Raw genomic sequence first — 55,753 nt, 5'->3', positions numbered from 1 at the left:
CGCTGCGGCGCAGGGCTTCGGCCACCTGGCCGGGCGTGGGCTTAGTGGACAGCACCACGAAATAGTGGTGGTGGCTGAAGTGGTTGAGGTGAACGAGCTTCTGGTCGTCGGCCAGGGCGGCGGCCACGTACTGCCGGGCTTCGGCCGAGAGGTCGCCGGCCGCGTCGGCGGGCAGGGCGGAGGTGCCGGCGGGCAGAAGGAATACCTGGGTGGCACGCTCCGGAGCGGATGTGGCGTGAGTGAGAACGAGGGACATGAACGTGCGAAGCTGAAGTAATGCGGCTGCTAAGGTAGCCGCAGACATCGCAACCGCGTTAGTGAAAGCCCAGGCGGCGGGGCTTGAGGGCTTGGCGTGCGGGCGAGAGGCTGCAAGCCGATGCGCCCGTGCGTTACACGTTGCCTCCCGAATGCTCATTCAAAGGAACACCTTGCGCAAAGCCCACAGGCTCCACACAATGACCATCAGGCCCACGCCTATAAACATCCAGCGGGTGGGCATGCGGCCGGCCAGCCGGGCCGCCAGCGGCGCCGCCGCTACGCCGCCCACGATGAGCCCGGCCACAATTTGCCAGTGCGACAGGCCGCGCATGGCGAAAAACGTGAACGCGCTGGCAAACGTGACAAAAAACTCGGTGATGCTCACCGTGCCGATGACGTAGCGCGGCGTGCGCCCGTTGGTGATGAGTGTGCTGGTGACCAGCGGCCCCCAGCCGCCCCCGCCAAACGAGTCGAGGAAGCCCCCGGCACCGGCCAGCCAGCCCGCGTGCTTCACCTTGCGCCGCCGGTCGGCCCGGCCAAAGGCGCGGGTGAGGATGCGCACGCCCAGCACCAGCAGGTAGACGGCCAGCAGCGGCTTTACCCAGGCGGCGTATTCTTCGCCAAAGCGAGAGAGCAGGTAGGCCCCGCTGATGGAGCCGGCGATGCCGGGCAGCAGCAACACCCGGAAAAGCTTTTTGTTGACGTTGCCGAAGCGGTAGTGGTGGTAGCCCGAGGCCCCGCTGGCAAACATCTCGGCGGTGTGAATGCTGGCGCTGACCGCCGCCGGATTTAGCCCCAACGATATCAGACTGATGGCCGACACCACGCCGTAGCCCATGCCCAGCACGCCGTCGATGAGCTGCGCAATGAACCCCACCGCGACAAACGCATAGAACGTGCCCGACGACGTGAGCCACTGCACCGCCTGCGGCCAGGTGACGTAGTAGGACAGAATATTGAGCAGAATGAACCCCGCAAACGCCACCAGCGAGCCCGTGGCCACGCGCCGCCAGTAGGCCGTGGCCGGGGCCTCGTAGGCCGGGCCGAGGGCCCGTTGCTGGGCTGCGCGCTGGGCGCGGGGAGGGGCGGCTTCTAGCGTGGCTTGTCCTTCGCCCGGTTGGGGTGGGGTGGGCAAGTACAAGCTGCTCTCGGCAGGGGTGCCGGCCACGTGGGCGAGCATGCCCCGCCCGGTGGCGGTGGCGCTGATGCGGCGGTTGAGGGCGGGGTCGTCGGTGGCCGCGAAAACGAGGGAGTGGCCTGCCAAGTCCGTTTCTTGGAACGGGCGCTCCAGCAGCCGCACGCCGGCGTGGTGGCTGGCCAGCTCCCGCAACGCGGGCAGCAGGGGCGCGGCCACGACCGTGACTGCCGCGGCCGGGGCCTTGCGCAGGAGGGCGGTAAGCAACTCAAGCGCGGCCGGGCCGCCGCCTGCCAGCAACGCCCGCACGTGGGCCATTTGCAGCAAAACCGGTAGCGGGGGCTGCGGCGGAGCCCCGGAGCCAGCGGCCCCAGCGGCCTGCGGCGCCGGAAGAGGATGGTCCATAAGGAAGCTGTGCAGCACAATATCGAGTGTAAATATCAACTGGAAAAGTTGCGGTGGCGGTTTGGGCTTGCTCGCAGGGCGGGAGGTGGGGCCCCAAGGCCGGCTGGCGCCAGGCACCGGCCGGCGCGGCTGCTACCTTTGCGCCGCTGCCGCGCCCCAAGCCGCGGGGCTTTTCTTCGTGGTAAGACCCAAAAAACACCTTGGCCAACATTTTCTGGCCGACCCCAACATTGCCCGCAACATCGTGGCCGCGCTGCAGCTGCCCGACGGCGTGCGCGAGGTGCTGGAAATCGGCCCGGGCATGGGCGTGCTCACCCAATACCTGCTCCAGAACCCGGCCTACCAGACCAGCGTGGTTGAAATTGATACCGAGTCGGTGGCCTACCTGCAGCAGCACTACCCAGCGCTGGGCAACCGCATTTTTGCCACCGATTTTCTGAAGCAGAACCTGAGCGAGCTGTTTCCCGGCCAGCCGCTGGCCATCATCGGCAACTTTCCCTACAACATCAGCAGCCAGATTTTCTTTGCCGTGCTCAACAACCGCCAGCAGGTGCGCGAGGTGGTGGGCATGATTCAGAAGGAAGTGGCCGAGCGCTTGGCCGAACCGCCCGGCTCGAAAACCTACGGCATCCTGAGCGTGCTGCTGCAGGCCTACTACAAGATTGAATACCTGTTTTCGGTGCCCGCGCACGTCTTCAACCCGCCGCCCAAAGTGGAATCGGCCGTGGTGCGCCTCACCCGCAACGCCACCGAGCAGCTGGACTGCGACGAGAAACTGTTTTTCCGGGTGGTGAAGCAGGCGTTTCAAACGCGCCGCAAAACCCTGCGCAACGCCCTGAAACCCTTCGGCCTGCCCCCGGAAGCCACTACCGACGCCATTTTTGAGCGCCGCGCCGAAACGCTGAGCGTGGCCGACTTTGTGGGACTGACGCAGCGCATCGGCCAGCACAATGCGGGCCTGAGCGCGGCGCTGCCAGACCTCAGCCTGAACGACCTTTCGGAATAATTCCATTTTTCACCTTCCCCCTCACTCTCCTCGAATGAATAAGCTGCTACTCGGCTGCGGTCTTCTGCTCTGCTCCTTCACCGTGGCTCCGGACGGGCCGTGGTTCAGCGGCAAAATCGTGTACAAAAACTCCTTTGCGACGCTCACCGGCCAGGACATTACCGATAAAATTGCGCCCGTGATGGGCAGCCAAAACCTGTATTACATCAACGGCGAGAACTATAAGTCCTACACCGAGAAGAAGCAGCTGTTGGAGCTTTACACGGCAAAAACCAACGAGATGCAGTACTTCATCAACGGGCAGAAAAGCGTCATTGATGCGGCGGCCAACGCCCCGGCGGCCGTGGTGAAGCCCCTGACCGAAAAAGCAACCATTGCCGGCTATGCCTGCCAAAGCCTGCAGATTGACGCCGACGGCAACACCACGGTCTACTACTACTCGCCGAAGCTGCGGGTCAATCCGGAGTTGTACAGCAAGCACCTGGCCGGCAACTGGTATGCGTTTTTAAAAGCCAGCAAGGGCGCCCTGCCGCTGAAATTTACGATGACCGACCGGAAGCAGGGCTTTGTGATGAACTGCGAAGCCACCTCAGTCGAAGCCATGGCGCTTCCGCTGAGTGAGTTTACGCCCGAGGCGCCGGCTCGCTAATTCACCCCTCCATGAGCACCTGCCTCGTCGTCGACGAAATGCATCCCTCGCTGCTGCCGCTGCTGGCCGAAATCGGTGTCGAGGGCGACTACCAGCCCCACCTCACCGCCGCCGAAATTCCGGCGGCGCTGGCCGCCCGGCCCTACGAAGGCCTGATGGTGCGCAGCAAGCTGCGCGTGACGGCCGCCCTGCTGGCCCATGGCCCGCACCTGCGCTACGTGGCCCGCGCCGGCGCCGGCGTCGACAACATCGACGAGGCGGCCATGGCCGCCGCGGGCGTTACGCTGCTGAATGCGCCCGAGGGCAACCGCGACGCCGTGGGCGAGTACGCCGTGGGCCTGCTGCTGGCCCTGCTGCGCAACATTGCCCGCGCCGACCACGAAGTGCGCCAGGGCCAGTGGCGCCGCGAAGCCAACCGCGGCGAAGAAATGGGCGGCAAAACCATCGGGCTGCTGGGGTATGGGCACATGGGCCGGGCGTTTGCGCGGCGTCTCAGCGGCTTTGGCTGCACGGTGCTGGCCCACGACCACGACCCCGCTGTGCCCGCCGATGCCCACGCCACGCTGGTGAGCCTGGCCGAACTGCAGGCCCGCGCCGACGTGCTGAGCCTGCACATTCCGTACTCGGCGGCCAACCACCATTTCGTGGACGAAGCGCTGCTGAAAGGTTTTGCCAAGCCCGTGTGGGTGATGAACACGGCCCGGGGCGAAGTGCTGGACCACGCCGCCCTGGTGGCCGCGCTGCAAGCCGGCGCCGTGCGCGGCGCCGCCCTCGACGTGCTCGACAACGAGAAGCTCAACACGCTCACGGCGGCCCAGCAGGCCACCTTCGATTATCTAAAAGCGGCCCCCAACGTGGTGCTTTCGCCGCACGTGGGCGGCTGGACTTTTGAGAGTTACGCCCGCATCAACGAGGTGTTGGTGGAGAAAATTCGGGCATTCCGGGCCCAGGCCGACGGGCCGACGGTGGGGAGCTAATTGGTTTTGCGTATCTTTGCTGTGAACCTAAGAAGGGAGAACGGTTGGCAGTGCCAGCCGTTCTCCTTGCTTTTTAGCCAAACCGTCAAGCATCTACTTTTATGGCCAGCACCATCAATTATTACACCCCGGAAGGCCTGCAAAAACTGAAGGACGAGCTCCAGGACCTCAAAATCCGGGGCCGGGCCAAAGCTGCCGAAGACCTGCGCGAAGCCCGCGACAAAGGCGACCTGAGCGAAAACGCCGAGTACGACGCCGCCAAGGACGCCCAGGGCTTGCTTGAACTCAAAATCGCCAAGCTCGAAGAGGTGGTGGGCAACGCCCGCCTCATCGACGAAACCAACATGGATTTCAGCAAGGTGCTCATCATGAGCAAGGTGAAGCTGAAGAATCTGAAAAACAACATGGTGCTGAACTACACCTTGGTGGCCGAGGAAGAAGCCAACCTGGCGGCCGGCAAAATCTCGGTGAAGTCGCCCATCGGCAAGGGCCTGCTGGGCAAATCGGCCGGCGACACGGCCGAAATCACGGTGCCGGCCGGCAAGCTGCAGTTTCAGATTCTGGAGATTTCTCGCTAGGCGGTAGCCGGCGGTTGTTCGTGGTCAGTGGTTAGGGCAGTGCCGGTGGGCGCTGCCCTACTTCTTTTTAGGCACCTGCCGGCGCGGGCCTGGATGTTCTCGTTTATTTGCATCAGCGACCTGACAACTCACCACAATCCTGCCCATGCCTTCTATTTTCTCCCGCATCGTTTCCGGCGAATTGCCGGCGTATAAAGTGGCCGAAGACGGCCGCCACCTGGCGTTTCTCGACATCACGCCGCTGGTGGAAGGCCACGTGCTGGTCATTCCCAAAAAGGAAATCGACTACATCTTCGACCTGCCCGCCGACGAGCTGGCCGCCCTGCACGTGTTTGCGCAGCGCGTGGCCAAAGGGCTGGGCGCCGCCGTGCCCTGCAAGCGGGTGGGCGTGGCCGTGATTGGGCTGGAAGTGCCGCACGCGCACATCCACCTGGTGCCGCTGAACAAGGTGGGCGACATCAATTTCACCAGCCCCAAAATCAAGGTGCCCGAGGCGCGCATGCAGGAGCTGGCGGCCGCCATTGCCGCCAAGGTAGACGGCGGCAGCGGCCTGAGCGAGGCAAAAGCCGGTGCCGCCCCCGCCTCGGCCGCCGTGCCGCCGGAACTGCAACGGCAGGTGGCCGGCCTGCATTTCATGAGCGAGTCGGAGGCCCCGCTGGAGGCGGTGGCCTACGCCGCGCCCGGGGGCGAGCTGAGCAACGCCGCGCTGCTCAAGCTGCTGGGCGAGCCCGCCGATGCCAAAATAGAAACCGTGGAGCTCACCCACTTCCTGCGCAACCACACCGCCGACGATGGCGTGCTGGGCGATGTGGCGCTGGCCAACCGCTACAAAGCCCTGCAAATGTTCCTGAAGCAGGAGCTAGACGGCACGCAGGTGTACCGCGTGGGCACGGGCCCGCAAATCCACGCCTACGCCCTGGGCCGGACGATGGACGGCACCCTGGCCGGCTTCAAAACCGTGCTGACGGAAACCTGAGCGCAGTTGCCTGAAAAAACTGTAGTGGTGCGAAACGCAGGGCCAATAAAACGATAACCGCTGTTGTGATGAAATTGCGCGCTGTCGCTGGGGTTGCTTGGTTGCTGCTGTCGGGGTGTGTCCCGCAGGCTTTCGAGCTTGCCGATTACCGAAGTCATCTCACGGCTGCAGAGAAGCAGCAGCTGGCCGCCGGGCAGCCCATCGAGAAACTGCACATGTCGTACTGGCGGTTTTTCCCGAAACAGGTGTACTGGCAGGGGAAATTGCGCGTGCAGCCGGCCGCGAAAAACACCTACAAGTTCACCAGGCTGGGGCATTGGCAGCAGTTTGATGAGCATGGCGGGCTGCTGGCCGACGCCGAGTACCAGCCAAAAGGCCGGTGGCTGACCGGCTGGGAACGGCTGTATTATCCGGCCGGTACGCTCAGCGCCGATGTGGCCGTGCAGCCCGCGGTGCTCAATGGCGACTCGGTGCAGGAAACGCGGATAGTGAATTTCCGGCACGGCAGCCATGCCGATACATTCTTTGTGGAGCGCTGGTATCTCAAAGACGGTAAATACCTGCGCCCCTCCCTGCGGTCCTTCGATTTGGCCGGCCGACGGCCCGTGCCGAAAAACTGGAAAGGTGCGCCCTAACCCACATTGGGCGCAGCGCAACTAGCGGAAAGAGCGAGAAATGCAACGGCCGCAACAATTCCGGGTCTGTGCGCCGAAGCGGTTGCTTTCGGCTGCATCATGCGGCTGTTGTATTCTTCTCCTATGCATCGTCTTTTACTCCTCACTTTCCTTGTTCTTCACGCCGCCGCGGCCTGGGCTCTGAAGCCCAGCCGGGTCTGGATTGCCACGCCCGATTCGCTGGGCATGCGCTACCAGACCGTGGCCCTGACCACGCCCGACCACGTGCAGTTGACCGGCTGGCTGATAGAGCCGGCCGTGGGCACGACGGACCGCCACACCACGATGGTGGTGGCCTACGGCGATTTTGGTAACATGTCGAACGAGCTATACCAGGCCCAGGCGTTGGCGGCGGACGGCTACCGGGTGTACCTGTTTGACTACCGGGGGTTTGGGCACAGCGCTGATTTTGCCATCGACGCGCAGTGTTTGTACTACCATGAGTTTGCCGTGGATTTGGGTGCCGCGCTGGCCGATGCGCGCCAGCGCTACCCGCGCAACCGCACCGGCATCATGGCTTTCTCGATGGGCTCCATCATGGCCAGCGAGGTGGCGGCCACGGCCCCGCACTGCGATTTTCTGGTGACCGAAGGTTATGTGGCCAGCCCGCAGCAGCTGGTGGCCTATCAGCTGCAGAGCCGGAATAAAGTGGTGAGTTTGCCCGCGGAAGCCGCCGCTTATTCGCAGTACGCGCCCCGCATCCGTTGCCCGTGGCTGCTGATTGGCGGCACGGCCGACAAGCACACGCCCCTGGCCGACTCGGTGGCGGTGGTGCGCGATGCCCCGCGTGGGAAGCGGCGCCAGGTGCTGGCTTTTGAGGGCGAACACCTGCAGGGCATGGTAGTGCTGAGCGACGCCCGCTTCGGCGATAAGTACGTGAGCGAAGTGAGCCGTTTCCTGGCGGCGGGCAAACGGCGCTAGGCTGATTCTGGAGTGAGCAGCCTGCCATTGGAAGTACGGAAATAGCAGCCTGCAGCCAGTCGGTGCAACTTTTGGGAAGGAGGGGCGGTCAGTCCGAAAACAGGACGTCCTGCTTTTCACCCCGCCCAATTCCATGAAAAAATTGTTCGCACTGCTACTCGCCGGCTTTGGCCTGACCTCCTGCAACCAGCAGCCGTCGCCGCCGCTGGCCACCGACCAGGTGAATGTGCTGGTCGGCAACGCCGGCTACGTAGCCGCCACGGGCCACGCGCCCACCACCGCCAGCACCGATGACGAACGGGTGCAGGCCCACCTGGCCTACGCCGAGCGCCGGCTGCGCCAACAGCCCGCCGTTGGCCTCAGCCCCGCGCTGGCCCAGCGCCGCGCCCGCCTGCTCGACCTGCTGCACCGCTACTGGGTGGCGGGCGTGTTTCCGCGCAACTACGACCACCCCGAAGGCCGGCGCCCGTGTTTCATCGACCGCGACGGCCGCCTGTGTGCCGTGGGCTACCTCGTGGCCGAAACCGCCGGCCGCCCCGCCGCCGAGCGCATCAACCAAGTGCATCAGTATGACCTGATTGCCGACATGCGCACGCCCGTGCTGGCCGACTGGGTGAAAACCTCGGGCCTGACCCGGGCCGAGTGCGCCCTCATTCAGCCCACCTACGGCACCCCGCCGCCCACCGAAGCCGAGGTGAAAACCTACGCCGTGGGCTCGGCCGTGTGGGGCGGGGTGAACGTGATGCTAAGCGCGGCCAACGCCAGCCAGTTCAACCGCCCCGATGCGGGCAAGGGCGCCGCCTACGCCGGCGTGCTGAGCGGCACCGGCCAGCTGCTGACGGGCGCCCTGCGCCTGCCCAACGACGTGCGGGGCATCAACTGGATAGGGGGCACCACCTACGGCACCGAGCGCACCATTTCCTACCTCAACATCGGCATGGGCACCGCCACGCTGGCCCTGAGCGCCTGGAATCTCATCAGCCACCGCAACGCCGCCCTGAGAAATACCGCCGTGGGCGTGGTGAACTTTCCCGGTCCGGCAGGTGGGAGCGGGCTGTCGCTCACGCGGCGGTTCTGAGCTACTCGGCGCGGCCGCTGTCCACCAGCTTTTGCAGGCGGGCCTGCACGGGGCGCGGCAGGGCGCTGAGCAAATCCAAACCGGAGGCGGCTTCGATTTTATCCACTGAAGTCAGGTATTGCCGCCAGTCGGGATTCACGCCGTTGTCGTTGGGGGTATCCACGGCCAGCACGCGCACGGTGGGGTCGGTGGCGAGGCGCTGGAGGTCGTTGGTGCCATCGGGCAAGATGACCATGACCTTCCAGATGCGGGCCGGCACCGTGACGCGGCCCTGGTCAAGGGTCTGGAAGAACCCGTTGGCGCCGGTGCCGCCGCGCCCGTAGCTGCCCATGATGACGTAGATTTCCTGGCCGCGCTGCACCTGCGAACGGCCGTACTCTTCGAGGTGGGCCCAGGTTTGCTGGTTGTTGTGGGGGGCCTGCGGCACCATGTTGGTCATCAGGAAAGTGGCCGCGTTGGCGTCTAGGTCGGCGGTGCGGTCGGCGCTGGGGCAGTTGTGGCCTTTGTCGAAGCCGGAGCGGGCGTAGCTGGCGGGCGTTACCTGGTAAAACTGGCGGGGCAGGGCGGGGTCGGGCCGGAAGTTGTTCTGGCGGGGCGCCTCGCCGAGGTCGGCCCGGTCGAGGTGCCAGCTCACCCAGGTCGGAATGCCGCGGTTGGCGTTGTAGCCGATGGTGAATTCGGGGTGCACGAGCAGGTAGTTCGTCGCGTTGGCGGGGTCGGAAGTGGCGCCGCTGGGGTTGCCCAGGGCCAGGTTCGCGTCGTTCGGGTCTTGCGCCACGCCGGTGCCGCCCGGCGCTTGTGGCGTGGCCGGGGCGTTGGCAGCGGGCGTTTGCGGGTTGTTGCGGTTTTCGAAATAGCCGCCCGTCACGCCCGTAGCCGCGGCGGCTGCCGGGCCGGCGGCCGTTTCGAGCACGATGTCGTCGATGTCGAGCCGGTTTTTGGGGCCGCTGGTTTTTCGTATTTCAAGCCGAATCGGCTCATTGGCCAGCCCGGCAAACACGTGCGTCTTCAGGCCCGGGCCGCTGGTGGTGACGGGCGCACCGGTGCGCGCAAACGTGCGCCCGCCGTCGCGGCTCAGCCACAGCTCCCAGGTGCTGGGCCCGTCGGTGCCATAGGCCGCGGCCGAAATGGTGATGCGCCGCACCCCGGCTTTGGCGTCGAAACGCATGGCAATGCGGCCCAGGTTGCGCAGGCGGGCCGCCCGCTCGCCGTGGGCGTGGTCTTGCGGGCTGCTGCCAATGAGGGCATCCTGAAAGTGCCAGAGGCCCGTGGCCAACGGCTCGTCGGCATCGTCGTAGCTGCCCTTGCTGCCGGTCTCAAAGGTTTCGGGGAAAGGGCTGGCGGCGGGCGCCTGGGCGGTTAGGCGTTGGGGCGGGCGCGAGCTGGAAATCGTTTCGGCAGGCTGCTGCGAGCAGGCCAGCAGGGCGAAAACGGCGGTGAGCGACAGGTAAGCGGAAGCGTGCATGAGGCGAAGATATGGGCCCGGTAGTGGTCGCCGCCGTTTCGGCGGCGCTATGCCTGTTGGTGCTTATGTTTAGTCCGCAATCAGCCACATTCCCTTCATATCCCTTTACTAGTATGGAAGAAAACCAGTTAACGCCGAACAACAAGCCGGATTACCACGCAGTCGATGACATCACGCCGACGCGCAAGACGGTGACCATTTCAGTGGAAGAAGCCGCCGAGGTGCAATCCCGCTTTTTTGCCCAGGTGTATGGGTGGATGACGGCCGGCCTCGGCCTCACAGGCGGCGTGGCCATGCTGGCCACGTCTTCGCCCGCCCTCATGGAATTCGTGTTCGGCACGCGCTTCGTTTTTCTGGGCCTTATCATCGTCGAGCTGCTGCTCGTCGGGTTTCTGTCGGCGCGGGTATTCGACTGGAGTGTGGGCAAAGTGCAAGCCTCGTTTGTGGGCTATGCCGTGTTAAACGGCGTCACGCTGAGCTGTGTGTTTCTGGCCTATACCTCGGCCTCCATTGCCTCCACATTTTTCGTCACGGCCGGTACGTTTGGCGTGATGAGCCTCTACGGATACTTCACCAAGCAGGACCTTTCCAGCTGGGGCAAGCTGCTGAGCATGGCCCTCATCGGGCTGGCCCTGGCCATGGTGGTCAACTGGTTTTGGCAGAACTCGGCACTCTACTTCATTTCTTCCTTCGTGGGCGTGCTGCTGTTCGTGGCCCTCACGGCTTACGATACGCAGAAGCTCAAGCAGCTGGCGCTGTTGGGCATCACCGAAGGGGAGGAAATGAGCAACAAAGCCTCCATAATGGGCGCCCTCATTCTATACCTCGATTTTGTGAACCTGTTCCTGTTTCTGCTGCGCATTTTTGGTCGTCGGCGTTAGTCAGTCACCTTTTTGCCAAACCCAACGCCCCACCGGTCTTTCCGGTGGGGCGTTGGGTTTTTAATCCTGGCTTACGAACTACACGACAGCGTGGCGCACCCCGGCATATCCCAGGCCCAATCCGGCCGTTTTGCCGCAAACTCCTCGTACTCGGGCTGCTCGGCAAAAGGCGTTTTTAGGGCCTGCATCAACTTGTTCAAATACGACAAATCGCCCTTTTCTGCGGCTTGAATGGCGTTTTGCGCCAAGTAGTTTCGTAGCACGTATTTCGGGTTGGCGGCCAGCATGCCGGTTCTAATGGCTTCCGGGGCTGCGGGTTCCTGCCGCAGGCGGGCCTGGTAGCGGGGCAGCCAGGCCAGCAAGGGCGCGTAGGCTGCGTTGGGAAAAGGCGTGTACGCGGCGGCGGTCAGCAGCTCCTGAAAACGGACTTCTTCGTCGCTGGCGGTGGCCAGCAGGCCCGGCGCCACGTGCGACAGCTGACGAAAGAAGATGGTCATGTCGACACCGGCTTCTTCCAGCGCTGCCAGCAGGTCGTTGAAGAGCTGCGCGTCTTCTTTCGGTGCCCGGTGGGTGAGGCCCAGCTTGCCCAGCAACAAGCGGTAGCGGGTGCTGGCCAGCGTTTCGGTGTAGCGGTCGAAGCCGGCGCGCAGGTCGTCGGGCTGGGGCAGCAGGGGGGAAAGGGCTTCTGCCAGCCGCGCCAGGTTCCAGAGCGCCACCTGCGGCTGCTGACCGAAGGCGTAGCGCCGGTAGCCGAAATCAGTGGTGTTGGGCGTCCAGCCGGGGTCGTAGGGCTCCAGCCAGCCGTAGGGGCCGTAGTCGATGGTGAGGCCCAGGATGGACATGTTATCCGTGTTCATCACGCCGTGCACAAAGCCCACGCTCATCCAATGGGCCACCATCACGGCCGTGCGCCGGCAAATTTCCGCATACCACGCCACGTACACGGCCGGGCCGGGCTCGCCAAATTCGGGGTAGTGGTGGCGGATGACGTAGTCGGCCAGGGCGCGCAGGTTCTCCATCTCGCCGCTGGCGGCAAACATCTGAAAATTGCCAAAGCGCACGAACGTGGGCGCCACCCGCGCCACAATGGCGCCGGGCTCGGGCCGCTGGTTGCCGTTGTAAAACATGTCGCGCACCACCGCGTCGCCGGTGCCCACCAAGCTGAGGGCCCGGGTGGTGGGCACGCCCAGGTAGTGCATGGCCTCGCTGCACAAAAACTCGCGCAGCGACGAGCGCAGCACCGCCCGGCCATCGGCGCGGCGGGAGTAGGGCGTGGGGCCGGCGCCCTTCAGCTGCAGCTCCCAGGTGCGGCCGTCGGTGCCCGTGAGCTCGCCCAGCGACATGGCGCGCCCGTCGCCGAGCTGGCCCGCCCAGTTGCCGAACTGATGCCCAGCATAGCGCGCCGCAAAGGGCTTCATGCTGCTCAGCACGCGGTTGCCGGCCAGTATTTCCACCTCCGGGCCGCGTGCAGCCGGGCGTTCCAGGCCGAGGGTCTGCGCCAGCTCATCGGACCAGGCCAGCAGGTGAGGGTCGGCCACGGCGGTGGGCTGCACGCGGGAGTAGGCGTAGCCGGGCACCTGCCGGGAGCCCGGGGCGGGGTTGTCTTCGCCGCGCAGCTCATCCACAAAGGAGTTGCTGAATGCGGCGCTTGCTAAGGAATGAGTGGGCATAGGTAAGGTGGCTGGGCCGGAGCGAAGGATAAAGCAGGCCGGGTAACGTTCGCCTCACAAACACTTCCCGGGCAGGCAAGTTCAGCCGCTGCGGCAGGCGTTGGCCACGTATGAGGGTACAAAAATGGCCCACAACCGGAGCCGTGGGCCATGCGCAAGGGCAGTGAGGCAGAGCTTTACAGCGGCACCGTGGTCCCGTTCTGCTTGAGTACCTGCGAGAAAAACAGCACGTGGTAGGGCAGGGCCGCTTGCCAATATTCCCAGGTATGGCCGCCGGGGCGCTCGGTGTAGTCGTGCGGCGTGTGGTTGTACACCAGGCGGCGGTGCATTTCGCGGTTGATTTCGAGCAGGCCGTCGTCCACGCCGCAATCGAAAATGAGGGGCAGGCCGTTGCGGTGGATTTGGTCGACCATGTTTATCACCGAGTTGGTGCTGAAAAACGTGGGATTGTCGGCCTCCGAGCCCAGGATTGGACTTAAGTTCTTAGTGCGCCAGGCCGCTTCTTCCGGCGTGAATTTGCGGTTGGCGCTGCTCAGCTCCAGGGCGCCGCTCATGCTGCCAGCGGCGCAATACAAATCGGGGTGGCGGGCCGAAAGGGAAAGCGCGCCGTAGCCGCCCATCGAGAGCCCGCTGATGACGCGGCCCCGGCGGTCGCGCACGGTGCGGTAGGCCTGGTCCACGGCCGGAATGACTTCCCGGGTGAGGTAGGTCTCGAACTTGCTGTCGGCCTTCACCGGACTGTCGAGGTAGAAGCTGAAGGTTTCGCCCTCGGGGTTCACAATAATCAGGTTGTACTGGTCGGCCAAGCGGTGCAGCAACTGCTTGTCGGGCGTCTTGCTCAGCCAGTTATCGAAGTGTCCCCAGGCGCCGTGCAGCAGGTACAGCACGGGATAGTTGGCCTTTTTATTCTTGGCGTAGGACGCAGGCAGCACCACGGCTGCGCGGTAGGTTTTGCTCATGGCCGCACTCGGGATGGCCAGCGTGTCGACGCGGGCGGCGCGGGCGCTGAAAGCGCTGAGCAGCAAGGCGAGAAGTAGAAAGTTGCGCATGGGAACAGAATTGCGGTTTTGAATCAAGGAAATGCTGCGGAAGGTTCAACGGGGGAGGCGCCCCGGCAGCACGTCGCAGGTGCGGCCCGGCCTACCGAATAAACACCGGCCGAATCAGGTTCTCAAACGTGAAAATCTCGTCCCATTTTTCCTGCGTCAGCAGGCCGCGCTCGGTCACGGCGATGTCGTGCACCGACTTGCCGGTTCGCAGGGCCTCTTTGGCGATTTCGGCCGACGCCTCGTAGCCGATGACCGGGTTGAGCTGGGTGACGATGCCGATGCTGTTGCGCACCAGGCTTTCGGCGTGGGCCTTGTTGGCCGTGATGCCCACCACGCACTTGTCGCGCAGGGTGCGGCAGGCGTTGGTCATGTAGCTGATGCTGGTGAACAGCGCGAAGGAAATCACCGGCTCCATCACGTTGAGCTGCAGCTGGCCGGCTTCGGCGGCCATGGTCACCGTGAGGTCGGCCCCGATGACGTAAAACGCCGTCTGGTTCACCACCTCCGGAATCACGGGGTTCACCTTCCCCGGCATGATGCTGGAGCCCGGCTGCAAGGGCGGCAGGTTGATTTCGTTGATGCCCGTGCGCGGACCCGAGGACAGCAGGCGCAGGTCGTTGCAGATTTTGGAGAGCTTCACGGCCGTGCGCTTCAGCACGCCCGACAGCTGCACGTAGGCGCCCGTGTCGTAGGTGGCCTCGAACAAGTCGCCGGCCAGGCTCAGGTTCAGGCCGGTGATGGTGCGCAGGTGCTCGGTCACGCGCTCGGGGTAACCGGTGGGGGCGTTCACGCGCGAGCCAATGGCAGTGGCACCCATGTTGATTTCGTCAATGAGCCGGCGTGAGTCGTCGATGCGCAACAATTCTTCGCGCAGGTTGGTGGCGAAGGCCCGGAACTCGTCGCCCATGCTCATGGGCACTGCGTCCTGCAACTGGGTGCGGCCCATTTTGAGGATGTCGTGGAATTCCTCGGCTTTCTGGGCGAAGGCATCGGCCAGGGCGGCCAGGGTTTCGCGGTAGCCCACCAGCTTGTTGTTGAGGGCGATGCGGAAGGCCGTGGGGTAGGCGTCGTTGGTGCTTTGCGAGCAGTTGACGTGGTTGTTGGGGTGGCAGTACTGGTACTCGCCCTTCGGGTGGCCCATCAGTTCGAGGGCCACGTTGGCGATGACTTCGTTGGCGTTCATGTTCACCGACGTGCCCGCGCCGCCCTGAATCATGTCGGTCAGAAACTGGTTGTCGAACTCGCCGGCCGCCACCCGGTCGCAGGCCGCGGCAATGGCTTCGGCAATGGGAGCGGGCAGCACGCCGAGGTCGCGGTTGGCCAGGGCGGCGCCTTTTTTCACGTAAGCCAAGGCTTGCACAAACAGCGGCTCGGCGTTGATGGGAATGCCGGTGATGGCAAAGTTTTCGAGGGCGCGTAGCGTCTGGATGCCGTAGTAGGCGGTGTCGGGCAGGGCGCGTTCGCCGAGGAAATCGTGTTCGATTCGGGAGGAAGTCATGCGGGAATTTTCGGTGAGGAAAGAGGAGCTTGTACGGATTGGCCGAACGTCGGGGCAAACCTACGGCAGCGCTTGGCAACGTATCGGCTTTGCAGTGTTCCTTTGGGCTGACACTTCCCGTTACATTGCGGCTGAAACGGGTAGAGACGCAACATTTTGCGTCTCTTCGTTGAACGACCAGAACCGCGCAACGCCGCGCAGACCAAACAACATCAGCAACGACGAGACGCAAAATGTTGCGTCTCTACCTTGTTCTAAACCCCGCCCATGAAACTCCGCTACTTGCCCTTGCTGGCCCTGGCCGTTGCCAGCTGTTCCCACGCCGACAAAACCACCGCCACGGCCGGCGCCGATGCCCGGTTCGACGCATTCAAAAACCAGTTTATTGAAGCGCTGTGGCGGCAAAATCCTGAATACGCGTCGTATCAGGGCTACCACAAGTACGACTCGCTGCTCGTCATTCCCAATGAAGCCCAGCGCCAGAGCGACGCCGCTTTCACCCAGAAATACCTCACTGCGCTGGGCGGTTTTGGCCTCGACAGCCTTTCGCCCAACAACCAGATTGACCTGCGCCTGCTGCGCAACGAGCTGCGGTCCCAGCGCTGGTACGCCGACACGCTGAAAAGCTGGCAGTGGAACCCCGCGAGCTACAACCTAGGCGCCTCGGTGGGCGACCTGCTCAACGGCCGCCACTACCCGCTGGACCGCCGCCTGCGCAACATTTCCGACAAAATCAGCCGCGCCGCCGAGTACTACGCCGCGGCCCGGGCCAACATCAGCAACCCCACCAAGGAACACACCGCGCTGGCCCTCAAGCAAAACGCCGGCGGTCTCGCGGTGTTCGGCAAAGCCCTGGCCGATTCGGTGGCGAAATCGGGCCTGAGTGCCGCCGAGAAAAAGACGATGCTGGACCGCGTGGCTGCCGCCCGCACGGCCGTGGAAGGGTACATGAAATTCCTGGAAGGCAACGTGCTGACGGCCGGCAAATTCCGCTCGTTCCGCATTGGCAAGAAGCTGTTTGAGCAGAAGTTCGCCTACGACATTCAGTCGCGCTACTCCGCGGCCGAGCTGTACCAGGAAGCCCAGAAGCACAAGGCCGCGCTGCTGCACGACATGGGCCGCCGCGCCGCGCGCCTCTTCCCCAAGTACTTCCCCGGCCAGAAAGCGCCCGCCGACACCCTGGCCCTGATTACCACCGTCATCAACCAGCTCACGCTGAAGCACGCCCCGCGCGAGGGCTTCGTGGACGCCGTGAAGCGCCAGATTCCTACGCTGGTAGCTTTCGTGAACGAGCACAAGCTGCTCACTCAGGACCCCAGCAAGCCGCTGGTGGTGCGCGAAACGCCGCTCTACATGCGCGGCAGCGGCGCGGGCGCCAGCGTGTCGGCCCCCGGCCCCTACGACAAAGGCGCTGATACCTACTACAACGTGGAGCCGATTCCGGCCGACTGGACGCCCGCCCAGGCCGAAAGCTACCTGCGCGAATACAACGATTATACCCTGCAGATTCTCAACATCCACGAAGCCATTCCGGGGCACTACACGCAGCTCGTGTACGCCAACCGCTCGCCTTCGCTGGTGAAAAGCATCTTCGGCAACGGCGCCATGGTGGAGGGCTGGGCCGTGTATGCCGAGCGCATGATGCTGGAAAGCGGCTACGGCAACAACTCCGACGAAATGTGGCTGCTGTGGGATAAATGGAACATGCGCTCCACGCTGAACGCCATCATCGACCACGCCATTCAGGTGGATAATGCGAGCGAAAACGACGTGGTGAAGCTGCTGCGCCGCGAAGGCTTCCAGGAAGAGGCGGAGGCCCGGGGCAAATGGCTGCGCGCTACGCTCAGCCAGGTGCAGCTTAGCAGCTACTTCACCGGCTACACCGAGATTTATGCCCTGCGCGAAGAGCTGAAGCAACAGGAAGGCAAAAGCTTCGACCTGAAGTCTTTCAACGAAAACTTCCTGAGCTACGGCAGCGCCCCGGTCAAGTACATTCGGGAGCTGATGCTGCGGCCGGCGGCGGCGCAACAGCAGTAGGCCGGGGCTGACGGAATTTTTTCGTTTTGCGGTATGTATGGGCCGCGAAACGTTTTTGAAATCCGGATTTCGACTTCTTGTATGTTTGAATTCTTACGAAGCACCGTCGTCGACACCGACGACGAAGGCCTGCGCCGCATCACCCACGAGCGGATGAAAGTGTTTGCCAAATTCACCGCCGAAGACTGCCTCACCTGCAAGCTGCTAGGCCCCGGCTTCGCCAAATTTGCCGACGATGAGGAGTACCAGGGCATCTTGTTCGTGCGCCTGGCCTCCGACGAAAACCCCGTGGCCAAGCAGCTCATGAACCAGCGGGCCGCGCCCTTCTTCGTGAGCTACTGCCAGGGCCGCATCCTGGAGTGCGACACCCGCGAAACCGACGCCGACGTGCGGGCCCAACTCAACCGCCTGCGCGCCTTCATGCCGCACACGGCTTAGCCGGCGGTTTTGGTCATTTTCTGTGCCCAAAGGCGGCCCACCACCTCGGCGGGCTACCTTTGGGCATGTTTTTTCTGCTCTCCAAACTTCTCGACGTTGTTTTATTGCCCGCCGTGTGGCTACTGGCGCTGCTGCTGGCCGCCCTAGTGGCGCGGCAGCCCCGCCGCCAGCGGCAATGGCTGGTGGCGGCCACCGTGCTGGCCCTGCTTTGCACCAACAACGCCCTGGTGAACGAGGCCCTGCTGGCCTGGGAAAAGCCGCCCGTGCCGCTGGCCGCCCTGCCCGCCCACGCCGATGCCGCCGTGCTGCTCACCGGCATCACCGACGTCGACAAGTCGCCGCACGACCGGGTGTACCTCAACGCCGGCGCCGACCGCCTCACCAACGCCCTGTGGCTGTACCGGGCCGGGCGCGTGCGCCGCATCATCGTGTCGGGCGGCTCGGGCGCGCTGCAGCAAAAGGCCCACACCGAAGCCGCCGACCTCACGTCGTTGCTGCGCCTGGCCGGCGTGCCCAACGCCGACATCATCCAGGAAGACAGCAGCCGCAACACCCGCGAAAACGCCCTGTTCACCAAGCGCCTGCTGGCCCGCTACCCGGGCACCGACACGCTGATTCTGGTCACGTCGGCGTTTCATCAGCGGCGCGCGCTGGGCTGCTTCCGCAAAGTGGGCCTGCAGCCCATCAGCTTCCCAGCTGGGTTCCGCAGCTCCGACCGCAAGGGCACGCCCGACTACTGGCTGGTGCCCAACGCCGGTGCGCTGGAGAATTTGAGCGTGCTGATTCACGAAATCAGCGGCTGGCTGACGTACAAAGCGCTGGGGTATATGTAGTGTCTGGTAGTTGAACTACCGTTTTGACAGACGGTTTTGTCCGAGGTCGCGGCCGCTCGGGTCCGGTGGGGCCGGGGCAGGACGCGGCCGGTTCAGCGGTGCAACAGGCGCCAGTGGCCGAAGAAATAATAAAAATAGAGGGTGTCGGAGGGGCTGGAGGGGGCATTGTACTGAAAGAAATTAACCTGTTCGGTTCGGTCGCTGAAGGCCAGTACTTTGCATCGGGCGGTGTCGGCGGCCAGCGTCAACTCAAAGTATTCATACCCCTTTTGGTAAAACCCGACCCGGGGGCTGGGCCGGTCCACCTCGTTGCCCCCGTTGGCGCCGGGCCAGTGCAGGCGCCAGCGCTCGGACAGGTCGGGCTCGAACCGGTTGTCCGTGGCCCGAAAGCCCAGCGAATGGACGTTGCGCAGGTTGGTGCGGTACACGTCGGCAAAATCCCACCGGTCGGCGCGCTGGCGGGCCTGGACCTGCGGAAAGCGCCAGGCGTAGCGGCGCTCGAATTCCTCGTCGCCAATGTACTCGACCACCAGGCGCGGGTTGGTGGTGCAGGGAAACGCGGGCCAGTCGGGGTGGCGGTCCCCCCACGGCAGGCGGTAGCCCAGGGCGAAGCACAGCCCCGCCCCCAGGAGCACGGCCCCGAGCAGGGAGCGCCGGAAGCAGCGCCGGGCAGGGGGCTGCCCAGCCCCGCGGGGAACATCGGATGGCAAAGGCATAGAAGGACGGGCGAAAGATGCCCGGCGGGAAGATACCCTGCTCTGGCTATTCGGACCCTTTCCTAACACATCTACTACTCTTGGGCCGCGCTACTCTATGTTTTGGGATGAAACGAGCCCAAGTATCTGCACACTCGTAGCTCTAGTGGTATTACACGCCACAGCATTGCTACAGGCAAGCACTGAAAAGGAGGGCTGTGACAGCGATGAATAGTTGCCCTCACGTTTTAATGCTCCTTTCAGCAAACCCTACTATACCAAGCCGGCTGGTTCCTGCGCCAGTAGCAGAAAGCACATTGTTGCGTGCGTCGAGTTTATAAAACCCGTCTGCGAATCAACGTTTATGAAAAGCACGGAGTAGATGAGTTTCGTAAACTCCTGCACATGCGAGAATCACTCGCAACGAGGCACTGTGGTAGGCAACCATTCAAGTAATAATTGCCCCTGCCTGCAGCTGCCTACTCAACTTTACGGCCCTCATTACCGGCCTCTTTTCCAATCCAAATAGACTTCTGGTTGACAAACTCCCGGATGCCCAGATACGACAGTTCCCGCCCGTAGCCGGACTTCTTCACGCCGCCAAACGGCAGCTCGGGCATCGACTTCACCAAACCGTTCACGAACACGGCGCCACTTTCTATCTGGCGGGCCAGGTCTTCGCCCTTTTTGGCATCCCGCGTCCACACGGCGGCGCCCAAGCCGAAGCGCGAGTCGTTGGCCAGGCGCACGGCGTCGGCGGCGTTTTTGGCTTCGAGAACGAGTGCTACGGGGCCGAAAAACTCTTCGGTGTAGGCGCGCTGGCCGGGTTTGACGTTTGACAGAATCATGGGGCGGAAGAGGGCGGTGCCGGGCTTGGCCTGGCCACCGTGCAGCTCTACTTTGGCGCCCTGGGCCACCGAGCCGTTCACCTGTTCGGTGAGCTCGTCGGCGAGGTCGGCGCGGGCCAGGGGGCCGTACTGGGTGGCCGGGTCGAGCGGGTCGCCGGGGCGGAAGGCCAGCAGGTGGGTTTTCAACTGGTTGATGAAGTCCTTGAGCACGGGCTTTTCCACGATGAAGCGCTTGGCCGCGATGCAGCTCTGACCGCTGTTTATCATGCGGCTCTGGGCGGCGGTTTTGGCGGCCAGGGCCACGTCGGCATCGGCCAGCACAATGAACGGGTCAGAGCCGCCTAGCTCCAGCACCATTTTCTTAATGTGCTGCCCGGCAATAGCACCCACCGAAGCGCCCGCGCCCTCGCTGCCCGTGAGCGTGGCGGCGCGCACCCGGTCGTCGGCCAGCAGCTTCTCCACCAAATTTGACCCAATTAGCAAGGTGCGGAAGCAGGCCGGCGGCAGGCCCGCGTCGTGGAATATTTTCTCCAAAGCCAGGGCGCACTGCGGCACGTTGGAAGCGTGCTTGAGCAGGCCCACGTTGCCGGCCATCAGGGCCGGGGCGGCGAAGCGCATCACCTGCCACAGCGGAAAATTCCAGGGCATGATGGCCAGCACCACGCCCAGCGGCTGGTAGCTGATGAAGCTGCGGCCGGCGTCGGTGTCGATGAGCTCATCGGCCAGGAAGCCCTCGGCGCGCTCGGCGTAGAAGTCGCAGCAGGTGGCGCACTTCTGGGCTTCGGCGCGGCCGTCGGTCACGGGCTTGCCCATTTCGAGGGCCATGAGGCGGGCCAGTTCGTCCTGGCGCTCGCGCAGCAGTGCGGCGGCGCGGCGCAGCACGCCGGCCCGGTGCGCCCAGGTGGTGGCTTGCCAGGCGGCCGCCGCGCGGTGGGCCTGGCCCAGAATGCGCTCGGTTTTGGCCCAGCTGAAGGCCGGGAAGCGGCGCAGGCGGCGCCCGGTGTAGGGGTTGAGGGATTCGATGGGCATGGCGAGAACAGAAGAAGGGGCGGGGGAGAGTGAAGCGGCCGGCCCGCGGCGCAAATATTCGTTCAACTTACATGGGCCTAGTTCGGTTGCGTATACCGTCGGGGCCGTATAGCGCTATTTGCGGTGGCTGCGCGTATTTTCGTGCACTTCCGGTGGTGCCGGCTTCGGCTTCATTTTCTCACTTTCAGTCACTCCTGTGTCGGATACTCCTTTAATTTCCCTGCCACCCGCCGCCGAGGCGGAGCTCGTCCGGCGCCTGCAGGCGCGCGACGAATCGGCCATGACGCTGTTCTACGACCGATATTCGGCCGCGCTCTACGGCGTCATCTTCCGCATCGTGAAGGCCGAAGACGAGGCCGAGGACGTGCTGCAGGAGGCGCTGGTCAAAATCTGGCACGCCTTTGCCAGCTACGACCCCGGCAAGGGCCGCCTCTTCACGTGGGTGCTCAACATTTGCCGAAATCTGAGCATCGACAAAATCCGCTCCCGACAGCACCGCGTAGGTAGCCGCACTCAGGGACTGGACGATAGTCTGACCGCGCAACGCCAGGCAGCGCCAACGGCCTTCCGCCCCGAGCACATTGGTTTGCAGGAAATCACCCAAAAGCTGGTTCCCGAACAACGCCAGATTATCGACCTGCTCTATTTCGAGGGCTTCACCCAGAGTGAAGTGGCGGAGGAGCTCAACATCCCGCTGGGGACGGTGAAAACCCGCGCCCGCACTGCCATCAAAGTCCTCAGCAAACTTATTCGCTAAACCAATCGTGGAAAACATCCAAGACTATATAGAATCGGGCATTCTGGAGCAGTACGCTCTCGGAGAGCTTTCGCCGGCCGAGCAGGCCGCCGTGGAAGCCATGGCTGCCCGGCACCCGGAGGTCCGCGAGGAGCTACAGCAGGTTCAGCTTGCCTTCGGCGTGTACGCCGAAGCCCACGCCCTGACGCCGCCCGCCGGCATGCGCGAGCGGGTGCTGCACAACGTGATGGCCCAGATTGCCGCGCCCGCCGCCAATTCGACCCCCAACGCCTCGCTGCGCGCCGACGTCGACGCAGCGGCTCAGAACCCCTCTGCTCCCGTTATTTCGACCCAACCCGTTAGCTATGGCGAGGCCGTGAATCGGACGCTCACGCCGGCGGCCGAGGCCCCGGCGCGCTCCCTGTGGGCCATGGCCGCCTCGGTGGCGCTGCTGCTGAGCTTGGGCGCCAACTTTCTGCTGTATTCGCGCTGGAAAGACGCCAGTTCTGACCTCGTGGCCCTGCAAAACGAGAAGGCCCGCTTTGCCACCACCACCACGGTGCTGAACCGGCAGGTGGGCGACCTGCGCCAGGAAAACCAGGTGCTGCGCAACGACGAATTCCGCGCCGTGGCCCTGGCCGGCACCAAAACCGCGCCCACGGCGCACGCCCGGGTGCTGTTCAACCCGGCCACGCACAAGGTATACGTCGACGTGAAAAGCCTGCCCGCGCTGCCGGCCGGCAAGCAGTACCAGCTGTGGGCCCTCGACAAGGGCAAGCCGATTGACGCGGGCGTGCTGACGGCGGCCACCGCCACCGGCGAAGGCCTGCAGGCCATGAAAGACATTGCCAGCGCCCAAACCTTTGCCATGACCGTGGAGCCTGCTGGCGGCAGCGTGAACCCGACCCTGAGCACGATGACCGTGGTTGGGAACATCTAACGGCCGCGCCTCCCAAAAAAGGAAAGCCGGCTGCTAACTTGCACCGGCTAACCGCTTCCCGAACGTTACCGCCCGTTAGCCAACCCGGCCGATGGGCGGTAATTGTTTATTTAGTAAACAGGTATTTCCAAGTTTATGCACGGCACCATTTTGACCCTGCTCAAGCGCTACGTGCAAACGCAATACGACCACAGCACCTGGGTGAAGCTGATGGAGCTTTCGGGGTTGGAGCACCTCGAGTTTGACCACAAAACCGCTTATCCCGACGAGCACCTGTACGCCCTGGTGGGCCACGCCGCCGAGATGACCGGCTTGCCGCCCGGCGAACTGCACGAAAAGTTTGGCGAGTACCTCGTGCCCGACCTCATGTACATGTACCAGAAGCTGCTGAAGCCCGAGTGGAAAACCCTGGACATGCTGGAGCACACCGAGCACACCATGCACCGGCAGGTGCGCCAGGAGCACGCCGAAAACGCCCCGCCCGTGCTCGACGTCACCCGCATCGGCCCCGACGAGTTGTACATCGACTACGTGTCGCCGCGCCGCATGGGCGGCCTGGCCGTGGGCATTGTGCGCGGGCTGGCCGCCTACTACGACGAAGCCGACCGCATCGACGTGATGCCCACCACCACCGAGGACGGGCAGCGGGTGCGCATTCACGTGCGCCGCACCTAACGCACGCCACACCTTTTATTTCTTCCCAACCCCGCCAACACATGAGCAGCTACTACAACCCCGCCGACCTCGCCAAATTTGGAAAAATCAGCGACTGGCAGCCCGAGATGGGCCGCAAATTCTTCGACTACTACGGCGAAGTCTTCAAAGAAGGCGCCCTCTCCGAGCGCGAAAAGTCGTTGATTGCGCTGGCCGTGGCGCACGTGGTGCAGTGCCCGTACTGCATCGATGCCTACACTTCCGACGCCCTGCAGAAAGGCGTGGACGAAACCGAAATGATGGAAGCCGTGCACGTGGGGGCCGCCATCAAGGGCGGGGCCACGCTGGTGCACGCTACCATGATGATGAACAAAGCCAAAGAACTGTCCATGTAAATCGCGGCGCCTGGCCGGTTTTGTTGAGTCCATGTCGTTTGCCTTCGTCGCGTCTTCCTGCCTGCTCTTGGGCGTTTTCGGCCTGAGCGGCTGCGGCCCCGATTCGGCCGGGGAGGCGCGGCCCTCGGCGGCCTACCGCCGCATGCTGCAGCTGCTGTACAAGCACACCGTGCCCACGGTGGCGCCCGCCGCGCTGGCCCGCGCCCTGGCCGGACCCGATGCCCCGCTGCTGCTCGATGTGCGCACGCCCGCCGAGTACGGCGTGAGCCATCTGAGCGGTGCCCAACTGGTGCCGTATGACGCGGTGGCCACGCTGGATTTCGCGGGCGTTGACCGCCACCGCCCGGTGGTGGTGTACTGCTCGGTGGGCGCCCGCAGCGAGCGCCTGGGCGAGCGGCTGCGCAGCCTGGGCTTCGAGCACGTGAGCAACCTCTACGGCGGCCTGTTTGAGTGGGTGAACGAGGGCTACCCGGTGGTGAACGCCCAGGGGCCTACGCCCAACGTGCATCCCTACTCGGCGCTATGGGGCGCTTGGCTAAGGCGCGGCCGCAAGACGTATTAATAGCAGTTCTACCCGCTAATATTGGGGGGCATAAGTCCGTGCCCCCTGGTTGTCGCGTATGCATTTGCCGGCCTTGGCGCATCGCCTTTCCGAAGGTGCCGGGCCGGCAGGTGCACCCGCCGTTTTCATTTCATTGTTTTCCATGCCACGCTCGCCTTACCGGACGGCTTTGTTTTCGATTCTGCTCAGCACTGGCCTGGCCGGCTGCCACGCCCCTAACAATGAGCCGGCCGCGGGCCGGGCGCCGGTATCGGCGCAAGCTCTGCAGGCGGTGCTGCCGCACTTCGACCAAAACTGGGCCATGCGCAAGCTGTGGGAAGACGGCCTGGCCGAAGTGGCCACCTACGACGCCGAGCGCGTGGTGTACAAAAAGCCGCGCCGCTTTGCGTACACCATGATTACGGTGAAGGAGGAATTCAACCAACAGTTTAACGTCAAAACCGACGACTACCAGCGCCAGGACTTGTTCCCGGTGATGAAAATCAACCAGTTTTGCGCCATTCCAACCGACCAGTACCCGTACCACTACCTGACGTCGCTCTTTTTCCGGCGCGACCAGCCCGTGGCGCTCTACAAAATGACCACTTCCTCGCAGGAGTGGTGCGGCAACACGTTCAAGTCCATCATCGACGACGGCGTGAACTTCGAAATGTGGTACCACTCGTACTGGGACGGCGAAGGCAACAGCAACCGGGACCTGCGCCGCGACGTGTTTCTGGAAGACGCCTTGCCCTACACGCTGCGCAGCCTGAAATTTGGCTCCCTGCCTGCTTTCAAGCTGGTGGTGATGGACCTGCAGCAGACCAACCGTGCCAAGCCGCCGGTGTATTACCAAGCCCGCCTCACCACGGCCGACGTGCCCGCCGATAAGCAAAACCCGGCCGCTTGGCGGGTCAGCATTCAACTGGCCCCGGACAAGGCAAATACCTACCTCTTCGCCAAAGAATATCCTAACGTCCTGCTGCACCAAACCACTTGGGACGGCCGCAACCTGCAGCTTAAAGGAGTGCGCCGCTACGCCTACTGGCCCAAATAGGCCGGAGTATGGCCTAGGCCGCCGCAACTGCTTTGCTACCAATAGCCGCTACGGCGCGGGCGCGGGCGCGGGCGCGGGCCGCCAGGCCAGTTCCCAAACCAGCACGGCATACATGCCGGCGTATTCCAGCGCCACCAGCCACAGGTTTTCGGCGTAGTCTGCCGTGCGGTAGGCGGCATAAGAAAGTATTGCCAGCCCGCCCCACACCAGGGCGTAGCGGAACCGCGTAAATACGCTAATGCCCACCAGCAGCGTGAGATACCAAGGGTGCACGGTGGTGGCCAGCGCGTAGTAAGCCGTGAGCAGCAGCAGCAGGGTGGCCGGCAGCAAAGCCAACGTGGGCCGCCGCTCACGCCAAGCCAGGGCCAGGCCCAACAGTCCGCTTAAGAATGCCAGGGCTGGCCCGATAACGGCAATCTGGTTATAAGAGGTAAGCCAATAGCCGATGGGCCGCAGCAGGTAATACACGCTGGCGTTGAACTCAAAGCTGCGGAAGTACAGCTTGAGGCTGCGGGCAATGTTCTCGAACAAATCAACCGACAGAAACGGCCCAAAGAGCACCGCCAACGTGCCCAGGGCCAGGGCTGTGTATAAGGCAAAGCGCCGGACGCCCAGCCGCCGCACCAGTAGCGGCAGCACGAGCAGTGGCAGCAGCTTGGTGGCCACGCCCAGCCCCAGCGCCCCGGCCGAGGCTGCCCATTTTTGCCGGCTCAGCAGCCACAGCGCCAACAGGATGAAGCCAAAAACCACGCCTTCGAAGTGCAGGTTGCCGGTGAGCTCCACGATAACCAGGGGATGCAACAGGTAGTGCAAGGCGCGCCGCGCCGGCCAGCCGAGCACGGGTAGGAGCGCCAGCAGCAGCCAAGCAGTGCCCATCTCCGCCAGCAGCACGACCGCGCGCAAACACGCCGCAAAGCCTGCCTCTGACGTGGGAAACAGCCGCGCTGCCGTGCCAAACGCAAACTGGCACACCGGCGGGTACACCGAGTAGTAATGCGGCGAGTTGAGCTGCCGGTACAGCTGCTGCAGCTCGGGCAGCAGGGCGGCGCGGCGGGCGGCATCGGGCACGGCGCGGCGGGCGCCGTTGGCAATCAGCTCATCGGGCCGAAAGCGGAAGGGGTTCACGCCGTTGGCTACCAGCAGGCCGTCCCAACGGAAGCGGTACACGTCGTCGGACAGGGCCGGCTGGGCCGGCAGCCACAGCAGCCGAAACGCCAGCGCCGCCGCTAGGCCCCAGCGTACCGGCAGCCGGCTGCGCAGCAGCCAGGCATAGGCTCCCAGCGCCATCGCAAACAGCCCCAGCAGCTGCCCAAACTGCGGGCGGGGCGTGGCGTAGGCCAGGGCCGCGTAGGCGCCGCCCGAAAGCAGCAGCGCCGCGCATTGCGAAAGCGAAGGAAACTTAGCGGGCATGGCGCACCGAGTAATAGAAAATGGCCGCGAAGCCCAGCGTCAGCAAGCTGTGAAAGGGCAGCAGGCCGAAGTCGTCGAAGTAGATGCCCGCCCCCAGGCCGAAGCCAAAATACGCAGCCAGCAGGCCTTCGAGGGCCACCAGCGGGCCCACGCCACCCGTGCGGTAGCGGCGGCGACGGGCCACGGGCGCCGTGCCGGACTTGGGCGTGCGCACAAACGGGGTGCGCCGGCCCAGCCAGCCCAGTATCACGGCGCGGGCGTTGTGCAGGGCCAGGCCCATCGAGACCGACAAAAACAGCAGAAAGAAGCCCGGGTAGCGCCACAGCGGCTTATCGGGGTGCGCCAGGCGCCAGGCCGAATAGTAGTAGTAGATGAGCGGCGTGAAGCCCACCAGAAACACCGACGCCAGCTGAAACACCACCTTGTACTCGCGGAACTGGGCCCGCACAAACACCAGCGGCACGCTGAGCAGCGCCATGAGCATGATAACGACGTACACCGAGCTGTTGAGCAGGTGAAACGAGGCCTGCAGCTTCACGCCCAGCGGCTGCGCCGAGCGCCACACGGGCCCCAGGTGCTTGTGGGCCGTCTCGGCCGCGCCCTTGGTCCAGCGGAACTGCTGCGACTTGAGGGCGTCCATCACGGCGGGCAGTTCGGCGGGGGCCACTATCTCGGGGCGGTACACGAAACGCCACCCACGCAGTTGGGCCCGGTAGCTCAGGTCGAGGTCTTCGGTCAGGGTGTCGGTGTGCCAGCCGCCGGCATCGTCGATGCAGGCGCGGCGCCATACCCCGCCCGTGCCGTTGAAATTGATGAAAAAACCCGCGAACGTGCGGCCTACTTGCTCGATGAGAAAGTGCGCATCGAGCCCGAAAGCCTGCAGCCGCGTCAGCAGCGACTCGTTTTCGTTGAGGTGGCCCCAGCGCGTTTGCACCACGCCAATGCGCGCATCCTGCAGGAAGTACGGCACGGTGCGGCGCAGAAAATCGGCCTCGGGCACGAAATCGGCATCGAAAATGGCCACGTATTCGCCGTCGGTTTTCAGCAGCCCATCGCGCAGGGCGCCGGCCTTGAACCCCTCGCGGTTGGTGCGATGCACGTGGCTGATGCGCAGGCCGCGGGCGGCGTGGTGTGCCACGCGCGCCGCGGCCAAGGCCACGGTGGCGTCGGTGGAGTCGTCGAGCACCTGAATGTGCAGCAATTCAGAAGGGTAGTCGAGGGCGGCCGTGGCGTCAATGACGCGCTCCACCACGTTTTGCTCGTTGTAGAGGGGCAACTGCACCGTCACGCGGGGCCAGGCGGCTGGCATCGGAGGGGCAGGGGCGGGCGGGGTGGCGTAAGCGCGCCGGGCCAGGCGCGTGAGCTGCCATTGCCCCACGCTAAAGCCCAGAATAAATAGCAGGCACAGCCCGTAAACCGCCACCAGCAAAATGGGCAGAACGGGCATTAACGGGAAGGCAAAGAAGCGTGGAGTAATCTAAAAACGTCTGTCATCCTGAGCTTGCGAAGGACCGTATCACGCCTGCGCCATAAATGAGGTTAGTGTTCAGTCGTGGTAAAATCCTTCGCAAGCTCAGGATGACAGACGTTTGCGTGATGCATTACCAATACCGGAATATGGTCCATAGAATCTTGTAGCCGGCCCCCAGGGTGCCGCGCACCGTGCCCGACACCTTGCTCGTGCCGATGCGCTTGCGGTAGCGCACGGGCACCTCCACCACCCGCAGGCCCTGGCGGAAGGCTTTCACTTGCATTTCTACCGTCCAGCCATAGGTTTTGTCTTCCATGCCGATGGCCAGCAGGGCGGGGGCGAGGATGGCGCGAAACGGGCCCAGGTCGGTGACGTTGCCGCGGTAGCGCAGGTTGAGCAGCCGCGCCGCCAGCCAGTTGCCAAAGCGCTGCTGGGGCAGCAGGGCGCCTTTTTCGCGCTCGCCCAAGGCCCGCGACCCTATCACGAGGTCGGCCTTGCCGCGCAGCAGCGGCGCCAGCAGGTCGGGCATCTGGTCGGGGAAATCGGAATGGTCACCGTCGAGAAATACGACGATGTCGGGCTGTTCGGATTGGGGCTTGCCGAAGACGTACGCCATGCCCGCCAGGCAGGCGTGGCCGTAGCCGGGGCGGGGCTCGTGCAGCACGGTGGCACCGGCGGCCCGGGCCGCGGGGCTGGTGCCGTCGGTCGAATTGTTGTCGACCACCACCACTTCCTGCACCAGGCCGGCCGGAATTTCGGCCAGCACCAGGCCAATGGCGTTGGCTTCGTTGTGGGCCGGAATGATGACGCTGATGCGGGGCTGGGGCATGAAGAGGGCAGCGCAGACACCAGCCGCCGCCAAACAAAAAAGGGCCGTCGGTGCTCTATGCACCACAAAGATGCTCCCGCCGCCGTAAAGCAGCACCGTGCCGCCGCCGTGCGGCCCTTTTTTTAAGCCCAAACCCGATGCTTCAAGTAGGCCAACTCGCCCCCGATTTTACGCTCACCACCACCAGTGGCGCCACCTTTCGCCTCGCCGACCAGCGCGGCCGGCACGTGGTGCTGTACTTCTACCCCAAAGACGACACGCCCGGCTGCACGGCCGAAGCCTGTTCGTTTCGCGACCAGTACGAGGATTTTAAAGACCTGGGCGCCGAAGTGGTGGGGGTGAGCTCCGACAGCGAAGCTTCGCACCAGAAATTTACGCAGAAGCACCGCCTGCCCTTCGAGCTGCTGGCCGATGCCGACGGCAAGGTGCGCAAGCTCTACGAAGTGCCCCGGGCCCTGCTGGGGCTGCTGCCCGGCCGCGTCACGTTTGTGATTGACAAGCACGGCGTGATTCAGTACATCTTTAACTCACTGAGCGGCGCCACCGACCACGTGAGCAACGCCAAAAAAGTGCTGGAAGGACTGCCGGCTTAGCCGTAGCGCACAGCCCATACTGGGGCCAAGGGAAAAATTTTTAAGTGCCGCCGGCAGTTTTGACGTACACGCCAATTCACCGATTGAATTGGCGATGCTTCGTTTTCTTTTGCTTCTGGTGCTGCCCCTGCTGCTGGCGGGCGCGCCGGCTTCGGCCCAAATGGCCCCGCTCAACGCCACGCTGGACGGGTACGACTACCCGTTTCCGGTCAGGGTTTTGCCGCTGCGCATTGAAGGCCAGGCCCTGCGCATGGCCTACATGGACGTGCCCGCCACGGCCCGGGCCAACGGCCGCACCGTGGTGCTGCTGCACGGCAAGAATTTCTTCGGGGCCTACTGGCGCGAAACCATCCGGACGCTGGCGGCGGCGGGCTTTCGGGTGGTGGTGCCCGACCAGATTGGCTTCGGCAAATCCGACAAAGCCGACATTCACTACTCCTTCCACCAGCTGGCCCGCAACACGAAGCGCCTGCTCGATACGCTGGGCGTGAAAAAAGCCGTGGTGGTGGGCCACAGCATGGGCGGCATGCTGGCCACGCGCTTTGCCCTGCTGTACCCGGAAACCACCGAAAAGCTGGTGCTCGAAAACCCCATCGGCCTCGAAGACTACCGCGTGGGCGTGCCCTTCCAAACCGTGGACCAGGCCGAGGCCACCGAGCGCAAGAGCACCGAGGCCAGCATCCGCAAGTACCACGCCACGTATTACCCCAACGGCTACCCCGCCGCCCACGACCAGTGGCTGCTGCCGCTGGCGGCCCAAACCCAAAGCCCCGATTTTGCGAAAGTGGCGCGCGCCAACGCCCTCACCTTCGACATGATATACCAGCAGCCGGTGAGCTACGAATTCAACCGCATTGCCGTGCCCACGCTGCTCATCATCGGCCAGGCCGACCGCACCGTGGTGGGCAAAGCCCTGGTGAAAGACCCCAAAACGCTGGCGCAGCTGGGCCAATACCCGGCCCTGGGCCGCCGCACGGCCGCCCACATCAAGGGCGCCCGGCTGGTGGAGCTGCCCAACGTGGGCCACATCCCGCACCTGGAAGTGCCGGCGCAGTTCGACAAGGCCTTGCTGGCCTTTCTGCGATAGAAGGCGTTGAGGCTGAGCGGGGCGGGCGAAAGCCTGGGCTAAGACGTTGGCACACGGAGAAGCTTAGCGCAAGCAAAAACCGTTAATAGCACGGGTGCTTGCATGCAGCGGGTCCACCATTTATCAGTAAATGAGCAGTTAGTATTGGCGTATGCATCAGCTTGATTGTAATTTTGCGGCTTGAAATAACGGGCTGCATCACGCCAGCCGTCACCAACATTGCTACGCTTTCTGCCGCCATGTCCGAACTATTTATAGAGATGTTTAAGCGTGCGCAGCAGGAAAAACGCCTGCTTGGCGTGCGCACCACGCAATCGGAGGGCCGCTTCTCGGTGGGCTACGTCATCAACTTCAGCGACGAGCTGATGATGATGCGCGTCATCAACCGCGATGGCATGCAAACCGGCATCCAGTCCTTCAACCTGGAAGAAATCTTCCAGCTCGATTTCGACGACCGGTACATCCGCAACATCGAGCTCAAGGAAGATAACCTCGACAAGGTGTACGCCGGCATCAAGTCGCCCGCGTTCATGGAGCAGGAATACCTCACCATTCCGCTGCTCTTGTCGCGCGCCATGGAGGCGGGCCAGCTCGTGTACCTGACCTCGCAGGTGGGGGCCGATTTGTACGGCTACATCCGGCAGTTCACGGAACAGGAGCTGCTGCTGGAGTGCTACACCGAATACGGCGAGCCCGACGGCCTGACCGTGTTGCGCGTCGAAAACATCCGCAGCTTTGTGTGGAGCGACGAAGACACCCGCATGATTGAGCTGCACCTCAAGCGCCGGCAGCAATAGAGTTAAAGCCTCGCGCAGTGGTTAGGAAAGGATGCGCAGCGAGTCGGCGTGAATCAGCTGCGTGCCTTGGTAGCGGCCTTGGCGCGGGCCGTTTTCCAGGTTGAGCACGCCGCGGGGGCAGGCCGTGCTGCACAGGCCGCAGCCCACGCACGCGGCCCGGATGATGGGCTCGCCGCGCTGGGCGTACTGCTTCACGTCGATGCCCATCTCGCACACGTTGGAGCAGTTGCCGCACGAAATGCACTGCCCCCCGTTGGTGCTGATGCGGAAGCGGGAAAAGTGCTTTTGCAACAGGCCCAGGTAGGCCGCCATGGGGCAGCCGAAACGGCACCACACCCGCGAGCCCATGATGGGGTAGAAGCCCACCCCAATCACGCCCGAAAACACCGAGCCGATGGCGAAGCCGTACCACTTGGCTGCCACGGTGCCGGCCTGGCCCAGCAGGGTGCCGCCCGTGGCAAAATGCACCCACAGCAGCGCCGTGATGGCCACGATGAGACCCAGTATGGGGTAGATGAGCCGCACTTCCCAGCGCCAGGCGGCGCGGCTTTTGTCGGAAAGCTGGCGGTAGGGGTCGCCGGCGGTTTCGGCCAGGCCACCGCAGCCGCACACCCACGAGCAATACCAGCGTTTGCCGAAGAAATACGTGAGCACCGGCGTGGCCAGCAGCGACATCACCGCGCCCCAAAACACCATGAACACGCCCAGCCCCCCATTCTGCAGCAGGCCCGTCACCGTGCCCGGAAAGAGGTAGTCGTACTTGAGCGGCCAGAAATACGAGAAGTAGAACTCCGGCTGCTGAAAAAAGAGCAGCACGCCCGGGATGATAAAAGCGAACCCCAGCTGAAAAAACATCACCGACGCCGTGCGGATGAGCTGGTAGCGCGAGTGCCGGTATTTCCAGAGCGCCCGGCCGCCCATGAGCAGCACGGCCAGCGTGTAGAACGTGCCGTAGAGAAACCACTGGTCGGCGGGCCGGGCGCGCAGCCACTGGCTGAACCCGTCGAGGGCGTGCACTAGGTGGTCGAGCGGACCGAAATGGCCGTGGCCATCGTCGCCGCTGTACCAGTACAGCACCACGTAGAACCCGGTGAGCACCAGCCCCGTGACCCAGGCCACGGCGCCGCGCCCGGTGCTGGCGCGCAGCCACAGGTTGTGGTGCTGCACTCCGGCGGGCGCGCCGCCAAATTTCAGCCAGCTCCAGGCCAGCGTGCCGCCGCTCACCAGCGCCAGCGCCAGGTAGAACCACAGGCCTTGGCGGCCGGCGTCGGCATCGGCCAGGGCCAGCAGCAGGGCCAGCAGGCCAGCCGCCACCACGGCCAAGGTGAGTTTTTCGGCTGGGGGCGCGGCGGGCAGCGGAGGCGCGGTGGTCATGTTGGCTTTTGGAAATGGTGGTAATGGGGTGTCCTGCTCAGCAGAGCGAGGGATGCAAGCACTTTCTTGGCGGTACCTTCCGGCGGCCCCTTAGTGATGGTGGTGGTGATGCGTGTCGGGCTTGCCAAACACATTTTTCAGCGTGCCCAAGATGTAAAAGGCCGTCCAGCACACGTAGAGCCAGCTAAAGCCCTCGGGGGTGTGGCCCACAAAAAAGTGCAGAATCAGGTGCGCGCCGGCGCTCATCAGCAGGCCGGTGAGGGCGATGAACTGGAAGCTGTTGAGGGCCGAGGGGCGGTATAGCTTGGAGAAATCCACGGGAAAAGGGTGGGGGATTAGGTGGTGAACGGCAGGCGCAGGCCCCAGAGGCCTTTGCGCTGCTTCAGGGCCACGGGCAGCTGCGGAAACTGCCGGCGGAACGCCGCCAGCACGGCCGGCTCGTGCTGCGGAAAAAACTCGGGGTCAAAATTAGCCGCACCCAGGTGGGCCAGCACGGTGGTCACGGGCGCCTGCGCCAGTATCCACTGCTCGCACACGGCCTGGCGCAGGCGCAGCCCCAGGGCGTTGAACCCCAGCACCGCGTGCGGCGCGGCGGCCCGGAAATACACCCGCAACGCCGCCCGGGCTGACGGATGTTCCCAGTAAAAACTCTCGACGCCCGGCACCGGCCCGGCGGGCGCCTCGCCGTAGGTCTGGTATTCCAGGTTGAAGAACTTGGCCGAGTTGAACCACACGCCGCGCCGGTAGGTCGTGGGCTGCCCGCAGAGGGAGTGCGCCACGGTTTCGCCCTGCATGCGGCCCGTGTACCAGAGCTGCTCGATGGGCACCTGGCCGGCGCCGGGCCGGCGGAGCTGGGCGCAGTCGCCGGCCGCCCACACGTTGGGCACGCTGGTGCGCAGGTGCTCATCCACGAGGATGCCGCGGTCGGTTTCCACGGCCGGGTCGGTGCGGGCCAGGGCCAGGTTGGGGGCCACGCCCACGGCCAGGCCCACCCACTGGCAGGCTATTTCCTCGCCGGCGGTGGTGCGCACGGCCCGCACGCGGCCCTGGGCATCGCCCAGAATTTCGCTGAGCTCGGTGCAGTAGCGCACCGGCACGTGATTTTCTTCAAACTGGCGGTCTACCAGGTTGGCTTCTTCTGGCGGCAGCACCGAGGCCCAATAGTGAGCATCGCGCACCAACACCAGCGGCTCGATGCCGCGGGAGTGGAGCATTTCGGCCAGCTCCACGCCGATGAGCCCGCCGCCCACCACCACGCCCCGACCGATGCCGTGCGTGTCGCGGGCCATGGCTTCGAGGTCGGGCAGGCCGTAGAGGCCCTGTACGCCGGCCAGGTGCTGGCCGGGCCAGTCGGGACGGCGGCTTTCGGAGCCGGTGGCCAGCAGGAGCTGGTCGTAGGCGAGGATGGTGCCGTTGTCGAGGGTGAGGCGGTGGTCGCGGGTGCTGAGGGCCGTGGCGGTGGCGTGCACCAGGATAAGGCGGTTTTCCTCCCAGAACCAGTCTTCGTAGGGCTTGATGTCCTGCGGGCGCAGGTGGCCCATGTACACGTACATCAGGGCCGTGCGCGAGTAGTGGAGCGGGCTTTCGGCCGATACCAGTGTGATGCGCGCCTCGGGCCGCAGCCGGCGCACGGCCAGCGCGCACGAAACGCCGGTGATGCCATTGCCAACGATAACCAGGTGCATGCGGGTGAGGTGAGGGGCCAAAGGCCAAATGTAGAGTTTCTGCTGCACCCAGGCGCCGGCCACTGCTGTGCTGGAAACGGGCGGGGGCATCTACGCAGGCCCGCGGGGCCGTGGTTTGGCCGGCGGCGTAACGGAAAGGCGGGGGCTGCGTAAGCCTTTCAGCACCCAACACCTCCACCTAACCTCGCAGCCCATGATTCCCGATAATATTTCCGGCGACGGCACCGACCCGAACGAAGGCAAACACGCCGACATCACCGAAAACAAAAACTTCGTGAAAAACGAAGAGCTGGAGCGCCAGAAAGCCTACCAGCAGGACCAGAGCAACAACAAGTCCAGCAACGACCCCTCGGCCGCCCGCAACACCGGCGCCAACGGCTACACCCAGCGCAGCAACCAAAAAGACCAGCTCGAAAACCTGCACATCGGCGGCTCCGAAACCAGCCCCCAGGGCGGCAACGACCACGCCCACGCCGGCGAGCAGGCCCAGGGCCCGGGCTTTGAGGCCGAGGGCAGCTACGAACTCGACCACAACCTGCGCACCCGCGACCAGGCCTTTGGCGAGAACGCCGCCACCGGCAAGCCCACGCCGGCCGGCAACAACGAAAGCATCAGCGACGAGTAGCGGCCCCGCTACCCGTGCCGGCAAAAGCCGCTTCGCCGCCACCTGCCCGGGTGGGGCGGAGCGGCTTTTTGCATGCCGGAACTGGCGAAGAAAGAAAGAGAAAAAGAAAAAACCGCGCCGATACCTTGATAACGCGGCAAAAGCTTAACTTGCCGGACATATCCGATACAAGAGTATTAGGATAATACCCATTCTCTGTCTTTTTCTTTTCCCACCCTTACGCTAACCAGTCGTTACGATGAATCCGGACAATGTACCCAACGTTGAAAATGAACCTTACGACCCCAATTTTGAGGCGCAGGACGAAGAGCTGGCCTCGGGTGGCAACAACAAGCTGCTCTACATTCTGGGGGCCGTGATTCTGGCCCTGGTGGTGGGCTACATTGCCCTGCCCAAGGGCGGCGGCAGCGGCCTGGCCAGCGTGACGCCCACCTTCATGCTCGACGATGCCGCTGTGACGGCCACCGCCCCCACCGCCGCCGACAGCATTGCCGCCGGCCTCAAAGCCGCCCCCACTGCCGAAACCGCAGCAGAGGTGGCGGCCGCTGAGAAACCCGTGGCCAAGCCCGCTACGGCTCCCAAGCCAGTAGCGGCGGCCGCGGCGGCCCCGATTGCCGCCGCGCCTGCCACGCCGGCCCCGGCCCCAGTAGAAGCTGCTCCGGCCCCGGCCCCTGTGGCCGAGCCCGCTGCACCCGCCGCGCCCAGCACCGTCACGGTGTCGGGCAAGATTGAAAACGAAATCGGCAAGCCCCTGGTGGGCGCCACCGTGCTGCTGCGCGGCAGCAGCAAAGGCACCAGCACCGACGCCAACGGCAACTACACCCTGGAAGTCCCCGCCGGCACCGACAACACCCTGATTTTCGGCTACGGCGGCTACGAAGACGAAGAAATCCGCAGCCGTGGCAGCCAGCCCGTGAACGTGACCCTGACCCCGCGCGCCAAATCGCGCCGGCGTTAAGCCGCTCCAGCTGCGCAACGCAAAAGGCCCGGACTTTCCTAGGAAAGTCCGGGCCTTTTCATGTGAACAGGGGATGGGACTACGCGCCAGTGTTTCCAAACCGGCGGCCAAACAGGAAGTATACCGGCAGGCCCAGCGCCATCAGGCCCAGGCCGCGGCGCGAGAACTCGGCCGTGTCGGGCGCGATGAGCAGGATGATGCAGAACATGGTGGCCAGCAGCACGTAGAGGCCCGGCACCAGCGGGTAGCCCCAGGCGCGGTAGGGGCGGGGCGCCTCGGGCCGGGTGCGGCGCAGCACGAAAATGCCGATGATGGTGATGACATAAAACAGAATCACCGAGAACATGACGTAGTTGAGCAGGTCGCCGTAGCGGCCGCTCAAACACAGCACGCAGGCCCAGAAGCACTGGGCCCACAGGGCGCGGCCGGGCACGCCGGCCCCGTTCAGCCGGGCCAGGCCGGGGAAAAACAGGCCGTCTTTGGCCATGGCGAAGTAGGCGCGGGCGCCGCTGAGGATGATGCCATTGTTGGCCCCGAAGGTGCTGAGCATGATGAGCACGGCCATGACGTAGGCCCCGGCGCGGCCCAGCACCGACTCGGCCACGGCCGTGGCCACCCGGTCGTCGGTAGCGTACCGAATGCCGCGGCCGGCCAGCGTGGTGGCCTCCGGCGAGCCGTGCAGCGGCAGCACCAGCAGGTACACCACGTTGATGAGGATGTAGAGCGCCGTGACGATGGCCGTGCCGATGGCCATGCTGCGCACCAGCGTCCGCTCGGGGTTCTGAATTTCCTCGCCCGCGAAGCCGATGTTGTTCCAGGAATCCGACGAAAACAGCGAGCCCGTCATGGCCATGCCGATGGCAATGACCAGCGCGCCGCCGCTGATGGGCAGGGTGGGCGCGTTCACGCCCGGTGCGGCCGAGCGGGTGGCCGACCACAAATCGGCGAAGTTGGCAGCAATGGCCTCGTGGTTGATGCCCAGGGCCACGCCAAAGATGATGAGCAGCGCCAGCGCAATGAGCTTGGTGCTGCCCAGCACGTTCTGGATGAGCTTGCCCGTGCGCACGCCCTGCGCGTTCAGCGCCGTGATGCCCACGATGAGCACAATGGCCAGCAGCTGCACCGTGCTGAATTCAAACGCACCCACGCTAAACAGGGCGTTTTTTACACTGAAATACGGAATCAGCACGCCGGTAAACTTGGCAAAAGCTACGGCCACGGCGGCAATCACGCCGGTCTGAATGACGAGAAACAGCGACCAGCCATACAAAAAGGCCGTGAGGCGCCCGAAGGCTTCGCGCAGGTACACGTACTGCCCGCCCACTTTGGGGAACATGCTGGCCAGCTCGCCGTAGCTGATGGCGCCCGCCATGGTGATGAAACCCGTGAGCAGCCACACCACCAGCAGCCAGCCCGCGCTGCCCACCTGCCGCGCAATGTCGGCCGAGACGATGAAGATGCCCGAGCCTATCATGCTGCCCGTCACGAGCATAATGGCGTCGAAAAGATTGATGGCGCGCTTAAAATGCGGCTGGTCGGGTTGGGGTTCGGTCATAGAAGTTGAATTGAAGCCGGGAAGATAGAGGGCTGCACCGAAAGGAAACCCGCCGAGTTAGGCCGAGCCAACTCCTGGCCCGTACATTAGAGGGCGACCTTCGCACAACATCACGATGAAAATCCAGCTGTCAGTACTCTCACTATTGGCGTTGCCGCTCAATCTGCTGTTGATAGGCTGCGAGAACAAGGAAGCCCCTGGCCAATTGACGGTGGTGGAAGGCCGCGTGCTGCGTCAATCAGATAAAGTCCCGTTTGCTGGCGTTCCGATGGCTATCGAACCGTATTACGGCAGTTTTCACGGACCCTCATTTACTGCCGCAGTGAAAACCACTCGGACCGACGCCGATGGATACTACACCCTGAGTTTCTACAACGAGAAGGGCGCCTATTATGCCGTTTCCTGCGACCCCGACTACACGGACCGCCGGCTGGATTTTTTACCCTGGGGCACGACCGGCCCGGCTGCGCCCACGGTCGGAGGAGACTTGAGAAGGCGCCAGATTGTCCTCGGACAAAAAAACGTGGTGGATTTTCAGCCGGACCAGCGCGCGGTGATTTTGCTGCGTGTGCAGCTGCGAAGCAGCCGGTTTCAACAGTTGGTTATCGGTGCCGGGATGAAGCTCAGGACCAATTCGCTGGATACCGTGATTTGGCGCAGCAGCCATTGGGGAGGATGGAAGAGTGAGTCGGCCACGCTGCGCCGCTTGGGAGGCAATGGCCAGACCATACAAGACTCAACGGTTAACTTGTATTCGCTGCCAGTAATTGCCTCTGATACAGTGCGAGCCACGTTTCGGTTCGTACAATAAAGTACTGCTGGCGCCTCAGAACTCGCTGCGGTCGTACCAGCTGCGCATGCGCCAGGGGTCGTTGCGGTTTTTGCGCACCAGCACCAGACGGGCCGTGCCGGAGCCGGAAAACCGCTCGTTGTCGCGCTGCTCGATGGTGAGCAGGAAGGACCGTTCCACGTTCACCAGCGTGTCGGAGGCCAGCGTGTCGGACGTGGGCAGGTACTGCGTCCACTGCAAGTTGGTGGAGCGGGCAGCTTTGAAGAGGCGGTAGGTGGTGTTGGCGTCCACGTCGCGCGTCCAGCTGCGGTCCACGTTGGCGGCAAAGTCGTGGTAAGTGAACTTGAACTTCGGCGACAGCAGCTGCCCGTAGAGCGTGGAGTCGCGCAGCTGGTAAGCGGCCCGGAAGCGGTCAAAAAAGCCTCGCACCGTGACGGGATTGCCCAGCAGCGCGTTCTGGTCGGTGGGCACCTCGTCCAGGGCCGGCGCAAACGGGTTGCAGGCCGGCACCGTCAGCATCAGGACAATGCCCGCTTGCAGCAAAACCGGGAATGACGGGCGCAACGGCTTCATAGGCCGAAATATACGAATGGGGAAATAGGGAAAAAGGGAGATGGTAAGAAGGAGCAGGCAATTAGGTGAGAGGACAAAGGAGGAACGAACGTCATTCCCCGGCGGCGCTCGGCATGACGTTGCTTCTTTATCAATTCTCCCAACTTACTTGCTTCCCACCTCCCCACTTAATGCGAGCTGAAATATTTCTTTAAATCCGTCCAGCACAGGCCGGGCATGGTGCGCTGGTCGCGCCAGGCCACGATGCGCCACTCGTTGTTGCGGCGACGCAGGATGAGGCGGATGTTGCCCTGCAGAAGGCCCGCGTGGAAGGCCGTGTCCTGCTGCGTGACCCGCAGTTGGTACAGGGCCGATACTTCCACCGAGTCGGCGGTGTAGAGCTGGTCGCGGCGGTCGGTGAGGGTCAGCGTGTTCTTGACGCCGCTCGCCGTGCGGCGGCGCAGGCTGCTGAAATAGGTGGTTTCCTCAGGCACGCTCCAGTTGGCAAACAGGGCGGGCGAGGAGCCGGCGCTGGTGGGGTCGGGCACGAAGCGGTAGGTGGGGCCGCTGAAGGTGCGCTCGTAGTTGGCCACGTTCACGTTTTGCACGGCCGTGGTAAAATTGGCCAGCAGAATGTCAATTTGCGTGGGCTGAATCCACTCGCTGCCGGTGGCCGACGGCTCGGGCTCGCGCAGCTGAAAGCAGGCCGGCAGGGCCAGCACGCCCAGCAGCCCGGCCCAGCGGCGGGGGGCCGACAACAACGAAAACAACGGGCGGGGCGGCGTGGTCATTTCTGGTGCTTGATACCGAACGGAAAGATACGCTCCGATTTCATGCGCAGCCGCGGCCGCCGGCGTACTTTCGTCGCCCGTCATCCGCTTCCTCCCGCATGTCCCGAAAGCTTCTGGCGCTGTATACGGCCCTCTTGCTGCTGCTGGCGCTGGCCACGTACGTCTACTACCGGCGCACGCTGGCCGCCGTGCCCGTCGACCCCTACGCCCTGGTGCCCGACGACGCCGTGCTCGTGCTCAGCACCCACGACCACCCCACGCTGGTGCGCCACCTGCAGGAAACCGAGCTATGGGACAACCTCACGGCCGTGCGCTACTTTCAGCAGGCCGCCGGCCACCTGGCCCTGGCCGACAGCCTCAGCGGCGGCAACGCCCGGCGTCGCAACAGCCTGCTCACGCTGCTGGGCCGCAAGCTGGTCATCACCTCGCTGCACGTCACGGGGCCCGGCGAGTTCGACGTGCTCTACCAGATTCCGCTGGTGCGGGTGAGCGAGTACCGGCAGGTGCGCAGCCTGCTCGAAACCCTGGGCCGCGACGACCGGTACCGCCTCAGCACCCGCGAGTACGAAGGGCAGGAGCTGACCATCCTCACGGAGCAGCGCAGCGAGTTCAGCCTCACCGTGCTCAACTACCGCAACCACCTTCTCATCAGCGCCAACGGCGGCCTTGTGGAGGCCGTGGTGCGCCGCCTGGCCCACCCCGACGCGCCCACGGTGCTGGCCTCGTTCGGCTCGACGGACCTGCTGAAGCTGCGCGGCGTGGACGCCACGGTGCTGGTGAACTACCGCCGCCTGCCGCAGTTCCTCGACGTGCTGTTTCGGCGCGACGCCCACGGGCAGTTCGACCAGCTGGCCGGGCTGGCGTCGCAAGGATTTCTGGGCGTGAAGCTGGCCGGCAGCCAGGCGTTGCTGCAAGGATTTTCGACCCCGGAAACTACCCACAGCAGCCTGCAGCAGCGGCTGCGCGGGCAGGCGCCCCAGCCATTGGGCCTCACCGATATATTGAGCACGCGCACCGCGCTGGTGCTGCACCTGGCCGCGCAGCCGGCCCGCACCTGGCCCCGGCCCACGTCGTCGGCAGCCGATTCGCTGGGGCTGGGCGCGGCGCTGGACAGCCTGCGGGCCACGCTGGGCGGCGAAATGGCGGTGGCTTACCTGGCCGCTCCCTCGCCGGGCAGCCGGCCCGGCCGGCTGGCGCTGGTGCGCTGCTCGGTGCCGGCCCGCACCGAGGCCTGGCTGGCCCGCCTGCGCCGCCTCAACGGCAACTCGCCGGCCTTCACGCGGGTGGGGCCGTACCAGGTGCACCCGGTGGGCTTTTCGGAAGCGGCCGTGCTGGGCCCGCTCCTCGACCCGGCCCGGCCCAACGCCGTGGAAGTGGTGTCGGGCGCCGGGGTGATGATGGGCAATTACCTCGTGCTGTCGGACGAGCTGACCCTGAATGCCTACCTGGCCGATGTGGTGGCGGGGCGCACCTGGGCGCAGTCGCCGGCGCAGGTGTCTTTTTTGCAGGAAACCCAGCCCCGCGCCCGCCTGAGCATTTTTGTTGACACGCGCAACAGTTGGAATGCGCTGCTGGGCGTGCTGACGGAGGAGCGGCGCGCCGGCCTGCTCCGCAACGAAGCCCTGTTCAAGCGCTTTCCTCAACTGGCCTTCCAGCTGGTGCCGGCCGACAACGAGGCCGCCCCTGATGCGCAGTACTTCACCCAGCTGCTGCTGCACCACCCCAACCTGGGGCCCGCCACCGCCCAGGCCGGGGGCGCCGCCGCCAACGGGCGCGTGCTGGCGTTTAAGCGGGGGCTGGTGGGCACGCCGGTGGCCCTGCCCGCGCTGGGCACGCGCATTCCGGCCGTGGTGGTGCAGGATTCGGCCCAGGCGCTGCACTTTGTGAGCGCCGACAACTCGGTGGTGTGGTCCGACACGCTGGCCGGGCCGGCCGTGGGCACCACGCAGCTGGCGGCCGGGGGCGGAGTGGCCGGCGGCCTGCTGCTGGGCGCCGGCCACCGCCTGCACCTGCTGGCCAACGACGGCCGCGACGCGCCGCCCTTCCCCCTCAATCTGCCCGACACCCTGCACCTCACCGACCTGACCGTGGGCCCCGGCGGCCCCGGTGAGCCGGCCCGCCTGCTGGCCCGCACGGCCGGCAACGAGCTGCGCCTGCTCGACGCCCGGGGCCGCGAGTTCCGCGGCTGGCAGCCCAAGCGGCTCGACTTTCCGCTGGCGGGGCGCCCGGCCCTGCTGAACGCGGGCGGCCGCACCGTGGTGGTGGCCCCCCTGCAAAACGGCTACGTGTACGCCTACGACGGGCAGGGCAACCTGTTTCCGGGCTTCCCGCTGAGCCTGGGGGCCCGGCTGGCCGGCAACCTGCTGGTGCAGCCCGGCACCACGTTGGCCCGCACACGCCTCACCACCGTCAACCAGCACGGCGAGCTCATCACCTTCAACCTCAGCGGCGACGTGCTGAGCCGGAAGCGCATTGCCACCTGGAGCCGCACCGCCCGCTTCCGCCTCGTGCCCGACCTCAGCGGCCACAGCTTTGTGCTCACCCGCGAAGACGGCAGCCAAATCGACGTGTACCTGCCCACCCAAGCGGCGCCCCTGTTCACGCAGCGCTTCGTGACCTCGGGCGAGCGGCTGGTGCAGTTTTTTGATTTTGGCAAAAACCACCGGCTGGTGGCCATCACCGAGCCCGGCCCGGCCCACGTGTTTCTGTACGATGCGCGGGGCCAGCTGCTGGGGGGCGAGCCGCTGCTCAGCACCGGCACCGGTGTGGCCCTGAGCTACGACGCCACCACCGACACCTACCAGCTGGCCCGCTTGGTGGGCCGCGAGCTGCGCCGCACCGAATTGAAGGTGAACCCGTAAACAATTAGCAATGAACTCAGCCATTCGCACCGGCCTCGTAGTCGGCAAGTTCTGGCCGCCGCACCGGGGCCACCAGCTGCTGTTGGAAAACGCCGCGGCCCAAGTGGCCGAGCTGGTGGTGCTGGTGTATGCCAACCCCGATTCGGCCCGGCACCCGGCGGCGGTGCGCGCCGAGTGGCTGCGGGCCCTGTACCGGGGCGACGAGCTGGCCGATGGGCCATGCATTGGCGCCACGCCGCTGCGCGTTTTCGCCCTTTCGGCCGCGGCCGACGGCGTGCCGCCCGATGCTGCCGACGACCATACGCAACGCGAGTTCGTGAAGCAGTGGCTGGCCCGTCAGGGGATGCAGGTAGACGTCGTGTTCAGCAGCGAAGCGTACGGGCCGGGGTTTGCCGCCCACTTGGGCGTGGCGCATGTGGAAGTGGATGCGGCGCGGGCCCTGGTCCCGGTTTCCGGCACGTTGGCGCGCGCGAACCCGGCCGCGGCGGCCCGCTACCTGCACCCGCTGGTGGCGGCGCAGCTGGGCGCGGTGCCGCCGGCGCCGGTGCCGCGGGTGGTGTTGCTGGGGGCCGAAAGCAGCGGCAAAAGCACGCTGTGCGAAGCCCTGGCGCAGGCCTGCGGCACCGCCTGGGTGCCCGAATACGGCCGCACCCTGCACGAGCAAAAAAACGGCAACCTCGACTTCGACGACCTGCTCTACATTGCCCGGCGCCACGCCGAGCTGGAAGACGAAGCCGCCGAGCGGGCCCGCGGCGTGCTGTTTTGCGACACCAACGCGGCCACCACGGCGCTGTATTCCTACTACTATTTTCACCGCTGCGACCCCGCGCTGCAGGCCATGGCGGCCGTGTGCGGGCAGCGTTATGCCCACACCTTCGTGTGCGCGCCCACGGTGCCCTTCGAGCAGGACGGCTGGCGCGGGCCCGAAGCGCTGCGCAGCTTTCAGCACGGGGCCATTCTCATGCAACTCGATTTTTATGGCATTCCCTACACGCTGGTAGAAGGCACCGTGACCGAGCGGGTGGCGCAGGTGCGGACAGCACTGGGAGATGGACTCGTACAACGATAACCGGTACCTGTTATCGTCCATTCCCCAAACGGGCTTCCTTAGCGGTTGGTGAGCCAGCCTTTGCGGTAGAAGTACACGAACTGGCCGATGACCACCAGCACCATTACCCCGATTACCACGGGGTAACCCCAGGGCTGGTAGAGTTCGGGCATGTTGTGGGGCAGCAGGTGGCCCTGGTCGTCGTGGCGCTGAAAATTCATGCCGTATAGCCCCACCACAAAACTCAAGGGGATAAAAATGGTGCTTATCATGGTCAGCACCTTCATCACCTCGTTCATGCGGTTGCCCTGGTCCGACAGGTAGAGGTCGGTGAGCGAGGAAATGTTGTCGCGGTAGCTTTCGGCCAGGTCGAGGGCCTGAATGGCGTGGTCGTAGGCGTCGCGGTAAAAGATTTTGAGGGTTTCGGGCATCACTTCTTCCGGCAAGCGCAGGATTTCGGCAATTTTATCGCGCTCCGGATACACCAGCCGGCGGAAGCGCACCACGTCTTTCTTGATGCGCAGGATGCGGTTGAGCAGGCGCTTGGGCCGTTTTTCGGCAAAAATGGCTTCCTCCAGCCGCTCGATGTAGTCGCCGATGGCGGCCATGGTGGGGTAGTAGTGGTCGAGCACCACGTCGGTGAGGGCGTAAGCCAGGTAGAGGCTGGGGTGGCGGCGCAGGGTGCTGAAATTGCTGCGGATGCGCACCCGCAGCGAGTCGAGGCAGTCGTCGTAGTCGTCCTGAAACGAGAGCACATAGTTCGGCCCCGTGAAAATGGACAGCTGGTCGTCGTCGATTTCCAGGTTGGAGGTGAAGTCGGTCATGCGCGACACCATGAAAAGGCGGTGCTCGTCGAACACCTCCATTTTTGCCCGCTGGTAGTCGTTGAGCACGTCTTCCATCTGCAAGGGGTGCAGGCCGAAATCCTGCATCATGCGCTCCAGCAGGGGCAGGTCGTTGTAGCCGCGCACGTCCACCCAGTGCTTGAGCTGGGGGTGGGCGCGCATGTAGTCCAGCAGCTCGTCGTAGCGGCCCGTGAATTCTTCCTCAAAACAGGTGGCGTCGTCGTACGACGTGAGGAAGAGGCGGGGCGGGAGGGCGCCTTCGTGCACGTTGAGGGTGCCGGGGCGCTGGCCCACTTGCTGCTCCCGGGCTTGGCGGGTGGCTTCGCGGTCGGTGATGAAGCCGTCGGACGGCGTGGATTGCGGGTCCAGGGAAGGCGAGGGCTTGGGCGACAAACGGGTTGGTGTCATGCGGCAAAGAAAACGAATCAACGGAGCAGCTTGCGCCCCTACGCAGGGCCGGCGGCCGAAGATGCCTTCAGCGCCTAGAATGGCATGACCAGCGGAAGTAAAACGGCATTGACCTGTTCCGTGCCGTACTTTGCCGGCCCAGACTAGAAACACACGGTTGAAAAAAACGGACTCATTGGCGGAAGCAACCACGGCGGCACACCCCGCGCCGGGCTTGGCCGTGTGGCTGGCCGAGGGCCCCGCGCCGCCCCGGCTACCGTTGGCGTTTGAATCATTTCTGTACCTGCGGCCCGAACACCAGGCTTTGCAAGCCGGTGCCCCGCCCGTCCTCAGCTTTTACGTAGAAGACCCGGCCCAAGCCCGCACCATAGCCCAGCTCCACCTGAGCCTGGATGCTGAGGCGGGCGCCGCGAGCAGCCCCGCGCAGGCGCCGTTCGGGGCCGTGCAGCTGGCGCCCGGCGCCAGCGCCGCCGCCGTGCACCTGCTCCTGGATGCGGCCGAAGCGCAAGTGGCCCGCCATGGCCTGCGCCGGCTGGCCCTGCGCGGTTATCCTTTCGCCTACGACCCCGCCGGCGCGGCCACTCTCGCCGAAGCCCTGCGGCAGCGTGGCTACCGCGTGGCGCTGGCCGAGCAGAACTACCACCTTGACCCCGCGCGCGACTACGAAGCCCACCTGCACCCCTCGGAGCGGCGGCGGCTGCACAAGTGCCGGCGCCACGGCCTGCACTTCGAGCAGGAGCCGCCCTTTCTGCTGCCCGCGGCCTACGAGTTCATTCGGGCATGCCGGCAGGAGCGGGGGCAGCGCCTGTCGCTGCCGCTGGAGCGCATACAGGCGCTGTTTCGGGCGTTTCCGCGCGAGCATTTCCTGTTCTCGGTGCGCCAGCCCGACGGCGAGTGGGCGGCCCTCACGGTGGCCATTCGCGTGAGCGCAACGGCCTTGTATAACTTCTATCCCGCCAGCCCCCTGCGCTGCAACTCGCTAAGCCCGGTGGTGCTCCTAAATGAGGGCCTGCACGCCTTCGCCCGCGCCAGCGCCCTCACCGTGCTCGACCTCGGCACCTCCACCCTCGACACCGGCCCCAATGCCTCGCTGCTGCGGTTCAAGCGCCACCTGGGCGGCGTGGCCGGACTGCGTCTGAGCTGGGAAAAGGCAGTGGGGTAGCGGAAAGAGAGGAAGCAGGAAAGGAGAAACGCTGGCTTAGGAAGGAGGGAGTGTGCCGTTCTTTGTGGCAATGGCCGCCATTTCCTCCACAGCCAAGACATTCCTGCGCGGTTCGTTGGGCACGGGCGTGGCCGTAGCGGCCCGGGGCGCGGGCGCTTTGGTCATCAACAAACTGTTTGCCACCTACGCGCCGGCCGGCGGCCTCACGCTGCTGGCGCAGTTTCAGAACCTGATGGCCTTGCTCACGGCCCTGCCCAACGATGGCGTGAACGTGGGCGTGGTGAAATACCTGGCCCCTCTCCAACCCGGCAGCCCGCGCCACCGCACCTGGTTAGGCGCCGCCCTGGCCCTGAATGCCCTTGCGCTGCTCATAGGCGCCGCCATGCTGGCCGGCACGGGCCTGCTGGGCTGGGACTGGCGCAGCGTGCCGGTGTTTGTGCTGGGCATTGCGTTGGTTACCGGCCAAAGCCTGGCGGGGGCCGCGCTGTTGGCGGCGGGCCGCCTGCGGGCGTACATCGGGCTGGCCGTGACGCTGGCGGCACTGGGCACGGCGGCCGTGGCGGCCACGTTGCTGCGGGGCGCCCCCCTGCCGCAGGTGCTGCTGAGCTACCTGCTGGCCCAGGGCCTGACGCTGCTGCCGGCCCTGTGGCTGGCGCGCCGGGCCGGCGTGCTGCCGAAGTGGCGCCCGGCCGCCCCCGTGAGCCGCACAGCCCTGCGCGGCCTGGGCCAGTTTCTGCTGATGGCCGTGAGCTCCCTGCTCTTCGGCCGGGCCGTCGACTACGTGCTGCGCGACCACCTGCTGGCCACCTACGGCCCCGCCCGCACCGATTTGTGGCAGGCCGTGGCCAAGCTTTCCGACAATTACACCATGGTATTTGGGGCCGTGATGAACAGCGTGTTCTACCCGCGCCTGTCGGCCCTGGCGGCCCAGCCGGCGCAGGCCCGACACTACCTGCGGGGTGTGCTGGCCCTGCTGGCCCCGCTGCTGGCCGCCGGCCTGGGGCTGGTTTTTGCCTGCCGCAGCTGGCTGCTGCCGCTGTTGTTTGCCCCGCGCCTGCTGGCGGCTCAGGCGCTGCTGGCCCCACAGCTGCTCGGCGACTGGGCCAAGTTCCTGAGCTGGGTGTTCATCTACCAGCTCATGGCCCGGGCGCGCACCGGGCCCTACATCGCCGTGCAGGCGGCTTCGGCCGTGGTGTTTGCCGGGCTGCTGGCGGGGCTGCTGCCCCGGCTGGGGCTGGCCGGCGCGGTGTGGGCCCATGCCGCCCGCTACGGGCTGGTGCTGGGGGCGTGCGTAGCGGTGTATCTGCGGGGCTGGCGGGCCCGGCCGTGATAAGAATGAAGCCCAACAAAAAGCCCCGTCACTGTGCAGTGTCGGGGCTTTTTGTAATGATACGTGCCGCGCCCTTGCCCGCAGGCCGGCCGCGCCAGTGCTTTCCTACTGCACCAGCAGGCGCTTGACCAACGTGCCCTCCCGGGCCAGCAGGCGCAGGCTGTACACGCCCGGGGCCAGGCCGCTCAGGCCCAGCGACACGCCCCGGGCCAACGCCGCCGGCGCCCACTGTTCGCGGCGCACCACCTGGCCCAGGGCGTTGCGCAGCTCGCCGCCCACGGGGCCCTGGGGGCGCAGGCCCGGCACCTGCACGGTGGCGCCCGCCGCCCCGGCCGGGTTAGGAAATACGCTGAAGCCGGCCTGCAGCGCGCGCTGGGCGGCGGTGGCCAGAGCAAAGGGAAAGGCCACGGCCGTGGCCGCGCAGCCCAGGTTGTTGGTGACGGTGAGGCGCACGGCGGTGGCGGCCCCGGCGCCGGGGGCGTAGCGGTGGGGCGGGGGCGCGGGCCCGTCGAAGGCGGTGCCGTCGCCGAAGTCCCAGCGCCAGCGCAGGAGCTGGGCGTGGCGCGGGCCGGCGCCGGTGAGGGCGAAGAAGCGCAGGCTGTCGCCGCCGGCCGTGGGGGCGAAACCCAGCGTGGCCTGCGGCGGCGTCTGGCACAGGTTCGGCACGTAGGGGCGCTCGGCCAGCTGGAGGCGCATCAGGGCCTGCGTGTGGCCAAAGTCGATGCTTCCGCTAACGGTAAGCTCGCCTCGTGGACTTAGGTCCCAATCGCCGTAGGGCTCGTCGTCGGTGGGGGGGGAGGTGAATCGCTGCCAGGCCACGGGTGCGCCGCCCACCCCGTTGGGCTGATAGACGGCCATGTACAAGTCAGTAAATACATCCAGCCGGTTAGGGGCCAGTCGTGAGCCTTGCACCAAGGCGCCCCCGCCGGCCAGAGCCAGGCAGCGGTAAAACACAAAGTTGGGCACTGTGGAGCCGACCGGGGTGCGCTGCTGCCACTGCACGCGGTTCAGGCTGTCGAGTTGCAGCAGCCAGCCCTGCTGTTGCTGGCTGTTGGCTAGGCCGATGACGCCGCACAGCAGCAGGCCACCGTTGGCGCTCGGCCGCACGTCGGTGAACTGGTCGTAGTCGTTAGGCAGCCCGAAGTAGCGCGAGCCCAGCGTGTCGCCGCTGGCCGTCAGGCGCAGCACCCAAGCATCGGGCGCCACCAGATTGCCGCCGCCGGTCATGGGCCGCTCCTGGTAGCCAGCCAGCGCGTAAGAGCCGTCGGGCAGAGGTACAAACTTATCCAGAGAGGAGTAGGCCCGCCCGAGGGTACGCTGCCAAACCACCGCGCCCGTAGAGTCAAAGCGTGACACGATGGCCACGGGTACGGTGCTAGTACCAGTAAATGCCGTTTGGTGGGTAAGTAGGCCGCCGCCATCAGGTAAGGCCAGCAACTTGTGATGGCCGGTAGAAGAACCATTGACGGTGAAAAAGCGCGACCATCGAATGGCGCCCGTTGAATCGAGTCGAGCTATCATGTTGACTGGCGGCAGCATCCCGCCGCCGCGCGAGCCCATGACCAAAAAGTCGCCGCCCCGCAACGGCGACAGTGAAGAGTAGCTGTGGATGGGAGGGAATGGTCCTTGAGGTATAACAGTACGGTCAACAAAGTCACGCCGGGTCCTGACCGTGTCGCCTTGATTGTTGTAGAACCACAGAGCCGTGGAGTGGTCGTTGATGGGCCCCATTGAGGCATATATGTGTCCTACTCCAACTAATCGGTTAGCAGAAAGTCGATGCAGCTCTGAGATGTATCCACCCATAGGATACTGATAGCTCTTGAGCCAAATGCGGGAAGGCTGGGCGGATGCCGGGAGGCACCCGGCAACTAAAACCAGCGCGCGAAAGAATATTCGTAGCATGGCTGTAACGATTAAAGAACAACCAGACGTCGCGTCTTTATCAATAAGCCATCCGCAAACAAGGATACGAAATAGACACCTTGGCGCCAACCTTGCATATTCAGTGTCAGTTGGCTTTGACTTATGTCAAGCGAGTAGGTTTTGACTTTTCCGCTATAGCCACCGTTGCTGATTTCCAGCTTAGCGGTTGTCGTTCCCGGCGAAAGCGCATATGAGAAAGTTGTGTAGTCTGCTGCGGGATTAGGATGGTTTTGTTCTAGCGTGGGGGCAAAATTCGCACTACGTTCAAGTCCGGGGTTGCCCGTCCCACAGGCAGTACCCGCCACATAATTGCCTTTTCCAGTCAGAGAGACGCCATCTTTCAAAAGCTCCAGCCTGGAATGGCCATTCAATACATTATTTGCTGTTATATAATTGCCATATGTTGTGTAGTTTACGCCGGTTGCGCCTATGTTGTATAAGGCGTAGTAGCCAGACGTTCCCGTTAAGTAATCCAGAAACTTATTCATCAGCGCCGGCGGCGATGCTACCTGCGGTATCGGGTCGAACGTGACTTCGGCGTTGGCCGCCAGGTAGATGCCGTAGGCCGTGCCGGGCCGGGTGGCGTTCACCCGGTCGAAGGTGTTGCAGTTTAAGGGAAGCGACACGCGCGGGTACGGGCTGCCTTTGCCAAATATTTCAATGTCTTTGCTACAGGCGGTGAAGGTGTTGTTCACAATCAGGGAACTGCCGCCGTTGGGCACCACGCTCAAGAGCGGGTCGTCGAGCTGCAGGCCGGTGTGTAGCAAGGTCAGGCGGTTGTAATTGAAGGCAATGATTTGCCGAATGCGAACGCCCACTTGCTTGCTGGTGCGCTCGGAGAAAGAAAAGTCGGCGTAGGGGTCGTTGGGCTGCAGGAAATTGCAGTTCGCCACCGAGGTGAGCGGGTTGCGCACGTACACGCCCCGGGTTTCCGACACGTGGTCGAACACGTCGGTGGCAATGGCGTTGCTGAACTGCGGCGTGGTGGGCAGGCTCAGTAGGGCAGGAAATACAAAGGTGCTGCCGTCCACATACACCGCCCGGTCCTGGATGCCGCCGGGGTTGGTGGCGTTGATGTTGACCCCGGCCAGGTAGCAATCCGAAAAGCTGCCGTTGGTGACGCGCACGACGGCCAATTCGCCGTCGTCGGGGCAATGAAAGCCAAACACCGTGTGCTGGTGGGTGGTGTTGTACCAGGTGCCCGCAAACCCGGTAAACAGGGCCTGGTAGCGCGAGTAGTGAGGGTAGTCGGGGGTGCCCGCCGCGAAGAGCTTGGGCGCTTTAAAGTATTCGGGCTTCGAGTCGAACGCGGAAAACGACACGTACGTGTAGTTGACGCCACCCGAAATGTTCTCGCCGTACACGCTGCGGTGCAGCACGATGCTTTGCTCATTGTGCAGAAAGTCGGTGGCGGTGAGCTTGCAATAGGGCACGTTCACGTTGCCCGCCGAATTGGTGACGGCCGGCGTGGGCTGTTCGAACTCAATGCCGCCCAGGCTGTGGCTGAGCTGGTTGCGCAGCGTGGCCAGGCCCGGTTGGGGGGGCGTATTCAGCGTGGGGTCGGCGGCCGTGCCGTCGGCAAAGGTGCTGCGCAGGCCCGCCGCCGAGTTGCGCACCCAGAGCTTGCCCCACATGTCGTTGCAATAAGCCGTGATGCTCACGCCCGCCAGGTTCAGGCTGGCGCCGTCCTGCAGGTACAGGTCTCGGCCGGCGTCCATGAGCAGCACGCTGCCCATGGGCGGCTGAAAGGCCAGCCCGCTCAGCACGATGGGGGCAGAGGAATTGGGGCCCGCGCCCGCCAGGTGAAAGCGCGTGCCCGCCGGGTAGGGGCTGCCGGTGGCGGGGTCGGTGAGAAAGGGCGAGCCGGTGCTGGCGTCGAACAGCGTGCCCGGCACCTCCTTGATGTAGGCGCGGTTGCGGTTTTGGGGGCAGCAGTTTTCCAGCGCGTTCACCACAACGGTGGCCGTGGTGGGCGCCCCGGTGCTGGGGTTGGTGCTCGTCACGGTGTAGGTGGTGGTGACCAGCGGCCCGGCCACCACGGAGGCGCCAGCGGTAGCCGAGAGCCCAACGTTGGGGCTCCAGGTGTAATTGCCGTTGCCGCCGGTGGCCGTCACGGTGAGGTGGTCGCCGACGCACACGGCGTTGACGCCCGAGTAGGTCACGCGCACCAGGTTAGGGTCGGGGGTGGGGTCCACCACCACGCTTGCCGGGCCGGGTGCGGGCACCGCCTCGGGCTGGCCTACGCGGTGTGCGCTAGTAGGCATGGCCAAGGCCGCAGCGGGGGGGGGGGGGGGAGCTTTGCCCGAAGGCGGGGTGGGTGCTGGCGGCCAGCAGCAGGGCGGCCAGGCGGCCGAAGCCGGGGTAGCGGTGTTTCATGCGGTAGGGCAGTGGATAAGGTTCGGGGGCTAATGTAGCGCCGAAACCGTGCAGAAGGTGCTGAGGGCGAATGTATTTTCATGCCTTAGCTGTGGGAAAAGCCTCGCGCTCGCCTAGGCTGTTTCAGGCGCCTGCCGCGTTTCGGGGTTTCCTTTGCGGCGGCCAGTGCCCGTGTTTCATGCTTGCTTCAGCACCTTTTTCTTCCCCGGCATCGGCCCCTGCGCCGCCCCTCGTCACCATTGTGGCGCTGTGCCACAACCACGCCCCCTTCCTGCGCGAGGCCCTCGATTCCATCCTCGCCCAAACCTACCCGCACCTGGAAGTGTGGCTCGTGGACGACGCCAGCGCCGACGGCAGCCCCGCCATCCTGCGTGAGTATGCCGCCCGGCAGCCCGGCTGGCACCTGCTGCTGCTGCCCGAAAACGTGGGCAACTGCCGCGCCTTCAACCAGGCTTTCCGCCAAACCCGGGGCGAGTTTGTGATAGACTTTGCCACCGATGACGTGCTGCTGCCCGAACGCATTGCGCAGCAGGTGCAGGTGTTTCAGGCCGCCGATGCCAGCGTGGGCATGGTCTATTCCAACGCTGAATTGATTGACGAGCAAAGCCAGCTGCTGGGCCTGCACCACCGGCCCGACGGCGCCGGCGGGCTGCGGCCCCGCCCCGCCAGCGGCTGGGTGCTGGCCGACGTGCTGGCCCGCTACTTCATCAGCACGCCCACCATGCTCATGCGGCGCGCTTGCCTGGAAGCACTGGGCGGCTACGACGAAACCCTGGCCTACGAGGATTTCGACTTCTGGGTGCGGGCCAGCCGCGACTGGCAGTTTGTGTACCTCGACGCCGTGACCACCCGCAAGCGCAAGCACCCGCGCAGCATGAGCGCCAAAGCCTACCAAGCCCACGACCCTTATTTGGCCTCTACCATTCGGGTGTGCGAAAAAGCGCTGGCCCTGGTGAGAACCCCGGAAGAACGCGCCGCCCTGGCCATCCGCGTGCGCTGGGAGCTGCGGCAGGCCGCCCGGCGCCGGCGCCACGCCGAGGTGCGGGCCTTGTATGAGTTGCTGCGCCGGGTAGCCCGGCCGGGCCTGCCGGAGCGGGCGTTGGCCGGGTGGAGCGGGCTGTTTGCGCCCAGCGCAAGTTAAGTTTGTCATTATTCTACTCGCGGGCTCTGCGGGTGCCCGCTCGCTGATGTCTTTGCCTACCAACCCTGCTTCGCCCGACTCTTCGCTTCCGCAGCTCCGCGTCGATGGCCAACCGGTGCCGCACCGGGTAGAAGGCCGCCCCGCCGCGGCCGAAGACAACACCGTGCTTTTGTCCGGCGACGTCGACCTGAGCGCGCAGGCACCCTGGGCCACGGCGGGCTTTGCGGTGGTGCCTGGCTTGCCCGGGGGCCTGCAGGCCGCGCTACAGGCGGGCTTAGCCGAGCTGTTGCGCGAAGCGTTGCGCAACGTGGGCTGCGCCGTGGCGCCGGATTTCGACATCAGCCAGTACCACCGCGTCATCGGCGACGATGCCCAACGACACTTGGCCGTCATCGCCCAAACCAAGGCCTACGAGCTGGCGCGCCTGCCCGTGGCCCCCGCGCTGCTCGAAGCCCTGGTGAGCGCCGCCTGCGGCCAGCCGGTGCGGGCCTACAACCCCAACGTGCAGGAGGCGGTGTTTCACTTGCGCATTGTGCGGCCTCACCGCGCCGACCAAAACCCGCTGCACCGCGACGCCTGGTTGCCGCGCTACCGCCACGCCCTCAACATTTACCTGCCGGTGGCGGGCAGCACGGCGCAGTCGTCCTTGGCGCTGGTGCCGGGCAGCCACCACTGGCCCGAAAGCGACGTGGAGCGCACGGCCGGTGGGGCCATTTTCCACGGCGTGCCCTACACGGTGCCCGGCGTGCTGCGCCCCGCCCGCCCGCTGGAGCTCATGCGGCCCAACCCCGGCCCCGACGAAGTGCTGGTGTTTTCGCCCTACCTGCTCCACGGCGCTGCCGCCAACCTCAACCCCGACGCCACCCGCGTGTCGCTCGAAATGCGGTTCTGGCGGGCTTGATGGTGTCTCACTCCGTTTCTTAGCGGCTTCATTCGTTATTGCCGCCGTGTCGAGTTCTTCCCGTATTGCCGTTTTGTTGCGCGTGGTGCTGCTGCCCCTGGGGCTGATTGGGGCCACGGTGGCCGGCCTGGGCAGCTATTTTGAGGCCAACGACGACATGGCGCTGGCCTGGCTATTTTCCGGGGTCATTGCGGCAAAGCCGGTGGCGTCGGTGCCGCTGTATTTTCACGGGTATGGGCATGTGCTGTCGGCGGCTTATGCGGCGCAGCCCGCGGTGCCGTGGTTTGGGCTACTGCTTGGAGTGGGGCTGAGCGTGGCCACGGTGCTGGTATTTGCCGTGCTCGACCACTGGCTGCGGGCGCGGTGGCGTGGCGTGGCCGGGGTGGGGGCGTTGGTGCTGTTTTTCGGGCTGGCCTGGCTGGAGCATTGGCTGTGGTTCAGCTACGTGCGGGTGGGGCTGCTGCTGGCCGGTGCGGGGATGCTGTTTGCAGCCCAGCGGCCCGGGCGACGCGGCCCCTTGGCCGTGGGGCTGGCGGTGCTGCTGGCGGCTTGGCTGATGCGGCCCAGCCTGGCCATGATGGGGTTTGGAGCGGCCCTGCCCGCGGCGTGGTGGCTGGCCGGCAGCTGGCGCCGGGCGGCACCCGTGCTGCTGGGCGGAGCCACTGTGCTGGCGCTGGCCACGGCCGTTGCCACCTTCCAACAAACTCCGACAGAAGCCCACACCCAGGCCCGCGACCGGTATTTTGCCCGTATTCTCGACTTCGACCAGCTGCAGCCGCAGCCCCGCTCCACGGCCGACAGCCTCGGCACGGCCGCGGTTAGCCTGTGGCTGATGGGCGACTCCACCCTGGTCAACGAGGCCCTCTGCCAGCGGGCCTACCGCTTCGACGCCCCAAACTTTTACGGCCGCGAGGTGCCGGCCAAGCTGCGCGTGCGCGCCGGCTTGCTGGTGCGCGACTATTTCCCCGTGCTGTTGGCCCTGGGGGCTACGGCGTTGGCCGTGTGGCGCCAGCGAAAACGGAACGTTGCGGTTGATTTCTGGCTGGTGCAGGCCGCTTACGTTGGGGCGCTGGCTTTCCTGGCCGGCGTGCTCAAGCTGCCGCCGCGGCTGGAGCTGCCTCTGCTCGATTTCTGGCTGCTGGCCAATTTGATTTATGTGCGGCGGCCGGCCGCGGCCGGCCGCGGCGACATTCCCGGCCCAGTGGCCGCCGAACGCACTTTTCCGCTTTGGTGGCTACGGGGCGCGGCCTTGCTGGCTTGCGGCACGGTGGCGCTCTACGGCGTCAAGACCTGGCACCGCCACCAGGTGCTGAGCGCCGAGCGCCGTCGTCACGAAGCCGCTCTGAGCGTGCTGCGGCGCCGGGGCGCCGGGGCCGTGCGCATCGTGGCGGGCCCCAACGACTTCCTCAAAAGCCTCTCACCGTTCCGCGCCTACGCGGTGGGGCCGGGCCCCGTGCTGCTGCTCAGCGGCTGGCCCTCGCACGATGCCTCCCAGACCCGCCTGCGCCGGGCCCTGAGCGGCACCGCCGACCAAACCGAATGCCTGCGTCGGCTGGCCCGCCTGCCCACCTACAGTGCACCGCCCCGGGCCCTGTGGGTGCTCACGCCCGAAACCGCGCGCTGGCTCGCCCGCCGGTTCCGCTTCGATGGTGCCCCAATGCTGCTCTACCCCGAAGGCGCACCATTGGCCAACGACACGGCGCTGGCGGCGCGTGTCTACCACATCCAACCCTGGCCAGAACATTGATTTTTGGTTTGCGAAGGCTGGTTTGGGCCATTTTTGCGGCCCTAATGCCATAATCTTATACCCGGCCC

At 65.0% G+C, this 55,753-nt stretch carries 52 protein-coding genes (1 of these 52 only partly in view); 31 read left to right on the top strand and 21 right to left on the bottom strand.

What is annotated here, in order from left to right:
• Together JAO73_RS09925 and JAO73_RS09920 are read right to left on the bottom strand one after the other, a co-directional pair.
• Window positions 1-256: the 5' end (the start) of a leucyl aminopeptidase family protein gene (locus JAO73_RS09925; protein WP_198976904.1), read on the bottom strand. Its footprint begins 1,205 nt before the window's first position; 256 of the gene's 1,461 nt are visible here — the first part of the coding sequence; it begins with the start codon at window positions 254-256; the stop codon falls past the left edge of the window.
• A gap of 159 nt (window positions 257-415) precedes the next feature.
• Window positions 416-1,798, bottom strand: coding sequence for a TSUP family transporter (locus JAO73_RS09920; protein WP_198976903.1), 1,383 nt, complete (start codon window positions 1,796-1,798; stop codon window positions 416-418).
• A gap of 178 nt (window positions 1,799-1,976) precedes the next feature.
• Here JAO73_RS09920 and rsmA point away from each other — a divergent pair, with 178 nt between their 5' ends.
• From rsmA to JAO73_RS09880, 8 genes are all read left to right on the top strand, one after another.
• Window positions 1,977-2,804 carry a 16S rRNA (adenine(1518)-N(6)/adenine(1519)-N(6))-dimethyltransferase RsmA gene (gene rsmA, locus JAO73_RS09915; protein ID WP_198976902.1) on the top strand — a complete coding sequence of 276 codons (828 nt, stop codon included), beginning with the start codon at window positions 1,977-1,979 and terminating at the stop codon, window positions 2,802-2,804.
• 34 nt (window positions 2,805-2,838) lie between these two features.
• Window positions 2,839-3,453: a hypothetical protein gene (locus JAO73_RS09910; protein ID WP_198976901.1), complete on the top strand. Its 615-nt coding sequence runs from the start codon at window positions 2,839-2,841 to the stop codon at window positions 3,451-3,453.
• A gap of 11 nt (window positions 3,454-3,464) precedes the next feature.
• Window positions 3,465-4,430 carry an NAD(P)-dependent oxidoreductase gene (locus tag JAO73_RS09905; RefSeq protein ID WP_198976900.1) on the top strand — a complete coding sequence of 322 codons (966 nt, stop codon included), beginning with the start codon at window positions 3,465-3,467 and terminating at the stop codon, window positions 4,428-4,430.
• A 101-nt stretch (window positions 4,431-4,531) separates the two neighbouring features.
• A complete protein-coding gene (gene greA / locus JAO73_RS09900) occupies window positions 4,532-5,008 on the top strand; it encodes a transcription elongation factor GreA (protein ID WP_198976899.1) in 477 nt (158 codons plus the stop codon).
• Window positions 5,009-5,153: 145 nt separating this feature from the next.
• Entirely contained in the window at window positions 5,154-5,984 is an 831-nt protein-coding gene (locus JAO73_RS23370; protein ID WP_198976898.1) for a nuclease A inhibitor family protein, read from the top strand.
• A gap of 65 nt (window positions 5,985-6,049) precedes the next feature.
• Complete coding sequence (locus JAO73_RS09890) at window positions 6,050-6,619, top strand: hypothetical protein (protein ID WP_198976897.1); 570 nt, start codon at window positions 6,050-6,052, stop codon at window positions 6,617-6,619.
• Between the two features lie 123 nt (window positions 6,620-6,742).
• A complete protein-coding gene (locus JAO73_RS09885) occupies window positions 6,743-7,579 on the top strand; it encodes an alpha/beta hydrolase family protein (RefSeq protein WP_198976896.1) in 837 nt (278 codons plus the stop codon).
• A gap of 133 nt (window positions 7,580-7,712) precedes the next feature.
• Window positions 7,713-8,657, top strand: coding sequence for a hypothetical protein (locus tag JAO73_RS09880; protein WP_198976895.1), 945 nt, complete (start codon window positions 7,713-7,715; stop codon window positions 8,655-8,657).
• Window position 8,658: 1 nt separating this feature from the next.
• Here JAO73_RS09880 and JAO73_RS09875 read toward each other — a convergent pair whose 3' ends face one another.
• Window positions 8,659-10,122: a DNA/RNA non-specific endonuclease gene (locus JAO73_RS09875; protein ID WP_233169092.1), complete on the bottom strand. Its 1,464-nt coding sequence runs from the start codon at window positions 10,120-10,122 to the stop codon at window positions 8,659-8,661.
• A gap of 113 nt (window positions 10,123-10,235) precedes the next feature.
• Here JAO73_RS09875 and JAO73_RS09870 point away from each other — a divergent pair, with 113 nt between their 5' ends.
• Entirely contained in the window at window positions 10,236-11,003 is a 768-nt protein-coding gene (locus JAO73_RS09870) for a Bax inhibitor-1/YccA family protein (protein WP_198976894.1), read from the top strand.
• A gap of 71 nt (window positions 11,004-11,074) precedes the next feature.
• Here the strand turns inward: JAO73_RS09870 and JAO73_RS09865 are convergent, their stop codons facing one another.
• From JAO73_RS09865 to aspA, 3 genes are all read right to left on the bottom strand, one after another.
• A complete protein-coding gene (locus tag JAO73_RS09865) occupies window positions 11,075-12,673 on the bottom strand; it encodes a protein adenylyltransferase SelO (protein ID WP_198976893.1) in 1,599 nt (532 codons plus the stop codon).
• Window positions 12,674-12,849: 176 nt separating this feature from the next.
• On the bottom strand, window positions 12,850-13,722 hold the full coding sequence (locus JAO73_RS09860; protein ID WP_198976892.1) for an alpha/beta hydrolase: 873 nt from the start codon (window positions 13,720-13,722) through the stop codon (window positions 12,850-12,852).
• Between the two features lie 91 nt (window positions 13,723-13,813).
• On the bottom strand, window positions 13,814-15,220 hold the full coding sequence (gene aspA, locus JAO73_RS09855) for an aspartate ammonia-lyase (RefSeq protein WP_198976891.1): 1,407 nt from the start codon (window positions 15,218-15,220) through the stop codon (window positions 13,814-13,816).
• A gap of 267 nt (window positions 15,221-15,487) precedes the next feature.
• On the opposite strand from aspA, the gene JAO73_RS09850 reads away from it, so the two are divergent.
• The 3 genes from JAO73_RS09850 to JAO73_RS09840 all read left to right on the top strand — a co-directional run bounded on the left by JAO73_RS09850 (window position 15,488) and on the right by JAO73_RS09840 (window position 18,528).
• Window positions 15,488-17,257, top strand: coding sequence for a DUF885 domain-containing protein (locus JAO73_RS09850; RefSeq protein ID WP_198976890.1), 1,770 nt, complete (start codon window positions 15,488-15,490; stop codon window positions 17,255-17,257).
• An 81-nt stretch (window positions 17,258-17,338) separates the two neighbouring features.
• Entirely contained in the window at window positions 17,339-17,695 is a 357-nt protein-coding gene (locus JAO73_RS09845) for a thioredoxin family protein (RefSeq protein WP_198976889.1), read from the top strand.
• A gap of 65 nt (window positions 17,696-17,760) precedes the next feature.
• Entirely contained in the window at window positions 17,761-18,528 is a 768-nt protein-coding gene (locus JAO73_RS09840) for a YdcF family protein (protein ID WP_198976888.1), read from the top strand.
• A gap of 92 nt (window positions 18,529-18,620) precedes the next feature.
• Here the strand turns inward: JAO73_RS09840 and JAO73_RS09835 are convergent, their stop codons facing one another.
• Together JAO73_RS09835 and JAO73_RS09830 are read right to left on the bottom strand one after the other, a co-directional pair.
• Window positions 18,621-19,244, bottom strand: coding sequence for a hypothetical protein (locus JAO73_RS09835; protein ID WP_198976887.1), 624 nt, complete (start codon window positions 19,242-19,244; stop codon window positions 18,621-18,623).
• Between the two features lie 458 nt (window positions 19,245-19,702).
• On the bottom strand, window positions 19,703-21,100 hold the full coding sequence (locus tag JAO73_RS09830) for an NAD-dependent succinate-semialdehyde dehydrogenase (RefSeq protein ID WP_198976886.1): 1,398 nt from the start codon (window positions 21,098-21,100) through the stop codon (window positions 19,703-19,705).
• A 196-nt stretch (window positions 21,101-21,296) separates the two neighbouring features.
• Here JAO73_RS09830 and JAO73_RS09825 point away from each other — a divergent pair, with 196 nt between their 5' ends.
• The 6 genes from JAO73_RS09825 to JAO73_RS09800 all read left to right on the top strand — a co-directional run bounded on the left by JAO73_RS09825 (window position 21,297) and on the right by JAO73_RS09800 (window position 25,423).
• Window positions 21,297-21,857: an RNA polymerase sigma factor gene (locus tag JAO73_RS09825; protein ID WP_317173315.1), complete on the top strand. Its 561-nt coding sequence runs from the start codon at window positions 21,297-21,299 to the stop codon at window positions 21,855-21,857.
• A gap of 7 nt (window positions 21,858-21,864) precedes the next feature.
• On the top strand, window positions 21,865-22,776 hold the full coding sequence (locus JAO73_RS09820; RefSeq protein ID WP_198976885.1) for an anti-sigma factor: 912 nt from the start codon (window positions 21,865-21,867) through the stop codon (window positions 22,774-22,776).
• 135 nt (window positions 22,777-22,911) lie between these two features.
• Entirely contained in the window at window positions 22,912-23,451 is a 540-nt protein-coding gene (locus JAO73_RS09815) for a heme NO-binding domain-containing protein (protein ID WP_198976884.1), read from the top strand.
• Window positions 23,452-23,492: 41 nt separating this feature from the next.
• The gene (locus JAO73_RS09810; RefSeq protein WP_190922289.1) at window positions 23,493-23,825 is read left to right on the top strand and encodes an arsenosugar biosynthesis-associated peroxidase-like protein; all 333 of its coding nucleotides are present in this window, start codon (window positions 23,493-23,495) and stop codon (window positions 23,823-23,825) included.
• A gap of 31 nt (window positions 23,826-23,856) precedes the next feature.
• Window positions 23,857-24,387, top strand: coding sequence for a rhodanese-like domain-containing protein (locus JAO73_RS09805; RefSeq protein WP_198976883.1), 531 nt, complete (start codon window positions 23,857-23,859; stop codon window positions 24,385-24,387).
• A 142-nt stretch (window positions 24,388-24,529) separates the two neighbouring features.
• A complete protein-coding gene (locus tag JAO73_RS09800; protein WP_198976882.1) occupies window positions 24,530-25,423 on the top strand; it encodes a hypothetical protein in 894 nt (297 codons plus the stop codon).
• Window positions 25,424-25,471: 48 nt separating this feature from the next.
• On the opposite strand, the gene JAO73_RS09795 is transcribed toward JAO73_RS09800, so the two are convergent.
• The 3 genes from JAO73_RS09795 to JAO73_RS09785 all read right to left on the bottom strand — a co-directional run bounded on the left by JAO73_RS09795 (window position 25,472) and on the right by JAO73_RS09785 (window position 29,133).
• A complete protein-coding gene (locus JAO73_RS09795; protein ID WP_198976881.1) occupies window positions 25,472-26,833 on the bottom strand; it encodes an MptA/MptB family glycosyltransferase in 1,362 nt (453 codons plus the stop codon).
• Window positions 26,823-28,280, bottom strand: coding sequence for a glycosyltransferase (locus JAO73_RS09790; RefSeq protein ID WP_198976880.1), 1,458 nt, complete (start codon window positions 28,278-28,280; stop codon window positions 26,823-26,825). The genes JAO73_RS09795 and JAO73_RS09790 overlap by 11 nt, the downstream gene beginning before the upstream one ends.
• A 154-nt stretch (window positions 28,281-28,434) precedes the next feature.
• On the bottom strand, window positions 28,435-29,133 hold the full coding sequence (locus JAO73_RS09785; protein ID WP_198976879.1) for a glycosyltransferase family 2 protein: 699 nt from the start codon (window positions 29,131-29,133) through the stop codon (window positions 28,435-28,437).
• A gap of 137 nt (window positions 29,134-29,270) precedes the next feature.
• Here JAO73_RS09785 and JAO73_RS09780 point away from each other — a divergent pair, with 137 nt between their 5' ends.
• From JAO73_RS09780 to JAO73_RS09770, 3 genes are all read left to right on the top strand, one after another.
• On the top strand, window positions 29,271-29,726 hold the full coding sequence (locus JAO73_RS09780; RefSeq protein ID WP_198976878.1) for a peroxiredoxin: 456 nt from the start codon (window positions 29,271-29,273) through the stop codon (window positions 29,724-29,726).
• A 94-nt stretch (window positions 29,727-29,820) separates the two neighbouring features.
• Window positions 29,821-30,813, top strand: a complete 993-nt coding sequence (locus JAO73_RS09775; RefSeq protein WP_198976877.1) for an alpha/beta fold hydrolase — start codon at window positions 29,821-29,823, stop codon at window positions 30,811-30,813.
• A gap of 239 nt (window positions 30,814-31,052) precedes the next feature.
• Window positions 31,053-31,610: a hypothetical protein gene (locus JAO73_RS09770; protein ID WP_198976876.1), complete on the top strand. Its 558-nt coding sequence runs from the start codon at window positions 31,053-31,055 to the stop codon at window positions 31,608-31,610.
• Window positions 31,611-31,631: 21 nt separating this feature from the next.
• Here the strand turns inward: JAO73_RS09770 and JAO73_RS09765 are convergent, their stop codons facing one another.
• From JAO73_RS09765 to JAO73_RS09755, 3 genes are all read right to left on the bottom strand, one after another.
• Window positions 31,632-32,984 (bottom strand): 4Fe-4S binding protein, encoded by a 1,353-nt coding sequence (locus tag JAO73_RS09765; protein WP_198976875.1) that lies wholly within the window; start codon window positions 32,982-32,984, stop codon window positions 31,632-31,634.
• 90 nt (window positions 32,985-33,074) lie between these two features.
• Window positions 33,075-33,302, bottom strand: a complete 228-nt coding sequence (locus JAO73_RS09760; RefSeq protein ID WP_190922356.1) for a hypothetical protein — start codon at window positions 33,300-33,302, stop codon at window positions 33,075-33,077.
• 17 nt (window positions 33,303-33,319) lie between these two features.
• On the bottom strand, window positions 33,320-34,690 hold the full coding sequence (locus JAO73_RS09755; protein WP_233169083.1) for an NAD(P)/FAD-dependent oxidoreductase: 1,371 nt from the start codon (window positions 34,688-34,690) through the stop codon (window positions 33,320-33,322).
• 172 nt (window positions 34,691-34,862) lie between these two features.
• On the opposite strand from JAO73_RS09755, the gene JAO73_RS09750 reads away from it, so the two are divergent.
• Window positions 34,863-35,294 carry a hypothetical protein gene (locus tag JAO73_RS09750; RefSeq protein ID WP_198976874.1) on the top strand — a complete coding sequence of 144 codons (432 nt, stop codon included), beginning with the start codon at window positions 34,863-34,865 and terminating at the stop codon, window positions 35,292-35,294.
• A gap of 238 nt (window positions 35,295-35,532) precedes the next feature.
• Complete coding sequence (locus JAO73_RS09745; RefSeq protein WP_198976873.1) at window positions 35,533-36,252, top strand: carboxypeptidase-like regulatory domain-containing protein; 720 nt, start codon at window positions 35,533-35,535, stop codon at window positions 36,250-36,252.
• Window positions 36,253-36,331: 79 nt separating this feature from the next.
• Here JAO73_RS09745 and JAO73_RS09740 read toward each other — a convergent pair whose 3' ends face one another.
• Window positions 36,332-37,807: an APC family permease gene (locus JAO73_RS09740; RefSeq protein WP_198976872.1), complete on the bottom strand. Its 1,476-nt coding sequence runs from the start codon at window positions 37,805-37,807 to the stop codon at window positions 36,332-36,334.
• 115 nt (window positions 37,808-37,922) lie between these two features.
• Between JAO73_RS09740 and JAO73_RS09735 the strand changes: the two genes are divergently transcribed.
• A complete protein-coding gene (locus JAO73_RS09735; RefSeq protein ID WP_198976871.1) occupies window positions 37,923-38,618 on the top strand; it encodes a hypothetical protein in 696 nt (231 codons plus the stop codon).
• Between the two features lie 15 nt (window positions 38,619-38,633).
• Here the strand turns inward: JAO73_RS09735 and JAO73_RS09730 are convergent, their stop codons facing one another.
• Both JAO73_RS09730 and JAO73_RS09725 read right to left on the bottom strand, forming a co-directional pair.
• Complete coding sequence (locus JAO73_RS09730) at window positions 38,634-39,170, bottom strand: hypothetical protein (protein WP_198976870.1); 537 nt, start codon at window positions 39,168-39,170, stop codon at window positions 38,634-38,636.
• A 167-nt stretch (window positions 39,171-39,337) separates the two neighbouring features.
• Window positions 39,338-39,940, bottom strand: coding sequence for a hypothetical protein (locus JAO73_RS09725; RefSeq protein WP_198976869.1), 603 nt, complete (start codon window positions 39,938-39,940; stop codon window positions 39,338-39,340).
• 98 nt (window positions 39,941-40,038) lie between these two features.
• Between JAO73_RS09725 and JAO73_RS09720 the strand changes: the two genes are divergently transcribed.
• Entirely contained in the window at window positions 40,039-42,801 is a 2,763-nt protein-coding gene (locus JAO73_RS09720; RefSeq protein ID WP_198976868.1) for a hypothetical protein, read from the top strand.
• Between the two features lie 10 nt (window positions 42,802-42,811).
• Window positions 42,812-43,870: an AAA family ATPase gene (locus JAO73_RS09715; RefSeq protein WP_198976867.1), complete on the top strand. Its 1,059-nt coding sequence runs from the start codon at window positions 42,812-42,814 to the stop codon at window positions 43,868-43,870.
• 38 nt (window positions 43,871-43,908) lie between these two features.
• On the opposite strand, the gene corA is transcribed toward JAO73_RS09715, so the two are convergent.
• On the bottom strand, window positions 43,909-45,102 hold the full coding sequence (gene corA / locus JAO73_RS09710) for a magnesium/cobalt transporter CorA (RefSeq protein WP_198976866.1): 1,194 nt from the start codon (window positions 45,100-45,102) through the stop codon (window positions 43,909-43,911).
• Between the two features lie 175 nt (window positions 45,103-45,277).
• Here corA and JAO73_RS09705 point away from each other — a divergent pair, with 175 nt between their 5' ends.
• Window positions 45,278-46,264 (top strand): hypothetical protein, encoded by a 987-nt coding sequence (locus JAO73_RS09705; RefSeq protein ID WP_198976865.1) that lies wholly within the window; start codon window positions 45,278-45,280, stop codon window positions 46,262-46,264.
• Window positions 46,265-46,334: 70 nt separating this feature from the next.
• On the top strand, window positions 46,335-47,594 hold the full coding sequence (locus JAO73_RS09700) for an MATE family efflux transporter (protein ID WP_198976864.1): 1,260 nt from the start codon (window positions 46,335-46,337) through the stop codon (window positions 47,592-47,594).
• Window positions 47,595-47,699: 105 nt separating this feature from the next.
• On the opposite strand, the gene JAO73_RS23365 is transcribed toward JAO73_RS09700, so the two are convergent.
• From JAO73_RS23365 to JAO73_RS23220, 3 genes are all read right to left on the bottom strand, one after another.
• Window positions 47,700-48,950: a PKD domain-containing protein gene (locus JAO73_RS23365; protein WP_198976863.1), complete on the bottom strand. Its 1,251-nt coding sequence runs from the start codon at window positions 48,948-48,950 to the stop codon at window positions 47,700-47,702.
• 560 nt (window positions 48,951-49,510) lie between these two features.
• Window positions 49,511-51,784 (bottom strand): T9SS type A sorting domain-containing protein, encoded by a 2,274-nt coding sequence (locus JAO73_RS09690; protein WP_198976862.1) that lies wholly within the window; start codon window positions 51,782-51,784, stop codon window positions 49,511-49,513.
• Window positions 51,774-51,896, bottom strand: coding sequence for a hypothetical protein (locus JAO73_RS23220; protein WP_262896055.1), 123 nt, complete (start codon window positions 51,894-51,896; stop codon window positions 51,774-51,776). Before JAO73_RS23220 ends, JAO73_RS09690 begins: the two co-directional genes overlap by 11 nt.
• Before the next feature lie 178 nt (window positions 51,897-52,074).
• On the opposite strand from JAO73_RS23220, the gene JAO73_RS09685 reads away from it, so the two are divergent.
• From JAO73_RS09685 to JAO73_RS09675, 3 genes are read left to right on the top strand one after another with little or no spacing between them, the layout of a single operon-like run.
• Window positions 52,075-53,037, top strand: coding sequence for a glycosyltransferase family 2 protein (locus tag JAO73_RS09685; RefSeq protein WP_198976861.1), 963 nt, complete (start codon window positions 52,075-52,077; stop codon window positions 53,035-53,037).
• 46 nt (window positions 53,038-53,083) lie between these two features.
• Window positions 53,084-53,938, top strand: coding sequence for a phytanoyl-CoA dioxygenase family protein (locus JAO73_RS09680; RefSeq protein WP_198976860.1), 855 nt, complete (start codon window positions 53,084-53,086; stop codon window positions 53,936-53,938).
• A 46-nt stretch (window positions 53,939-53,984) separates the two neighbouring features.
• On the top strand, window positions 53,985-55,685 hold the full coding sequence (locus tag JAO73_RS09675; RefSeq protein WP_198976859.1) for a hypothetical protein: 1,701 nt from the start codon (window positions 53,985-53,987) through the stop codon (window positions 55,683-55,685).
• Window positions 55,686-55,753: the final 68 nt, after the last annotated feature.

Origin of the sequence: Hymenobacter miniatus (genome assembly GCF_016427455.1) — a bacterium.
GTDB lineage: Bacteria > Bacteroidota > Bacteroidia > Cytophagales > Hymenobacteraceae > Hymenobacter > Hymenobacter armeniacus.
This window is presented reverse-complemented; position numbering and strand designations above follow the sequence as displayed.

What these genes read in the sequence shown, in the direction of transcription:
- JAO73_RS09920 (WP_198976903.1), bottom strand. Translation starts at nt 1,798, where the DNA reads ATGGACCATCCTCTTCCGGCGCCGCAGGCCGCTGGGGCCGCTGGCTCC.
- JAO73_RS09910 (WP_198976901.1), top strand. Translation starts at nt 2,839, where the DNA reads ATGAATAAGCTGCTACTCGGCTGCGGTCTTCTGCTCTGCTCCTTCACC.
- JAO73_RS09905 (WP_198976900.1), top strand. Translation starts at nt 3,465, where the DNA reads ATGAGCACCTGCCTCGTCGTCGACGAAATGCATCCCTCGCTGCTGCCG.
- greA (WP_198976899.1), top strand. Translation starts at nt 4,532, where the DNA reads ATGGCCAGCACCATCAATTATTACACCCCGGAAGGCCTGCAAAAACTG.
- JAO73_RS23370 (WP_198976898.1), top strand. Translation starts at nt 5,154, where the DNA reads ATGCCTTCTATTTTCTCCCGCATCGTTTCCGGCGAATTGCCGGCGTAT.
- JAO73_RS09885 (WP_198976896.1), top strand. Translation starts at nt 6,743, where the DNA reads ATGCATCGTCTTTTACTCCTCACTTTCCTTGTTCTTCACGCCGCCGCG.
- JAO73_RS09880 (WP_198976895.1), top strand. Translation starts at nt 7,713, where the DNA reads ATGAAAAAATTGTTCGCACTGCTACTCGCCGGCTTTGGCCTGACCTCC.
- JAO73_RS09875 (WP_233169092.1), bottom strand. Translation starts at nt 10,122, where the DNA reads ATGCACGCTTCCGCTTACCTGTCGCTCACCGCCGTTTTCGCCCTGCTG.
- JAO73_RS09870 (WP_198976894.1), top strand. Translation starts at nt 10,236, where the DNA reads ATGGAAGAAAACCAGTTAACGCCGAACAACAAGCCGGATTACCACGCA.
- JAO73_RS09865 (WP_198976893.1), bottom strand. Translation starts at nt 12,673, where the DNA reads ATGCCCACTCATTCCTTAGCAAGCGCCGCATTCAGCAACTCCTTTGTG.
- JAO73_RS09860 (WP_198976892.1), bottom strand. Translation starts at nt 13,722, where the DNA reads ATGCGCAACTTTCTACTTCTCGCCTTGCTGCTCAGCGCTTTCAGCGCC.
- aspA (WP_198976891.1), bottom strand. Translation starts at nt 15,220, where the DNA reads ATGACTTCCTCCCGAATCGAACACGATTTCCTCGGCGAACGCGCCCTG.
- JAO73_RS09850 (WP_198976890.1), top strand. Translation starts at nt 15,488, where the DNA reads ATGAAACTCCGCTACTTGCCCTTGCTGGCCCTGGCCGTTGCCAGCTGT.
- JAO73_RS09845 (WP_198976889.1), top strand. Translation starts at nt 17,339, where the DNA reads ATGTTTGAATTCTTACGAAGCACCGTCGTCGACACCGACGACGAAGGC.
- JAO73_RS09840 (WP_198976888.1), top strand. Translation starts at nt 17,761, where the DNA reads ATGTTTTTTCTGCTCTCCAAACTTCTCGACGTTGTTTTATTGCCCGCC.
- JAO73_RS09835 (WP_198976887.1), bottom strand. Translation starts at nt 19,244, where the DNA reads ATGCCTTTGCCATCCGATGTTCCCCGCGGGGCTGGGCAGCCCCCTGCC.
- JAO73_RS09830 (WP_198976886.1), bottom strand. Translation starts at nt 21,100, where the DNA reads ATGCCCATCGAATCCCTCAACCCCTACACCGGGCGCCGCCTGCGCCGC.
- JAO73_RS09815 (WP_198976884.1), top strand. Translation starts at nt 22,912, where the DNA reads ATGCACGGCACCATTTTGACCCTGCTCAAGCGCTACGTGCAAACGCAA.
- JAO73_RS09810 (WP_190922289.1), top strand. Translation starts at nt 23,493, where the DNA reads ATGAGCAGCTACTACAACCCCGCCGACCTCGCCAAATTTGGAAAAATC.
- JAO73_RS09805 (WP_198976883.1), top strand. Translation starts at nt 23,857, where the DNA reads ATGTCGTTTGCCTTCGTCGCGTCTTCCTGCCTGCTCTTGGGCGTTTTC.
- JAO73_RS09800 (WP_198976882.1), top strand. Translation starts at nt 24,530, where the DNA reads ATGCCACGCTCGCCTTACCGGACGGCTTTGTTTTCGATTCTGCTCAGC.
- JAO73_RS09795 (WP_198976881.1), bottom strand. Translation starts at nt 26,833, where the DNA reads ATGCCCGCTAAGTTTCCTTCGCTTTCGCAATGCGCGGCGCTGCTGCTT.
- JAO73_RS09790 (WP_198976880.1), bottom strand. Translation starts at nt 28,280, where the DNA reads ATGCCCGTTCTGCCCATTTTGCTGGTGGCGGTTTACGGGCTGTGCCTG.
- JAO73_RS09785 (WP_198976879.1), bottom strand. Translation starts at nt 29,133, where the DNA reads ATGCCCCAGCCCCGCATCAGCGTCATCATTCCGGCCCACAACGAAGCC.
- JAO73_RS09780 (WP_198976878.1), top strand. Translation starts at nt 29,271, where the DNA reads ATGCTTCAAGTAGGCCAACTCGCCCCCGATTTTACGCTCACCACCACC.
- JAO73_RS09775 (WP_198976877.1), top strand. Translation starts at nt 29,821, where the DNA reads ATGCTTCGTTTTCTTTTGCTTCTGGTGCTGCCCCTGCTGCTGGCGGGC.
- JAO73_RS09770 (WP_198976876.1), top strand. Translation starts at nt 31,053, where the DNA reads ATGTCCGAACTATTTATAGAGATGTTTAAGCGTGCGCAGCAGGAAAAA.
- JAO73_RS09765 (WP_198976875.1), bottom strand. Translation starts at nt 32,984, where the DNA reads ATGACCACCGCGCCTCCGCTGCCCGCCGCGCCCCCAGCCGAAAAACTC.
- JAO73_RS09750 (WP_198976874.1), top strand. Translation starts at nt 34,863, where the DNA reads ATGATTCCCGATAATATTTCCGGCGACGGCACCGACCCGAACGAAGGC.
- JAO73_RS09745 (WP_198976873.1), top strand. Translation starts at nt 35,533, where the DNA reads ATGAATCCGGACAATGTACCCAACGTTGAAAATGAACCTTACGACCCC.
- JAO73_RS09740 (WP_198976872.1), bottom strand. Translation starts at nt 37,807, where the DNA reads ATGACCGAACCCCAACCCGACCAGCCGCATTTTAAGCGCGCCATCAAT.
- JAO73_RS09735 (WP_198976871.1), top strand. Translation starts at nt 37,923, where the DNA reads ATGAAAATCCAGCTGTCAGTACTCTCACTATTGGCGTTGCCGCTCAAT.
- JAO73_RS09730 (WP_198976870.1), bottom strand. Translation starts at nt 39,170, where the DNA reads ATGAAGCCGTTGCGCCCGTCATTCCCGGTTTTGCTGCAAGCGGGCATT.
- JAO73_RS09725 (WP_198976869.1), bottom strand. Translation starts at nt 39,940, where the DNA reads ATGACCACGCCGCCCCGCCCGTTGTTTTCGTTGTTGTCGGCCCCCCGC.
- JAO73_RS09720 (WP_198976868.1), top strand. Translation starts at nt 40,039, where the DNA reads ATGTCCCGAAAGCTTCTGGCGCTGTATACGGCCCTCTTGCTGCTGCTG.
- JAO73_RS09715 (WP_198976867.1), top strand. Translation starts at nt 42,812, where the DNA reads ATGAACTCAGCCATTCGCACCGGCCTCGTAGTCGGCAAGTTCTGGCCG.
- corA (WP_198976866.1), bottom strand. Translation starts at nt 45,102, where the DNA reads ATGACACCAACCCGTTTGTCGCCCAAGCCCTCGCCTTCCCTGGACCCG.
- JAO73_RS09700 (WP_198976864.1), top strand. Translation starts at nt 46,335, where the DNA reads ATGGCCGCCATTTCCTCCACAGCCAAGACATTCCTGCGCGGTTCGTTG.
- JAO73_RS09690 (WP_198976862.1), bottom strand. Translation starts at nt 51,784, where the DNA reads ATGCCTACTAGCGCACACCGCGTAGGCCAGCCCGAGGCGGTGCCCGCA.
- JAO73_RS23220 (WP_262896055.1), bottom strand. Translation starts at nt 51,896, where the DNA reads ATGAAACACCGCTACCCCGGCTTCGGCCGCCTGGCCGCCCTGCTGCTG.
- JAO73_RS09685 (WP_198976861.1), top strand. Translation starts at nt 52,075, where the DNA reads ATGCTTGCTTCAGCACCTTTTTCTTCCCCGGCATCGGCCCCTGCGCCG.
- JAO73_RS09680 (WP_198976860.1), top strand. Translation starts at nt 53,084, where the DNA reads ATGTCTTTGCCTACCAACCCTGCTTCGCCCGACTCTTCGCTTCCGCAG.